Consider the following 57671-nt stretch of genomic DNA (forward strand, 5'->3'; position numbering starts at 1 on the left):
ATTAAATTAAGAAAACTTTAGAAACATTCATTTTATTAAGATTTATGTATTTTCTCACAGTGAGATAATAAAGATTTAGTTACTTTTGTAAATAACCAAAACAAAGAAATCTATGCTTAAGAAAACTTTCCTTTTAGGTTTTTTCTCACTTAGTTATGCTGTTTCTATGGCACAATCTAACAATTTACCCATCTATCTGGACGATTCCAAACCTGTGGAACAAAGAGTGAAAGACGCACTTTCCCGCATGACTGTGGAAGAAAAAGTGGCAATGTTGCACGCGCAATCCAAATTCAGTTCTCCAGGCGTACCAAGATTGGGAATCCCAGAATTCTGGACAACAGATGGTCCTCACGGCGTACGCTCCGAAGTGATTTGGGACGAGTGGGATCAGGCCGGATGGACCAATGACTCCATTATCGCCTATCCTGCCCTCACTGCTTTGTCCGCAACTTGGAACAAAAAAATGTCTTACAAATATGGAAAAGCTTTGGGAGAAGAAGCGCGTTACAGAAAAAAAGACATTCTCTTAGGTCCAGGTGTCAATATCTACAGAACGCCTTTGAATGGGAGAAACTTCGAGTATATGGGAGAAGATCCTTTCTTGGCTTCGAAAATGGTAGTTCCTTATATTCACGGGGTGCAGTCCAACGGTGTTGCAACAAGTGTGAAGCATTTTGCTCTGAATAATCAAGAAACTTTCCGACATACAAGCAATGTGATTGTGGACAACCGAACTCTGTACGAAATCTATCTTCCGCCTTTCAAGGCCGCTGTAACTGAGGGTGATTCTTGGACGATAATGGGCGCTTATGATCTCTACAAAGGTCAATATGCCAGCCAAAATCAATATCTTTTGAATGATATTCTGAAAGGTGAATGGAAATACAAAGGCGTTGTAGTCTCCGATTGGGGCGCTGTGAATAATACAGAACAAGCCATCCATAACGGTCTGGATATGGAATTCGGGAGTTGGACCAACGGACTTTCTGCCGGAACTAAAAATGCTTATGACAATTACTATCTCGCTCAGCCTTATTTAAATTTGATTAAATCTGGAAAAGTCGGCACCAAAGAACTGGATGACAAAGTAACCAGAATCCTGAATCTAGCCTACAAAACCACGATGAACAAGAATAAGCCTTTCGGAAATATTGCTTCGGAAGAGCATATTGCTACGGCAAAACAAGTGGGTGAAGAAGGTATTGTCTTGTTGAAAAATCAGAACAATGTACTACCAATTGACATTAATAAAGCTAAAAAAATTGCAGTCATTGGTGAGAATGCCATCAAAATAATGACTGTTGGCGGTGGATCATCTTCCTTGAAAGCCAAATATGAAGTTCTCCCGTTAGACGGTATCAAATCAAGATTTGGGAAACAATCTGAAATCAAATTTGCAAGAGGCTATGTTGGAGATCCAGGCGGAGAATACAACGGTGTAAAATCCGGACAAGACCTGAAAGAAACCCGTTCTGCTGATGAGTTATTGAAAGAAGCTGTAGAATTAGCCAAAAATTCGGATTACGTGATCTTCGTAGGTGGACTTAATAAAAGTGAATACCAAGATAATGAAGGAATCGACCGCAAGAGTTACGGTTTGCCATACAATCAGGACAATGTGATCACTGCTTTGGCAAAAGCCAATAAAAACTTTGCGGTGGTTCTGGTTTCCGGAAATGCTGTTGCAATGCCTTGGATCAAAGACGTTCCTACAGTTCTTCAAAATTGGTATTTGGGCTCGGAAGCAGGGAATTCTTTGGCTTCTATTCTGGCTGGAGATGCCAATCCGTCTGGGAAATTGCCTTTCACATTTCCTGTAAAATTGGAAGATAATTCTGCACACAAACTAGGTGAATACCCTGGGAACAAAGAGGAATTGGCTTTAGGAAAAGGCAAGGATCAGAAAAACCCGATCAATATTACTTATAACGAAGGAATTTTTGTCGGTTACCGTTGGCACGACACGCAGAATATCAAACCATTATTCAGCTTTGGTCACGGATTGAGTTATACGACATTTGAATTTGGAAAAGCTAAAGCAGATAAAACAACAATCGGACAGGATGATAAAATAACTTTCACTTTTACGGTTAAGAATACTGGTAAAAAAGCTGGTGCAGAGGTTGCGCAACTTTATATTAATGATATCAAATCTTCCGTCCCAAGACCAGCCAAAGAGTTGAAAGGTTTTGAGAAAATATTCCTAAATCCAGGCGAAGAAAAATCAGTGAGCATTACGATTGACAAAGAAGCATTGAGCTTTTTTGATGCTGACAAACACGCTTGGGTTGCAGAACCGGGAGATTTTGAAGCGTTGATTGGTAATTCTTCGGATAATATTAAAACTAAAGTTAAGTTTACTCTGAAATAACAATCTGTTTTACATAACTTCAATATCAATCAATAAGAAAAGCCTGAGAATATCTCAAGCTTTTCTTATACAATATATGAGGTTTGGAAAACTAACTATTTATTAATTGCTCTTTTCGAACGTTTGCTAAATGTGAATTTATATGGAATCCGCAGCCCGACCTGAATGGAGCTCATTTTTTGTGTGGCTTTAGCTGTGGCAAAAAATAGCGGGAACCTTTCGACAAGCTCAGGATAAACTGCGGGCGGAAATAGCTGCCCAAATAATTAACCAAACAAAAACCCGAAAGATTGCTCTTCCGGGTTTTATGAATGGTAATATTACTGTATCGGATTACTCAACAATAATTTTACTTGATTGATTTTTAGTCGTTACAATGTAAACACCTTTAGCCAATTTCTTAAGGCTTACTTTACCTTTGTTCTCTACCTGATTGATGGTTTGAACCAATTGCCCGTTTAGGCTGTAGATTTTTACAGTCTCATTCTTTTCTATTCCGCTGATGTAGAACTCGTTGTTCTTCACTGGGTTTGGATAGATTGAGATTTTTGCTTTTTGAGCGTCGATATCGTCTGTTGCCAATCCTGCAAAACAAGTCCAAGACAAGTCATCAAAAGATACACGGTGATCTGTGGTGGTATTTACCAATTCTATCACGATGTCACCTGCAACATTGATGTTGTTGATGGTTGTCGTTTTAGCCGTTTTAGAATAAGGGATTGTTCCTTTTTCTATTCCATTAATTTTCAGAACATAGCTACCTTCAGAATCATTGTAAGGTAAAAATGTTTTCACAGTTAGAGAACCAATACCGCCTGCGATTGTAGAAGATTTCAGAGAACCTTGTCTGATACAGATGGCTCTATTGTTGTCTCCACTAATGTAAACTGCCTTATCCGTTCTTGCTTTTGTAGCATTCCAAGTGATCCCTTTACTGGTCCATTCTCTGTCTTGATAAGAAGAATTTGTAGCTGGGATATTTTCGAAATCTTCTGTTCCACAAGATCCTTCAGCCGGATTTCCTGGACCATTGGATGTTGTACCTTCTACCACATTACTGTTTGCAGATCTGTTACCAGCCGCATCTCTAGCAATCACGTGGAAAGAATATGTGGTTACAGGGCTTAAACCAGAAACCGTTCCGCTAGTTGAAGAAACAGAAGTTTTATAAGCATCATTAAGATAAATATCATAACTCGTTACAGCTACATTGTCTGTAGATGCATTCCAAGATAATGAAACTGTTGAAGAAGAACTTCCAGTTACAGCAAGATTTGTAGGCGCAGTTGGTGCTACGGTATCAGATGTCGAACCTCCATTGAAAGTATCAGGCCAAGTGTTCTGTGCTGCAGGTCCTCCCCAAATCACAGTTGCCAAATAAGGGTTGTCGATGAATGGATTTCTGTTTTTCTGCGTGTTGGCAACAATATTATTTCTTTGTCTTTCGAAATCAGATACAGGATCTTCTACATTCCATTTCAGTAAAATATCTGGGAAGTCAGAAGAGTAAGTAGCAGGATTCATAGTAATATTAAGTGGAAGACATCTGCTGTTGTATCTCACGTACATATACATAAGGATTCTTGCAACATCGCCTTTCCACTCATTCCCTGGATACCATCCACCTCTGCTTGTTTTCATTGCCGTAGCACCAGTTCCGTCATCAAAAAGAAGACTTCCTCTTGTACTATTTAGCGTAATATCTGCCGGACGAAGGTGGTGTCCATCTGCTCCAGGACCAGATGTTCCAAGATTTGGTGTTCCTTTGGATTTTGCATAAACGTGCTCTCTGTTCCAAGATCCATTTTTTGCACGACTTCTCTGATGTGTTCCAGAAGAAGTTGTAGATCCGTAGATCAATAATAAATTTGATGGATTTTCTGGATCCACATCACTCACTGCCAATAGTGTTTTCAACTCACTGTAAGAGATAGTCTTTGAGTGTGTCGAAGTAATAAGAGTAGCAAGATCAGACTTCAAATTGTTCTTTGTTTTGCTAAAGTCCACACCAGAATAATAAGATGGTGCTGACTGTGCATACATCGCCAATGAAACGATACTTGCTAATAATGAAAATTTTAATTTCATACAGTTAATTATTTAAATTAGGTTGATTCTTGATATGATTTGATGATCTGTAATGATGTCTAATGGATGGTTGTAAACTGAGATAGTCAGCGGTTTTTCCAATTCTAACATCACGGTATCGTTCTGAAGATATAATTTGCCTGAGATCTTTTCTTCGAAGGCTTCAGATTTAAGATTTATGATAATTCCATCTTCAATAGAACTAAGATTATCTATTTGATTTTTATTAAAAGTGATAATACGCGTCCAAAGTCCTGGATGATCTTCGCCTTGTCCGACGAAGAGCTGATTGGTTTCTTCATTGATGCCAATGACGTAAAGCGGTGCTTTCTTTCCGCCAACGTTGATTCCTTTTCTCTGACCAAGTTTGAAATGATGGGTCCCCTGATGCTCACCTACCAAAAAACCATCAAAAAGACCATAATTTCTCTTCTGTAGATTCACATTCAATTCATCCAGTTTTGAGCTGAATGTGGAATGATCGTCTTCAAAGATTGGAGAGGATGATGGTATTTCTATAATTTGGCCAGGTTTTACCACGTATCGCAGATTATTTATTATGCCCGCTACGGAAATAATTCATTATTCTTATGTAATAAATAACGGGGGCGCTAATGTAATTATTTTAATTCACATGAATCTCACTTTCTTTCAAAGTTTTACAAAAACGTAACAAAAGCTTAATTTACGATGACGAGGTCGTGTATTTGTGAAGTTAAATTTGCATTTCGCTGCTTTTCAAATATGAATAATTCCCTGAAAAATGAAATTCTAATCTCATTTTAATCTCTTTAATTACATTTTAATTTCGTTCCAAAGACTTTCTAATTTGGCAGATATAGTTTTGTATCATCAAAAAATAACAACTCACAAAAATTATAAAGTTATGATCAAAACCATTTTAATTGCTACGGACTTTTCGCTTGAATCTTTGGAAATTCTAAAGAAAGTTTTGAAAAATAAAAGTGAACAAAACGACGGAACTCGTTTCAACATTCTTTTCGTTTCTGGTTATGATATGGGCGATTCTATCAGAGATCTATTGTTTACTTCCAAGTCTTCTATTCTTGGAAAAATCAGATCTGAGGAGTTTTGTGATGCTTACAGTATCATCAATAACAAATATCCAAACCTCATCAACAAAATCACTTGTGACATCTTTACAGGAAGTTTCCAAAGAACCTTCAACACTTATATGGAAGTGATGAAAATAGATGAAGCCTACTTTGCTACTTCTAAAAGTAAAAGACTGGCGAAAAATCAATTCGAAATTACAAACTACCTGAAGAAAAACAAATTTGTACAGCCTCAGGAAGTGGTGACACAAGCACCAGACTTTGCCCCTGAAAAGGGAAGATTGGCAGAAGTTTTCTTGTAAAATTTCATCTGCCAAAATACATTAAAATCAACATCAAAAAAATATTAATATGTTAAGAAATTATAGTAACAGCAGGACGTTGGGAGACAACATTAGACTGGGGACGCTGACTGCTTTTACGGCAGGAACTATAAACATAGCATCCCTTTTGATTTTCCTCTCTTTTACCTCCAATGTGACAGGACACTACGCAATTCTGGCAGCAGAAATAAGCCAAGGAAACTGGAAACAGGTTTTGGTAGTTGCAGGATGGATTTTCTTATTCTTTTTCGGAGGATTTGTAGCGAATCTTAGTGTGATAAATTTCAATAAAAAAAGTAAATATTTTGCACACGCACTTCCAATTATCTTAGAAATCTTGTGTCTTTTGACCGTGGGAATCTATGGTCAGTTCTACTACACCAAAACATTGGAAGAGACGGAAGCCTTGGTCGCATTGATGTTGTTCTCGACAGGTCTCCAAAATGGATTAACGGCGAGCATCTCCAATTTCTCTGTGAAGACGACTCACCTTACGGGAACTACAACTGATTTAGGTATTCTGGTTTCGATGTTTACGCAGAAAAAATTTAGAAAAAACCCAGAGTTGATTGCCCGAGCAAAATTATTATCGAGCATTATGGCCGCCTATGTCTTAGGAGCTGTATTCTCTGGATTGACTTACTACCACTTGGAATTCCGCGTGTTTTACGTGATAAGCTTCTGTCTTTTGGTCGTGATTGGCTATGATTTTTACACCATCAACATCCGACATTTCCGTACAGAATATAGATACTACAAGATCTATCACAAGCCGACTTTCATTGCATTTTTGTACTACAAATTGCATAACAAAGAGGAAAAACGAACCATCAGCCGACCTTCAAAAGCTAAATTAGCATTTAGCGAAGATTAGGATTAAAAACACTTCATATATAAATTAGTTTTTTGTAATAGTTCTTCAAAGAAATACACCGAGAATCTCTCGGTGTATTTTGATTTTTATATGATATGTTGTTGAATGGATTAATCCTGCTCTACCCAAGTATGGTTTTCGCCGGCTAATTCACCAAGATATTTCTCTGCATCCATTGCCGCCATACAGCCGCTTCCTGCCGCTGTGATCGCTTGTCTGTAATGGTGATCTTGAACATCGCCCGCAGCAAAAACACCTGGAAGATTGGTTCTTGCAGATTTACCTTCGGTAATGATATATTCGTTTTCGTCCAGGTCGATTTGCCCTTTGAAGATTCCCGTGTTGGGTTTGTGACCAATTGCAATGAAAATCCCGTGAACATCGATTGTAGAAACTTCGTCAGTCAAATTATTCACAACTTTCGCCCTTTCTACCAAAAAGTTCTCACCTTCGATTCCGATAAGTTCGTGGTTGTATTTCACTTCGATGTTTGGTGTGCTTAGAACTCTGTCCACCATTACTTTTGAAGCTCGGAAGTGATCTTTTCTAACCAATAAAGTGACTTTGTTACAGATTTTTGAAAGGTAAGTTGCTTCTTCCGCCGCCGTATCTCCAGCGCCAACTACCACAACATCTTTTCCTCTGTAGAAAAATCCGTCGCAAGTTGCGCACGCAGAAACACCTCCGCCAGAATATTTTTTCTCATCTTCAAGACCAAGATATTTTGCGGCTGCTCCAGTTGAAATGATGACGCTTTTCGCCAAAATCTCACGAGAACCTGTGCTCAATTTGTGGATTCCACCTCTTTCTTTGGAGAATTCCACTTTGGAAATCATCTCGTAATGAACCTTGGTTTCGAAACGTTCCGCTTGCTTTTGCAAATGCAACATCATTTCCGGACCCGTAATTCCGTCTGGATAACCTGGGAAATTTTCCACTTCAGTTGTAGTTGTTAATTGTCCGCCCGGTTCCAAACCTGTGAATAATTCTGGTTTCAGACTTGCTCTTGCTGCGTAGATTGCGGCGGTAAAACCAGCTGGTCCAGATCCTACAATCACACAATCTAAGATATTGTTTTCCATTTTTATGATTAAATTATTTTATTCTTTAAGGGTAAATGATGAATCGACTTTTTTCTCGATTTTAAGTTTTCAAATATAAATCTTTACGCGAAAAAAGCGAACACAAATTTCGGGAATTAATTATTCATAACCTATCTAAACTGTCGATTTGAAAGATATGAATGATGAATCATATTTGATTATTGCTGATTAAAAACAAAAGCCAGAATAATCAGCACAATATCAACTCCAACAAGAATCCAAACCAATTTTAAATCCGGCTCTGCAAATCCTTCTATGAATTGTCTGATTTTAAGAGACAAAATACTACTCAAATTAGTGTCAGGATTCTTAAAATCCACATCATCCATTTTGATTTTTTTGAGAACGAATTTGATAATTCTCTTCTGCAATTTGGGTGTTTGCGAATCATTGTTAATAGTATCCAACAATTTGACTTTCACTACGCTCCATTCTGTGATATTCTTTAAAAATCCAGGTTGCTTTTGAAGTATTTTATCGATGTAAAAATCAATTTTTGGTTCGATGAAATCTGCAATCTTATATTTCCAAACGTTGTAAACAGCGGAAGCGATGGCATTTTTATTAGCCAAAATAATGAAAAGAACAGGTGCTAGAATTCCTACAGTCAAAAGCAAAGCCGTCCAAAACTCGACCATAAAAAGGAAAATAAATCCCATAATTGCTCCCAAGATTCCCGCGTGCGCCGAAGCTGGAAATCCACCACCCGAATTGTCACCCAATAAAATAATTGCAATCACAATATTGACAATCATAATGACCGAGCCTATCAACGAAACTTTGATCCAAGCCAAGGAAGCTTTTCCACTGATTTTTGCGAAAAGTTTGATGTTCCCAATTAATTCTTCTTTCATTTGTGTATTTTGTTTTTAATTAATGATTTTAAACCTTCACTTTCAGCTCATCTACTTTGATTATTTTGTAAACCAGCTCTTTATAGATTTCGTCATCTTCCATTTGTCGCACGCCAACGCCTTTGGATTTCAAATCCATTTCGCGAAGTATGGAAATGACTCTTGTCGCGTGCTTCAAAGGATAAAATCGCGCCGCTTCCGAATAATCTTTGATGGCATAAGGATTCACACCCATAGTTGATGCGATGGTTTGAGGAGATTGTCCGGTCAAAGTGTGGTAAATGACAATATTCGAAAAGAAATTGTACAATGCTCCGAAAGCCATCTGCACAGGATTCGATTTTTTGTTTTTGCCCATATAATAAGCAATGCTAAAAGCCTTCGCCTGGTCTTTAGTCGCCAATGCTTTTTGAAGTTCGAAGATGTTAAAATCCTTGCTGATCCCGATATGCTCCTCGATGATTTTCCCGTCCAGAACCGCACCGTCTTTCAAAACTATTTTTAGTTTGTTCAATTCATTGGCAATTCTGGAAAGGTCGTTCCCGAGATATTCTGCCAAAAGGTGGCTGATGTTCGGTGCAGATTTGATTCCCATCACGCTCATTTCCCCTTGAATCCAAGTTGGAAGTTGATAATCTTTCATCTTTTCACTCGTGAAAAGCATTCCGGATTTGGCTAAAGTTTTGGTTACTTTTTTCCTCGCATCCAATTTCTTAAGCTTGTGTGCGAAAACTAAAATCGTGGACGGAACTGGATTTTCCAGATAAGATTCCAAAGCTTTAGATTCGTCGTCATTCAGTTTCATATCCTGCGCTTCTTTCACAATGATGAGTTGTTTGTCGCCCATCATCGGATATTGCCTGGCTAATGAAAGAACTTCCAGATAATTCGTATCTCTTCCGTACGCCACCGTTTGGTTGAAAGCCTTCTCATCTTCTTCCAAAACATCCTGCTCAAAATGCTTAACAGCAAGGTCGATATAAAAAGACTCATCGCCGTGAAGAAAATAAACCGGTAATAGTTCTTTATTTTTAATATTTTTGAGGATAATATCTATTTCTTTCATCTTACTCTTTCAACTTAATGTATGCTGGTTCCGAAACTTAACTTTGAAAATGACTTTGATTTGCAAATCAAACAAGACAAAGATACATTTTTTATCTATGATTTGGTGCGGAAAAACTGGTTCTTGCTCACACCAGAAGAGTGGGTAAGACAGCATTGGTTGCATTATTTTCACTTCATAAAAAAGAAAAATTTATCATCATTAATTCTTGAAAAAAAACTAGAATTGAATGGAACGACCAAGCGAATCGACCTTCTGGTTACAGAGAAAACAAAGCCAAAAATTTTGATCGAATGCAAAGCACCAAATATTGCTTTGAAACAAGTTCATTTTGAGCAGATTGCGCGTTACAACAGCTTGATTGGTGCAGAGCAGATCATCATCAGCAACGGACTTCATCATATTTTCGCAGAACACACGGAAAATGGTTATCAGTTTCGCAAAGATTTTGAATAAGTTAATCATAATGATTTATACTTTTGGAATAAGTATTGTTTATACCGAAATCTGAAACGGACACAGAATGAATGAAAAAACGACTAAGCCATCTAAACTGAAAAAAATATTGACCATCACCGGAATATCTATTCTGGTCTTGTTATTGATTTTTCCATTTGCGCTTGATGCTTATTTGAAACGTAAACTTCCCGACCTCATCAACGATAAAACGCCTTACCATCTGACGCTTGACAAATTCAATCTGAGTTTGTTTTCTGGTAATCTAAATGCGGAAAATCTTGTCATTAATAATAAAAACAAAAAAGATTCCACGGTCACACAGATCAATGGAACGGTGAAAGAATTGAAGATAGAAGATTTCAGCATTTGGAAAGCAATTTTTAATAAGACTTACAAAGCCAAAGATGTGGTTTTGATCGACCCAAATATCAGTGTGGTTTTCGCTCCGAAAAAGGACAAAAAAAATAAAGAGAAGAAAAAAATCGACATTGCTCTTGAAAACATTATTGTTTCGAATGGTAATGTGAAAATCAAAAGTCATAAAGGAAAAACTTTATTTAATGGGCAAAATATCAACATCAAGCTAACGAATATCAAGCAAAGTGACGACGCTTCCAAAATTCCTTTGGCCTTCGAAGAATTCAAGATTGATGCGCAAAATGTGGTCGTGACTGCGAATGAATTTTATGAAATTAATGCTAAAAAAATATCGGCAAAGAATAAAACTTTGAATATTCTTGGCTTTCACTTAGATCCCATTCAAAATCCGAAGAATTACAATGCTAAAAATATTTTCGATTTTTCTGCGGAGGAATTGATGGCGAAAAATTTTGTCATCAGTCAAGATTCCTTGATCGTTGACCAAATTGATTTTGTAAAACCTGATCTGAAAGTAACATCCACAGGCAAAAAAACGGTGGAGAAGAAAGTTGCGAAAGAGAAGGAAATGAACTTGAAAATCGGATTGAAAAATATCAATTTCAATCGAGGGAAAATTTTGGTTTTGCAGTCTAATCTTCAAAAAACAGCTTCGATTGACAATTTTAATTTCAAACTGAGCAACATAGTTTTTGACAAGAATACGGTGAAAGAAAAAATCCCGTTCCAATTTACCAATCACAATATCGAAGCGGAAAATATTTATCTGAAAACGGATGAACTTCAAGCTTTGAGAATTGGGAAAATAAAGTCAGAAAATCAAGATATTAGTATTGAAAATTTTGAGATGATTCCGCTTGGGAAAAGCATTCACAAAGATATTATCGAAATTAAAACTAATAAAATATTAATAATAAAAAACCAATCGAAATACATTGGTCAACAACTTAATTTGAATTTTGCAGGAATCGATGTGATGAATCCAAAGATTAAAATCTACTCCGCAAAACATAAATCTCAAACTAAAAAGAAAACAGCATCAACACCTGATTTCAAAGCTTTAATTGGAAAATTGAATATCAGCAATGGAACTTTCAAGCAAATTTCGGAAGGGAAAGAAAAGTTATCTGTGGGGAAATTTGATATTAATCTTAATGAAATAAAATCTGACAAAAATATTGCGAAAGAAGACTTTCCTTTCACGATAAAAAACAGATTAATTACCGCAAAAACCATCAATCTGGATGCTGGAAAACATTACAAATTGAAATTAGCATCATTGAAAAATTCAGGCAAACAAACCGATTTGCAAAATCTGGAATTTCTACCAAAATATTCTAGAGATGGCTTCAGCAAAGTGATTGCGAAGCAGGAAGATTTATACACAATCCGCACGAAACATATTTCAATCACGGACAAAGATTCGAAAATTGGAAAAAACACGGCTATCAATCTGGATAAAATCATCATCGATAATCTCCACTGCAACATCTACCACGATCTTGCGCCACCGGAAGACTACAGCGTTCGTTATCTGTTTGGGAAAAAGTTGCGTGATGTGAAGTTTCCGCTGTTCGTCAATCAAATTCAGTTGAGAAATTCTGGTTTGGTTTATGAGGAAAATGCGGTGAATGCAAACAAACCTGGAAAGTTGACTTTTGATGATTTTAACGCGACCATTAATAATGTCAATAACGCGAAAATCAAAGGTTTACCGACTTTGGTTTCCGTTGATGCTAATTTCAAATTCTATGGAACGGCTCCGACAACAGCAACTTGGAAATTTGATGTGAAAGATTTGAATGATAAATATAAGATTGCGGGAAATATCCAAAAACTTTCGGCGGATAATGTCAATCTTTTCGTTCGACCATATTTAAATGTGACTTTGGATGGAAAAATCGATTATGTGAAATTTGATTATTATGGTTCTAATGCAGGAATTGCGGGTAAATTCTACTTCAAATACAAAGATATGTACGTGAATTTCCTAAACAAAAAAAATGGAAAAGAACGCAAAATCTTATCCACAGTTGCCAATTGGTTTGTCAGAAACGAATCGACTGGAGAGCCGGAACACGTGAAAATCGAGAAAAAAAGAGATCCTGAAAAAAGCTTTTTCAATATGGTCTGGCAGGGAATTATGGAAGGTTTGAAGAAGTATGTGATTTAGAAATCAAAACTCATAATTCAGTATTTTTCTTTAAATATTAAAATCCTTCTTAGGATTGAAAAGATAAATCATCAAGAAAAAGAACACAGAAACCGCCAAAAAATATTGGTAATAATGAACAGCAGATTGCGAGCTAATCGTAGTTGTACTACTGCCAGTAGATTTTTGCAACTCAGAATTCAGATTACTGATAGCTTCCTCGAGATTGTTCCCGTTGATGTAACTTCCGCCTGTTGAAGATGCAATATTGTTGAGCGCTTTGGTTTGAAGTTTTGAAACCACAGTTTCGCCGTACAAATCTGATTTGTAACCCATCAATTGTCCGTAGTAATATTCCGGAATTGGTGCGCCATCTTCGGTTCCGACACCAATGGTAGTAATTTTGATTCCTTGTTTTTTCGCCAAATTGATAGCTTCTTCCTCGTGACCTTCGTTATCTTCGCCATCGCTTATCAAGACTACATTTTTCGAACCATTGCTGATGTTTTGGAATTTTTGAGAAGCAATCTCCATCGCTTTCAAAAAATCTGTACCTTGATTTTGGATTACACTGGTTTCTATGCCAGCAAGGTAAGTTTCCGCTGCAGAATAATCTGTGGACAAAGGCATTACCGAATAGGCATCGCCAGCAAAAACCACAATCCCTACTCTATCATTCGTCATTTTCTGAAGCGAATTGATGATGATATTTTTGGCTTCGTCCAATCGGCTTGGTTGGATGTCTTGGGCATTCATCGAGTTGGAAACGTCTAGGACAAAAATCGTGTTGCTGACATTTTGAGTAACGCTAATTTCTTCTTTTCCGCCCAACAAATCAATGATTGCAAAGATTAAAAATAAAAATCCCAAGAGATAGAAAAGTGGAAAAACCTTGGCGAATCCAGAGGTCTTTTCAAACAAAACATCTTGGAATCTGTCTTCCGCAAAAACATTCCTTCTTTTCCCTTTCCATCGAACATAATGAATCATAAAGTAACCGATGACAGGCAACAAAAGGAGTAAAAAAAGATACCAGTAATTTCCTAAATACCAATTCATCTGCATACTTATCTACTTAGTTCAAAATTTTAAAAATTACCCATCTCAACAATGCATCCAACACCAGAAATCCTAAAGCTATCCATAGAAAAATCCTGAAATATTCTTCGTAATTGTACAACTTGGATGTTTTGACATCTGACTTTTCGAGCTGATTGATTTCATCATAAACGGTTTGCAAGCTTGTATTAGAAGTCGCCCGGAAATATTTTCCGCCCGTTAGTTGGGCAATATCCATCAAAGTATTTTCATCAATCTGAGTTTTGGTTTCTGTGAAAACCAATTCGCCAAAAATGTTAGTCGCTGTTGGCATTGCCGCAAAACCGTTACTCCCAATTCCGACTGTGTAAACTTTGATGTTGTTATTTTTTGCTAATTCTGCGGCTATTTGTGGAGGCATTGCGTTGATAATCGTATTTACACCATCGGTCATCAAAATGATGATTTTGCTTTTGGCCTTGCTTTTTTTAAGGTGATTCACAGCAACCGACAAACCTTCTCCGATGGCGGTTCCAGGTTGCAATTCGAGAGGATTCAATTGATTCAGTTCATCCACAATGACTTGGTGATCTGTTGTCAAAGGAACTTTGGTGTAAGCTTCTCCTGAATAAGCCACCAAACCAATCCTGTCATTCTCTCTTTTATTTACGAAATCGATGGCAATTTTTTTCAATGCTTCCAATCGATCGGGATCCAAATCTTTTGCCAACATACTGAGAGAAACATCCACGGAAAGCATAATATCAATTCCTTTGGACTCATCTCTGTCTTGAGAAACCGTGTAAGTTCTCGGTCTTGCCAAAGCTACTATCAACGCTGTGAGAATGAAATATTTTGAGACTTTCAAAAACGTCATTACCAACGAAATATTTCCGCTTGGTCGCATATTTTGAACCGAAGGCACAGCAATTCCTCTACTTTTTTTCTTGCCCAAATCCAAAATAAATAATGGAATGAACAAAATAAAAAGCAGTAAAAACCACGGACTGTAAAACTCGAAATTCACGGATTGATTATAATTGATTAATGATGACTGATAAATGGTTTTATTTAAGCTTTCGTAATTTAGATCTGTCTTCGTCCGAGAGTTCTTCGACAGAAACATTTCTCAGATTTTCGGCTTCAACATCTTTCGTAGAACGTTTTACAAAATCTCGAATCTCGATAAGGTCTTTCGACATTATTTCTTTTGTAGGAATGGTTTTTGCAAACTTCACAAGATCGCCTCGGAGGAAAATTTCTTCTACTATTTTTTCATTTTCTTGAGAAATAACATTCGTATTTTTCATATATTCTACTAAATCATCGGTCAGTAAAACATCCGCCGGAATCTGATATTGTTTGGTGATAAAAGCTCTTGAAATCTCGATTAATTCTACATAAAAATCGCGGAAATTTTCATTCTCGATGTAATTCTTCTTTCTCAGTTTTTCCAAATCCTTCAAAGTCTGATTGGTTGTAACCGCAGGACTGTCTTTGCGCTTTCTTCCCCATCTTATGATTCCGATGATTAAGAAAATAATAGCGATGATTAAAAAAGCCAAAAGAACGTAGAATTTGTACATATCCCAATAATCCTGCACATCTAAATCCACTTCTTTGTTCTTCATAATGTCATTAATCTGGTCGCCTTTTTTGGCTGTATTAATGACTTCCACTTCATAAGGAATCGTTTTCAGAATTTGGTCTCCAACTTTGATTTCGATTTCCGGAATTGTAAATTTTCCTTCCTGAAAAACCGCGAATTTGACAGATCTTAAGTAAATATCTTTTTGAATCGCAATACTGTCATTCACCATTTCGAAATGGAAAGGCAACAATTCATTTCTCGGTGCAATCTGAACATTTTTGCCTTCCAAATCCAAAATCTGAATTTTGAAAATCGCCACTTCTCCCAACGCCAAAGTCGTCTTATCAAGACTGGATGATAAGGTTTGCCCGAAACTAAACGAAGAAATGAATATGAAAAACGAAAAAAATATTTTGAAAATTCTGTAAGGCATTATTTGACTGTCTTTAATCTTGACTCTTTGTTCTTGATTCTTTTTACTTTTTAAAATATTGATACAAAAACTTGCTGTAATCATCTGAGGTTTTGATATCTAAAAAATGAGCCGACGAATTCTCGAATTCTTCTTTGGTCTGTCTCATTTTTCGTTTTTGTTGTTCTGCAAAATCGTATCGCCATCTTGCGCTGGAAGTGTTTGCCCAAACTTGTTGTCCAGTTTCAGCATCCCGAAAAAGTGCATAGCCAATGTCCGGAATCTCCATATCTTTTTCATCAAAAACACGAAGTCCCAAAACCTGATGTTTTCTTGCCGTCACGTTCAGTATTTTTTGGTCAAATTCATCTTCAAAATCTGAAAACAAAAACACCAAAGATTTTCTTTTGAAAACGCTCATCATATAATTGAAAGCCACATCCAAATTAGATTTTGCAGGAACATAATCGGCAGACAAAATGTTGCTAATGATTGACAACACGTGTTTTCTACCCTTTTGAGGCGGAACTACTTTCAGAACTTTGTCTGCGTAGAGAATCAATCCAATTTTGTCATTGTTTCCTGCGGCCGAAAATCCAAGCGATGCGCAGATTTCAGCAACATATTCTCTTTTCAATTGTGTTCGAGTTCCATAATCCATTGAAGCAGAAACATCTACGACAAGCATCATCGTGAGTTCACGTTCTTCTTCCATTACTTTTACAAATGGCTCGCGGAAACGTGCGGTTTTGTTCCAGTCCATTCGTCGGGTGTCGTCGCCGAATTGATACTGGCGAACCTCAGAAAACGTCATTCCCTGACCTTTGAATGCGCTGTGATATTGTCCCATAAGCGATGCTTCCGTCTTCTTTCGAGTTCGGATTTCTATTTGCTTTACTTTTTTGACAATGTCCTGTATATTCAAAGTTCTTTAGTTTTTAGTTTAAAGTTTTTTAATTCGACTTTAATCTTATTTATATTTAGAACCTTTCAGTTCACTACTTTTTAAGTAATTAATAAAAGCTCCAATTCTTTTGCTTAAAGTTTCAGTCTGTTCAATTAATAATTCAAATTTTGTTTTTGAAATAAAATTTCTATCAAAAACTCTGTACAATTGTGACCGTGTTTCTCCACAAGATGCTTTTGCAATAGAAAGAAATTGGATAAATTCTTTGTTACCATTTCTTTCAAAACCTTCAGCAATATTGTCCATTATTGAACCTGAAGAACCATCAATTTGATTACAAAGTCTATAATTATTTTTAAGATTACTTTCTTCAATAATTTGATAAATTTCTTTGCAAAGTATTCTTGACAATTGCCAAATTTCTAAATCTTCAAACTTTTTAACCGTTGCCATAACCTTGAATTATAAACTTTAAATCTTAAACTACATAGTTTTTGGCGGTCATCGGTTGATAGTTTTCAGACCTCTTAGTTTTTTCAAAAACAATAGGACGACTGACCACTATCAACAGATTAACCATTATTTATGGCGCTTGTATCTTCGCCAAAATTTTATTCACAATATCATCCTGAGTCACTTCCTCGGCTTCAGCTTCGAAACTTAATCCAATTCTGTGTCTCAAAACATCTTTCGCAATTTCTTTCACATCTTCCGGAATCACAAACGCTCTTCCTTTGATGAACGCATAAGCTCTGGAAGCAATTGCCAAGTTGATACTTGCTCTTGGTGACGCTCCAAAACTGATATAATTTTTGATTTCAGACAAACCGTATTTTTCTGGAAAACGGGTTGCGAAAACCATATCCAAAATATATTTCTCGATTTTCTCGTCCAGATAAATTTGATTGATGAGTTTCTTTGCGTCAACAATTTGATTCAAATCCACCACTTTTCTGATTTGTGGAATATCCTGCGTAGAAATCATTCTCATTACCTTTCTTTCATCCTCAAATTCAGGATAATCGATTTTACACTTTAGCATAAAACGGTCGGTTTGCGCTTCTGGTAAAAGATAAGTTCCCTCTTGGTCAATTGGATTTTGAGTGGCTAAAACTAAAAAAGGTTTTGGCAAAGGCATTGTCTCATCACCAATTGTTACTTGCTTTTCCTGCATTACTTCGAGAAGTGCAGACTGAACTTTTGCAGGTGCACGATTGATCTCATCTGCCAACACGAAATTTGCAAAAACAGGTCCTCTTTTTATGGAGAAATCATTGTCCTTTACATTGTAAATCATCGTTCCCACAACATCTGCAGGCAACAAATCTGGCGTAAATTGGATTCTAGAAAACGCACCATCCACAGCTTCTGACAAGGTTTTGATTGCTAAAGTTTTAGCCAATCCTGGAACACCTTCCAATAGAACGTGACCATTTCCCAAAAGTCCGATGAGCAAACGGTCTATCATATATTCCTGACCAATAATGGCGCGGTTGATTTCTTGTTTTAATATAGAAAAAAAGTAATTCTGTTCTTTTACTTTTTCGGTAAGTTGTCTGATATCTTCTGCTTGATTCAATTCTGACATAGTAAATCTTAAATAAGTTGGTAAATTTCATATAAAAACCTGCAACCGCAAACACAATAATTGCTAATCTTGCGTTAAATATTTGTTAAAAGGTTGGAAGATGGAAGTTTGAGGATGGAAGTTACCATCGAATTTTTTTGCTTTTTGTTAATAAATTTGGAACATTTGTCGTTTATAAAGAATTAGTTTAAATTTGATATAAATTTGAATAATATGAATTTAGAAGCACGAAAATTATCTTTGGTTCAAGAATTTCTGAGAATAGACAATGAAAATATCATTGGTGCTTTGGAAAAATTCCTTCATAAAAGCAAATCCGATTTATTTGAACAAAATCTGAAACCAAAATCTTTACAGCAATTCAACCAAGAAATTGACCAAGCATTGGAAGATGAAAAGAAAAATAATTTAGTTTCTGCAAAAGATTTGAAAGAGAAAATCCAAAAATGGAGTTAAAAATCTTTTGGTCACAACTTGCGGAAGACCAATTGATGGATATTTTTCAATATTACAAATTAAAAGCTGGTGTCAAAATTGCAAAGAAAATCGTCAATGAAATTGTTGATCAAACAATTGACATTGACAAAAATCCTAAAATCGGACAAACTGAAGAGCTATTGAAAGATAGAATTCAAGAGTTTCGGTATTTAGTTTCGAGCAATTATAAAATAATTTACTACATCAATTTGGAAACTCAGAGAATCGTGATTGCCAATGTTTTTGACACACGACAAAATCCAGAAAAACTGAGTGAAACAAAATAAAAATTTCAATAAAATAAATGAATTATCATTTTGCCAATCATAGACAGGTCCGAAAAAACTTGTTGCACATTTTACAAAATACTTCCGAAAAAGACTTGCTTGCAATTCCCGACGGATTTAACAATAATATCTATTGGAATATTGCGCATTGCGTGGCTCAGCAACAATTGCTTTGCTATTATCTGAGTGGAAATCAGTTCAGAATCGATAAATATTGGGTTGAAACTTACAAAAAAGGGACATTCGCAAACGTGGACGTGAAGCAATCTGAGATGGAAGATTTGGCTTATCTTCTCATTGAAACTTCAAAAATTCTTATGAAAGATTTTGACAATGATTTTTTCCCAGATTATACGCCATATTCCACAAGTTTCGGTGTTGATTTGAAGAATATTCAGGACGCGATTATCTTTAATAATATGCACGAAAGTATTCATTACGGTTATATTTTGGCTCAGAAAAGAGCTTTGATTGGAGAAGGACTGAGTTTATAATTGATGAATGATAATTGATAAATGATTTCAATGAATCTGCGATATATTTTTCCGATTTTCCTTTTAATAATTTTATCATTTTCGAAATCCGATAATGAGAGGTTCAAACATTACAAACCTATCAGCAAAACTCAAGAAATAGAAGTTCTGTATCTGACTTGGGACGATTCGTCGTTACCAAACTTCGTGAAAGTTTCGGATTATAATAAATATGTGGACAAAGCTGAATTATTCGAACATTGTTTCTATGTCGATTCTAAAGACCCAGAGAAAAGGAAATTCAAAATTCCGATGACGACAGATAAATTGATTAAGAAAATCCCTTTAAAAATAAAAGGAAAATTCTACAAAACCAAACAATTTGATGATACTTTTCCTACTCCACTTTTTGAAGATTACAGAAAAACCGGCGATTTGAAATTCAAAACGGAGAATGATGAGTTTTTGGTTTTTGTGTTGGATTAATTAATTGAACCACAAAAGTCACAAAAGTTTTTGCGTTAAATATGTTTTCAAAAGTTCAAAAAAGACTTTCTGTAAGGTTTTCTTTTTTGTTCTTATTCTCAATTTCTCTCAATAAAAGATTTCCTTTTGTGACTTTTGTGGTTCAATAAAGAACTTTACAATTTTCTTAAGACAAAACTAATCTCAAAAACCTTACTTTTGTAAATTCAAAATCTCATTAATGAATCAAGAGAAAAAAGATGATTTCATCTTCGGATTAAGACCCGTATTAGAAGCCCTGGAAGCTGGAAAAACCATTGACAAAATTTTTGTTCAAAATGCTCTGCAAGGCGAAATATACATAGAACTAAAACAACTTCTTGCAAAACACAATCTGCGTCCAAACTACGTTCCTGTAGAAAAACTCAACCGTTTTACGAGAAAAAACCACCAAGGTGTAGTGGCCTTCATTTCAGATGTTCCTTTTTATAAAATCGAGGATGTTTTGCCTCAACTTTTCGAAGAAGGAAAAACGCCATTTATCTTAATTCTTGACAGATTGACCGATGTTAGAAACTTCGGAGCAATTTGTAGAACTGCAGAATGTGTGGGTGTTGACGCTATTCTGATTCCAGAAAAAGGTGGCGCACCAATCAACTCAGATGCGATTAAAACTTCTGCTGGAGCGATTTATAATATTAAAATCTGTAAAGAGAAAAATCTTGCTCATTCGGTCGATTTTCTTCAGCAAAGTGGAATCAAAGTGTTTTCCGCTACAGAAAAGGCTCATAAATTGATATACGATGCAGACTTCACAGAACCGTGCGCAATCGTAATGGGAAATGAGGAAACGGGAATATCCAAAGAAGTACTTCATCATTCCGATGAAAAAATAAAACTTCCAATCGAAGGTAAAACCCAATCCCTAAACGTCTCTGTAGCGTGTGGCGCGATTCTTTATGAAGCCGTGAGACAGAAAATAACTAACAAATAAAAATGAATAATTAAAAGATTTAATTTGGGCAACTTATCCGCCTGGAGTTTATCCTGAGCTTGTCGAAAGGCTTCCAATTGTCACTCTGAGGCTCTCGAAGAGTCCGCTCAAGTCGGGTTGCGAGCATTCTTTATTTTAAGAACATTTCAAAAATCTTTTACCTTTTATCAAACATCATTTATGAAAAAAATAACAGCGCTTGCCCTAATTGCAATAACTCTAGTCGCTTGTAAAAAGGAAACCAAAACCGTTACAAGAGTGGACCCCAAAACCGGAAAAACCGAAACTGTAACCGTAGAAATCTCGGACGAAGAAGCTTCGAAACCGAAAGCAATTGCGGACAGCAGTGGCATTTTCAAACAAAAATTCATCCTCGAAAAAGGAACAACTTATCCTTTGGTTTCTTACCAAAGAGAAATCCAGTCTTTGACTACGCCAGACGGAAAAACAATGTCCGGAACCAATGAAACAACGGACGAAATGTCTGTGACAGTCAATGATTTCAAAGACAATATCTACGATTTGACCTTGAATATGACAGGCAAAAGAATGTCCAGCACATCCAATGGAAAAACTTTGACCATCGACACCAAACAACCTGCACCAAAAGAGGAAAACCTGAAAATGGAATATCTTGTGAGCAAAGGTTTGGCAGGCAACAAACTGAATGTGAAAATGGACGCTTCTGGAAACATTAAATCAGTCACTGGTTTTGATGTTGTTTATGCGAATTTGAAGAAAGCAATTGCCGGAACTGTGAAAGACAAAAAACAGCAAGATGGTTTTATAGAAAGCTTCAAAGCTGGTTTCAATGAGGAAATGATGAAAGAACAATTGGGCAAAAACTTAAAACTTTTCCCAATAAAAGGTGCTAAAATTGGAGAAAAATGGACGACTTCAGAAGATATTGACCCAAGCGGAAAATTGAAGCAAAACCTGACTTTCACTTTGACCAAAATTGAGAATGGAAAAGCAGAAATCTCTGTAACCGGTACAATTCCGTCAAAATCTGACAAGCAATCGCAAAACGGAATGACACACTCGATGAGTATGGGCGGTTCGCAAAGTGGAAAAATCATCATCGATGAAAACACAGGCTGGCTTCTGAATCAGAATCTTTCCATCAAAACCAATCAAAAAGAAACGGTTTCCGATGGCAAACAAACGCAGAGTATGACTAAAAATTCCACCACTTCTATCATCATCAATCCATCGTATAAATAAGAACCGGAAATGAAATATATTTTAGAACTCATCATAGCAACCATCATCATATTCTTCGTTTGGAATATTTTGAAACGATTGTTTTTCAATGCGTTTTATAAAAACTTCCCAACACTGAATCCAAAAAATCGACCGCAAAACGAGCAAACCACTTCGAAAAAAATGCCCGAGCAAAAAGTAAAATGGGACGCAGAAACGGTGGATTATGAGGAAGTGAAGGAGGAGAAAAAATATTAGTTTAAATCTTAATTTAACCCCTTCAGAGTTTAAAACTCTGAAGGGGTTTTGTTTCTAAATATGGAAAAAGAGATTTTAGAATTTGGACATTTTTATCACATTTACAATCGAGGAAATAATAGAGATGCTATTTTTTTCGAAGAAGATAATTATAGATATTTCTTAAAATTATTATTAAAATATATTTCTCCAATCGCAGATGTTTACGCTTATTGTCTTTTGAAAAATCATTTTCATTTATTAATTAGAATAAAATCTGAGCAGGAAATTAACACTTCTGATTTCAAATTTTCGACAATCGAAGAATCAAAATCCATTAATCCTTCGAAGCAATTTTCTCATTTTTTCAATGCTTATACTCAAGCAATCAATAAACGCTATAACAGAACTGGAAGCTTGCTAGAGAAACCATTCGAAAGAAAAAAAATCACAGACGAAAGTTATCTGAAACAAGTCATTCTTTATATTCATAATAATCCAGTCAAACACGGCATCACAAAAAATGCAAGTCAATATTTTTGGTCTTCATATAATTCAATTTTATCTACAAAGTCATCAAAATTAAATAGAAAAGAAGTTTTGGATTACTTTGAAAATGAGACTAATTTCATATTTTCGCATAATAATTACGATTCACTGAATTTACCTTATTGAAAGCAACCCCTTCAGAGTTTTGAACTCTGAAGGGGTTTATAAAAATTCAAACAAAATAACTTATGTTCAAAAACAAGAAAAATATCTTATTCGTTATTGCCAGTTTGGTGATTTTCATTTTGCTGGCAGTTTTATACGCCAATCCTGTCATCTCCGGAAAACGTTTGATGCAACACGACATTGTGTTCTACAAAGGTGGCGCAGAAGAACTCTTGCAATACAGAGCAAACAACGAAAACGAAACTTATTGGAGCGATGCAATGTTTGGCGGAATGCCGACTTATCAAACCGGAGCGCAGTTCCGTGGCGATGTCATCAAAAAAATTGATGATTTGTTTTTGTTCCTTCCAAAACCTGCGAATTATCTATTCTTATTGTTCGCCGGATTTTTCTTTTTGGGAATGGTGGCTGTTCGTAATTGGAAATACGCTTTACTTGGCGCAACTTTCTTCGGATTATCCACTTATTTTTACATTATCATTTCGGCTGGACACAACGGAAAAGTTCATACGATTGCTTATTTTGCGCCACTTGTCGCCGGAATTATATTGGTTTATTTTAGGAAAAAATACATTCTTGGATTTATCACCACTGCCCTATTTGCAGGTTTGCAGATTTGCGCGAATCATCCGCAGATGACTTATTATCTTTTCTTAGGATTAGGATTTTTATTTTTATCTGAATTAATAAGAGCCATCAAAGGAAAAATCGAATGGAAACACTTCCTGATTTCTACTGGAATCGTGGGATTTGCAGTCGTAATCGGTGTTGGAATGAATTCCCAAAGATTGATGGCAAACGCAGAATATGTGAAAGAAACCGTGCGTGGAAAGCAAATTCTTAACACCAAATCTCACACCGCTGGAAAATCCGGAATGGACAGAGAAAGCATCACGATGTGGAGCTACGGAAAACTGGAAACACTTAACTTATTCATTCCGAGATTAATGGGCGGTGGAAGTCAGGAAGAAGGTTCTGACAAAATGATGGAACGTGTGCAGGAATTGGCTCAAGAAAACATCAAATCCCAGCAGGAATATGAAATGATGATGAAAGGTTTTGGAAGTCTGACTTATTGGGGCGACCAGCCGAGCACATCTGGACCAGCGTATCAAGGTGCTGTTGTTTGTTTCTTGGCAGTTTTAGGATTTTTCTTTGCCCGAAAAAAGTACAGATATTGGATTTTAGGCGCATCGATTTTGACGATTTTCTTGGCTTGGGGAAGCAATTTCCCAATTCTTACAGATTTCTTCATCGATTATGTTCCGTTGTACAACAAGTTCCGTGCGCCATCTTCTATTTTGGTGGTTGTCGAGTTTTTGTTCCCGCTGATTGCCATTCTCGGATTGTACAGATTTTTCACCGATGATAGTTTAACTGAAGAATACAAAAAGAAAATCTTGCTTTATGTTTCTGGATCAGTTCTGGGAATCACATTGATTTTAATGCTTTTCGGAAAAGGAATTTTAGGTTTCTATACAGCAAATGAGAAAACTTATCTTCCGCCATTTTTATTGGATTATTTGGTAGATGAAAGAGCCTCGATGTTCCAAGTTGATGCACTCAAAGCGATTATTTATGTTTTGATTACGGCTGGCGTTTTATTCTTAGGCTTAAAGAAAAAATTGAATATCAATATCGTTTTATTAATTATTGGATTCGTGAGTTTGTTTGACCTTTGGACGGTTAACAGACGTTATCTGAACGATGATAATTATGTGGACAAAACCTTCGCTGATTATCCTTTCCAAACCGAAAATTCGGAATATTTGATGAGCAAAGCTGGAAATGATTCTTTCGTTCAAAGCCTTTTGCAACAGACCGAAGTTAATAAAGCTTTGCAGACGATTGCTGAAAAAGACAAAGACCATTACAGGATTTTCAATAACATTCTATCGACTTTCAGCGAGACGAATACTTCTTACTTCAAATCTTCGATTGGCGGTTACCACGCTGTTAAATTGAGACGTTACGATGATTTAATCAACAAATATTTCTCGACAACCGACCAAGTAAAAACGGTAAGAATTCTGAATATGCTGAACACCAAATATTTCTTGGTAGGCGACCAGCAAAAACCGGAGATCACGCCAAATCCTGAAGCGAATGGAAATGCTTGGTTTGTTTCTGACATCAAATTCGTTGACAATCCAAACGAGGAACTGAACGAAACCGGAAATCTTGACACCAAGAAAATTGCTGTGATTTCTAAAGATGACAAAGCTTATTTCAACGGGAAAAATCTGGTAAAAGATTCAACGGCGTTTTTGGCTTTGAAATCTTATCAGCCAAACGAATTATCTTTCGATTCATCTTCCAAAACGCCTCAATTGGCGGTGTTTTCCGAAGTTTATTATCCACACGGCTGGAATGTTTATCTGGACGGAAACAAAGTGGATTACATCAAAGCAAATTATCTTTTGAGAGCGCTTTACGTTCCAGCAGGAAAGCATAAGATTGAAATGAAATTTGAGCCAGCCGTTATTGAAACTGGAAAATTATTCTCTTTGATAAGTTTCGGATTGTTTGTTTTATTGAGTTTGATTGGAGTTTATTTTCTGTTTAAGGATTCTCGGAAATCTGAGGTTGCGGAAGCTTAATAATTGATTAAACACTTAAAATAATAAAAATAACAAACAACTGTTAATCAATTACTTATCTTTTATAAATAAGCAAAACCCACATCATATACGTTTGAGCATATCTTTGTATGATAACTTAAAAAAATAAATATGCTTAGCGAAAAAGAATCAACACAATTAGAGTTCAATGCTTACGAACTTATTAATAAGTTTGTTAATGGTGATTATTGGTTATTCACCATTAACAAATTAAAAAATGGATATAATTTAGAAAACACAGAATATCATTTTAAAGTCATTAAAGAAGACATCTGTTATTATCTGGTTGTTGTAATTGGAGAAAAAGAATATTTTTTTGATGGTAAAAATGAAAAATCTCCTTTTAGATGTTCAAGAAATTATAATGGAGAATGGCAAATTTATTTTGAAACTATTTTAGAAAATACAGTTTAATAAAGAAAAACTAAAAAAGCAACTCAAACCGAGTTGCTTTTCTTTTTTCCTTAGATTTGAAATTGACTATAATTATAAAACCAAATGAAAGAAATCTTAAAAACAGAAAGACTTTTATTAAGAGAATTAACTCCCGACGACGCAGAAAATTTCTATAAACTAAACCTGAATCCAAATGTGATAAAATACACAGGAAATTCTGCTTTTAAAGATATTGATGAAGCCAAAGGATTTCTTGAAAATTATCAGGATTACAAACTCAACGGCTTTGGAAGATGGGCTGTGATTGAGAAATCAAATAACGAATTCCTTGGTTGGTGTGGTTTGAAATATGACAAGAATCTGGATGAAACCGATATTGGATTCAGATTTTTTGAAGAACATTGGAACAAAGGCTTCGCCCCAGAAAGTGCACAAGCTTGTATCGATTATGCTTTTGAAAATTTGAATTTAAAAACAATCATCGGAAGAGCAATGTCAGAAAATATTGCTTCAATCAAAGTTCTTGAAAAAATCGGATTGAGTTTTGAGAAAGAATTTGATTTTGATGAAAAGAACAAAGGTGTGATTTATAAAATTCAGAAATAAAAAAAAGCAACCCAAATTGAGTTGTTTCTGTTTTTTTCTTAGATTTGAATTTATAAAAAACTCATTAACCATATATCAAATGAAAAAGATTTACTTATTACCAATTTTCTTTTCTTTTTTAAGCTTTTCTCAAAATAAAACGGAAGCCGAAGTTAAAATTAATGAAGGCGTTGCTCTACACGATTCAGGAAAATACGACGAAGCTTTGGCAAAGTACGATGAAGCTCTAAATCTGGATAAGGATAATTCTCTAGCTCTTACAGAAAAAGCAATGACATTGGAATCTGTAAAAAGATACGATGAGGCGATAGAAGTCAGTAAGCAAGTTTTAAAATTATATCCAAATGAAGACAATAGAACACTTTATGTGACTTATGCCAATTCTTTGGATCACTCCAACAAAGCGGACCAAGCGCTGAAAATCTATGATGAAGGTCTAAAAAAGTATCCAGATTACTATCATCTCTATTTCAACAAAGGAATTACCTTGGTCAATGCAAAAGAAAATGAAAAGGCCATTGCTTCTTTTCAACAAGCAACAAAACTAAATCCCAATCATTCGAGTTCCTTCAATGCTTTGGCAATTCTTGGACAATCAAACCGAATAGCATCTATTTTAGCATTCAGCAGATATCTTGTGATAGATAACAAATCTGGGAGAGCGAAAGGCAACTTTGACACTCTTATAAAACTTATTAACAAAGGTGTCTCGCAAACTGGAGATAAATCCGTTTCAGTTTCTATAGATTCAACAACACTCGAAAAAGTAAACAAGAAAAAGAAGGGTGAAAATGACTTTTCTTCAACAGATATGGTTTTATCAATGGCTTCTGCTTTGGAGTATGATGATAAAAACAAAGACAAGACAGAGGTTCAAAAATTTATCAGTAAGTTTGAAACACTTTGCCGATCTATGGCAGAAACTCAAAAAAATCAGAAAGGCTACTACTGGGAGTTTTTAGCACCATATTTCATTGAAATGGAAAAGAAGAATTTAATTGAACCATTTGCATATACTATATTTCGTCCGTCTCAAAATCCAGATGTTATCCAATACAACAAAGTACATCCTGATAAAATTGAAGAATTCCAAAACTGGTCAAAAAATTATTGGAAGTAGAAATATTACACGACAAACCTTATAAAATAAAAAAAGCAACCCAAATTGAGTTGCTTTAATTTTTTGCGTGAGCTTAGGATTATTTTCTGATTCCCAATTCAGCGATGATAGCTCTATATCTAGAGATTTCTTTTTTCTTCAAGTAATCCAAAAGAGATTTTCTCTTACCTACCAACATTACTAGAGATCTCTCTGTAGCGAAATCGTGACGATTAGCTTTCAAATGCTGAGAAAGGTGGTTGATTCTAAAAGTGAATAGAGCAATCTGACCTTCAGCGCTTCCTGTGTCTTGTGCAGATTTTCCGTGCTTTGCGAAGATTTCTGCTTTTTTTTCTGTTGTTAAATACATTCCAATATTATTTAATGATTATTATGTAATTCGGGTGCAAAGATAGGATTTTATTCCGGATTAAAAACTGTAAATCACAAAATTGTAAAAAACTATTGATTTTAATTGCAAACCACTCCATTTTCCCATCAAAAATCTCATAAAAAGCACAGATTACTTATGATAAATTAAATTTTAAAAATATCAGTTTAAAAATTTATAACTGATTATCAAACACTTAAATATTAATTATAAAAATATTTACTACTTTGCATTGCACAATACCTTTTTAATTACATATCTTTGCAATGTAATAATACTGAGAACTGCAAGATTCTAAATTTATCTGTAAAGTCTCAAATTTAAAAATCAACCAACAACAACTAATATGAATACCGAGAACACAAAAGCGCAAATGCGCAAAGGCATTCTGGAGTTCTGTATTTTGAGCCTGATTCAGCAACGTGAAATGTACGTTTCCGACCTGATAGAATCTCTCAAAAAAGGAAGACTAGACGTAGTGGAGGGAACTCTTTACCCCCTTCTTACAAGATTGAAAAACGGCGAATTTCTCGCTTACAGATGGGAAGAATCTACAAGCGGACCACCAAGAAAGTATTATCAGATTACCGAAAAAGGAAGCCTCTTTCTCGCGGAACTGCAAACCACCTGGCAAGAATTGACAGATTCTGTAAACCAAATTATCTCAAACTCTCAAAACTAACTATTATGAACAAGACATTATCCGTAGCACTCGCTGGTTTTTCCTTTACGATAGACGAGCTGGCTTACATAAAATTAAGCGATTACCTGAATGCTCTTAGAAATTCACTAGACGCTTCCGAAGCAGATGAAGTGATGAACGATATCGAAATCAGAATGGTGGAGATTTTCAAAGAAACACTTGGAAAGAGAGAGGTTGTGAATGATTCTGATGTGGAGAAAGTAATTGCTCAAATCGGAACACCAGAACAAATCGATGAGCAAGAAGAAGCTTATTTCTCAGAAGGGAAACAAAGCAAATCCAAATCTTCTACTTCATACAGCAGTTACAGCAGCAACTCTCAGAAACAAATGTTTCGTGACCCAGAGAGACAAAAGATTGCCGGAGTTTGCGCAGGTCTTGCGGCATATTTCGGAATGGAAATCAGCTGGATGAGATTACTTTGGATTGGTGTATTCATCATAGGATTCCCAATGGCTCCATTATTTTTATTTGTTGGATTGCTTTACATCATCCTTTGGGCAGTTTTACCAAAAGCTGAATCTGCTTCTGACTTTTTGAAAATGAAAGGTAAACCTTTGAACTTTGATAACTTAAAGGAAGAATCTAGCAAAGTTGTACAATTCGCAAATGAAACTTCTACCAGAGCAGGCGAAATCTACACAGAAAACAAACAGCAAATTGGCTCTGCAGGAGACACAATCCTGAAAATCCTTAAATATTGCTTAGCCGTTTTCTTGGCAATGCTTGCAGCGGGATGTTTCATTGGACTTTTTGCGATGACTTTCGCTTACGGATCTGGAAAATTTGGAATCGATAACAATCTTGGATTCTATCTGGAGGAGAACAATATGGGATATTTGATCTTAGCGATTGCCGCGTTGCCGACTGTTATTTTCGGAGTTGCATTCTTATTATTATCAATCAAATTATTCTCTCCGAAAACTAAATTCAACTATGTAGGTCCTGTTTTGGGAACATTGGGAATTATTTGGATTGTTTTGATAGGAATTCTTGCCGCCAATGCATCAAAATTCAATTTTGCTTACAGTGGAGACAATGAAGATTATGAGAACGTATCAATCACAGCTCCGAATGCCATCGACACAATTTACATAGACAGCAAGAAAGTGGAAATCCCTGAGAACTTCAAAACTTATTTTAATAATATCTATTCTGATAAGTCTAAGATTTACAAAAAAGATTATCCACACGTAGAAATCACGAGAAAGGACAACATCAAAACGCCTTATCTGATTGTGAAAAAAGAAGCGGAAGGTTACAACCAACCTCTTAAAATGAAAGTGCCTGTGGAAATTGTTGGAAACAGAATCATCCTTCCAAATTACTTCGAATATCCGTACGAGTATCGTTTTAGAAATTACAGATTGGATTATGAACTTGTAGTTCCTAGAAACACGAAAGTAATTAATGAAAAAGAATATCAAGTCAACATCAGTGATAACAATGATAACGATGACCATGATAATGATTCTAACAACAATAACAACAGCGGAATCACAGTTGAGAAAAACAAAATCAACATCAACGGAACTACTATCGAGTACAATTCCGAAGAAAGTGACAGCGTAAAAATCAATGGGAAATATTACTCCAAAGATTCTGCAGACGTGGTTTTAGAAAGAATGAAACTGGATGAAAAAGTTAAGAAATCTATCGAAGATCTTAACATCAACATCAAAGACGGCAAAAAAGAGATCAGTATCAAAACTAAATAATTTGAGAGTGGATTAGTCGAAAAGCGGATCAAAAACTGTAAAGAGTTTCCGCTTTTCTTCTAGTTCTCCCAAAAAATTATAAATGATATTATTATGAAAAATTACTCTCTTCTACTTTTCTTAGCATTCAATCTATCAATATTTGCGCAAGATAAAAACAGCAAATCAGTTTTGGTTGAGGGCAAAAAGATGTCTTACAAAACCTTCAATCTTGAAAACAGAAAAGATGGAGAGCCCATTTTGGTATTTGAAGCTGGATTAGGAGGCGGCACTTTTGATCCCATTCTCCCCCATCTGCCAAACACTATTTCCGGAATAGAATATGAAAGAAATGGTCTTGGACAATCCGAAGCAGATCCTAAGATAAGCACAGATTCTCAAGTGGTAGAAAGATTGCACAGTATGTTGCAATTGCTCAACATAAAACCTCCGTACTTGCTTGTGGGACATTCCATTGGCGGACCATACATTCGATTGTTTGCGGCAAAATATCCAGACGAAGTGAGCGGACTTGTTTTCTCGGATCCAACCGACTTTATGCTGACAAAAAAGGAAAATGAAGAAGCAAAAATAAAATCCGGAAGCCAAACGGGATATCAAGAGATTTCGAATATTATCATAAAAACTTTATCACAGAACAAGAATGTGAGCCAAGGAACCAGAGATGATGCGGCAAGAGCATTAAGATCGCATTCTAAAGGATATTTTAATGAATATACCAATTTGCCTGCTCTTAACAAAAAAATTGCGACAACCGTTATTATTTCCTACAACAAGCACATCGAAACGCCAGATGAAGAGATGAACAAAAACCTAAATCTTGGAATCAACTTCAAAGCTTGGTGGAAGGAATATGACAATCTTAGAGTGCAACACTTTTCCGACCTAATCAAGGATAATGACAACAGTATGATTATTTTGCTACCCAAATATTCACACGGAATTCATTATCAAAATCCAAAATTGGTAGCAAATTTTATTATTGAAAATTATAACCGTTTTAACAAATAGGCTCATTGTAATATTCGGAAGTCTATTAAACTTACACCAGAAACATACTTATGAGAATCTTTACTTTTATACTTTTGATATGCCTCACCACGCTGTCAAAAGCACAGACACACAGGTTTGTCTATGAATACAAGTTCAAACCCGACTCTACTGCCACAGAATACAGAACGGTGGATATGGCGCTGGACATCAATCCAAATGATGTCAAATTCTACCACTACGGGAACATCATCAATGATTCTCTGAACAAAAAAGGTGGCAGAAACTATAATTGGAATGGAACTCCCGCAGTCAAAAGAAACAAAAACTCTTACCAAAACACCAATTACGAGATGATGATGGACTACTTTTCCTACACCACTACCGACAAAATGGATTGGAAATTGGAAAATGAAACCAAAACTTCTGGGCAATATACACTTCAAAAAGCGACCACAAATTTTGGTGGAAGGCACTGGACAGCTTGGTTTTGCAAAGACATCAATATCTCGGAAGGTCCTTACAAATTCCGCGGATTACCAGGTTTGATTTTCGAATTGAATGACAGCCGCGAGAACTTCTTTTTCAAACTCGCCAAAAGTCAGAAACTGGAAAAGACTTATGACACGTCAGATTTTCTGGAAGTTTTCGGAGGAAAAAAACCACTGAATCTAAAAATTGCAGACCTTCACAAGATGATGCTTCAGTTTTTTAATGATCCTATGAAAGATCTTCGCGACAAATTTGATGAAGTTCCACCGGGAACTTTCCAAGTGGGCGGAACCAAAATTACCAGCAAAGATCAATTCAAAGATATGGCGAAAGTGATGCAGAATTTTCTTGCGAAAAATTACAACCCTTTGGATTTAACGAATGCTGTAACCTATCCATCGATAAATTAAAAAATTAATAAAAAATTTATCCTCAAATTAAGAATTGAATAAATTATTTTTATTAAATTTGTTTCAGAAATCAATTTTCTAACCCAAACCATAACAATATGATACAACTTGTATTTGAAATCGTAATCAAACTGGTAGATTTTATCAGTAGCTTATTTTAGACGGCAAAGAATATCCAGATATTTCTTAGAAAATAAACATATTTTGTAAATTTGTAAAGTATAGCTTTTGTAGTTATACTTTTTTTTATGACATCGCTTATCATTTCCAATTGGAAAATCCAAAAAGTTATCGGTGATGGCATATGACAAAATAAACAATATCAAGAGCCAACTATGAAAAAAATATTAGCAAAAATCATCCTGAAAATAATTGGATGGAAAGTCGTTTTACAAGGTGATGCAGACAATCTGGACAGATGCATCCTCGTAGTTGCGCCACACACGCACAATACAGAATATCTTCTTGGGAACCTCGCCTACTGGTCACTTGGGAAAAAGCTAAAAGTTATTATCAAGGATGCTCACACAAAAGCTTTCTACGGAGGACTTGTAAAAGCAATGGGCGGCGTTGGGATAGACCGTTCTCAGAAAAATGATTTGATTAATTTCGTAGCCAACGAATTCAAGAAAGATGATTTCAGTCTTGTGATCACGCCAGAAGGTACGAGAAGTTGGGTTCCGAAATGGAGAAAGGGATTTTATAACATGGCAATGGCGGCAAAAGTTCCTATCGTTCTTGCCGGCGGAGATTACAAAAGAAAAACGATCAATTTGGGTTACAAGATTCCTTATGAAAAACTGGAGTCGCATACTTATGAGGAAATTATGCAGGAGATTCAGGATTTCTACATCAAATATGACATCACTCCAAAAATCCCTGAGAATTGGAATCCGCAGATTTATTAATTGAAGATTTAAAGTTTCTAATCATCAGTTAAAAACTTGAAACAATAAGCATTAAACTCAAAACGCCGAAATGGAAGAATCAAAAAAAATTGAAATATTAGACCGTTTAAATAAAGCGAGCAAAAATACTTTAGGTGAAACTTTGGACATTATTTATACAGATGTTTCCGATGATTTCCTAACCGCTACAATGCCCGTCACACCAAGAGTTCATCAGCCTTATGGCATCATGCACGGTGGAGCAAGTTGTGTTTTGGCAGAAACTTTGGGCTCTTGTCTATCATTAATAAATCTTGACATTTCGAAATCTGTACCTGTTGGAACTAATATCAACAGCAACCATTTGCGCGCCATCCGAGAAGGGATTGTGACTGGAACGGCAACCTTCATCCGAAAAGGAAATACGATGCACGTTTCTCAAATCGAAATCCGAGATGAGAAAGGCAATCTCATCAATCATACGACGATGACCAACAACATTGTTCCAGTAGGGAAAGTTTAATTTTTTTGTTCCATGCTGATTTTCAAACTTCCAGACCACGATGTTTTTCATACGGTGGATAATGCTTCTGGCATCAACAATGTTTCTTTCGTAAGTTTTGATACGAAGACAATTTTAGATTTCAAAGGGAATCTTAAGGAAATCTCGAGAGGTGAAATCGAAACATTATCTATAGTGCCAAAAAACAAAAGTTCACTCATAGAAATTGGGAAAGAAACGCCAGAATCTTATGGGCGAAAAATATCGCAGGCAAAGGATTTCATTGAGAAAAATGATCTCAAAAAACTCGTGCTCTCCCGAAGAAAACTTCTGATGTATCTGGATATAGATTCTCAGAAAAAATTATCGTTAACAAAAAGTTTTCTGAAATTTACTGATAGTTATGCCAATGCGTTTTGCTACTTATTCGAGAAAAATGGCGAAATCTGGATGGGCGGATTTTCAGAAATTCTGGGAAAATTTGACAAAAGAAATAACTCATTTGAAACCATGAGTCTAGCTGGAACGCTGCCTTTGGATGAAAACTGGACAGACAAGGAAGTTGAAGAACAGAAAGCTGTTACAGAGTATATCCAGTCGATTCTCAGAAAATTTTCTTCCAATCTGAAAGTTTCATCTACAAAAGATTTAATTTCTGGAAACATCAAACACCTAAAAACTGATTTCTCTGCTGAAATTAGCCCGGAAAGTCTGGACAAAATCATCAGCGAACTGCATCCAACGCCCGCTGTTTGCGGTTTTCCAAAAGATTTGTGTGCACAAGGAATCAAAAGTATAGAACATTTTAACCGTGAACTATACGCAGGTTACATCAAAGTTGAAACGGAGGATTTCATCTATTATTTTGTGAATTTGCGATGCGCCAGTTTTTTCAAGAATTATGCATTTCTCTTCGTTGGTGGCGGCATTACTTTGAAAAGTGATGCGCAGAAAGAATGGCAGGAAACAGAGCTTAAGTCTCTAGCCGTACAAAACAATTTGGTTTTCGAATAAATTAACCTTTAGATCAATTTATAGCGATTTAATTATTACATAATTATATATTAATAATAAAAATTGTGAAAATTGTATTTATTTTCTAAATTTACCACAAACTAATTAACGTGAATCAACTTGTAAAACTCATTTTGATAGGAATTCTGATTCTATCTTTTTTGAAAATGCCCTACTTTTTCTATCGCCTTTCCAGTTATGCGATGTTTGCAGGTTTTGGATGGCTGGCTTATGATGCATTCCAAAGAAGAGATCATTTGGATGTGAAGATATTTGCTGTGATGGCGATTCTGTACAATCCCTTCTTCCATATTCCTTTTCCGCATTTTTTGTGGTTGATCATCAATACGCTTGTTATCATAGGACTGATAATCAATTTGCTTTTTTCAGAAGAGAATCCTTACGATAATTTCACAAAAAAAGATGACTGCTAAGTCATCTTTCTATTTTTATAATCCCACTTCTATCTTGAAGGAAGAATTGATTTTCATTTTCATTTGATCCAAAACTGCTTCTGAGCCTTGAACTTCTAGAATAAAACTCGCTTGGTTGGATTTCAAATATTCTAGTAATTCCACTTCAGAATTGGGTGTGAAATTGAGAATATCGGCATTCGTATTGTTATTAACTACCGCCACCACTTGTTCAGGCAAATTGGGTGCTTTAAGAATCAATTTGGCGTTTTTTACTTTATCCAGCTTCGCTCCACCGGTTGATGACACATAATCTATACTGAATTTTTCCAGCTTTGCTGATTTCAGATTATTGATTGATAATGATGGAAATTTTTCTTTAATCTTTGCATCCAAATCCAAATTCAAAGGAATTTCTGGCGTTCTCAAAAACTCTGTAGAAAGTACGTACGGAATCTCAACCTCCGTAGTTACGGGAATAGAAAACGGAACAGGCACAGAAATATCATCGATGATATCTTCCACTTTGCTACAACTATTTGTAAAACTTCCAGCTGCGAAAAGGGCAGAAACCACAACTAGATTTGTTACTAATTTTCTCATAATTTTTATTTTCTTAGAGTTAAGATAAAAATATGCCAATCGTTATTAATGATTTATATTTTCAACATCTGCAACTGAATGTTTATGTCTGAAAAACAATCCAAACAAAATTGCAATGACTAAAGAATATAACGCAAAATAAAGCCAAATCTGTTGCCAGTCTTTTACAAAAACCAAATTAGACAATGTTCCGTCTGGTTTAACCGCAGAGTTGAAAGAATTTTTCAAAATACCTAAGAAGGTTTCGTTGTCTGGCGTCGTTTGCAGATAATTGGATAATTCTGAAACCGTACTGAATTTGATGGTAAAAAATTTATCAATCGCCCAACCCGCAACGTAACTTCCTAAAACAGCTCCAAAGCCATTGGTCATCATCATAAAAAGACCTTGAGCAGAAGAACGAATCTTTTTATCCGTCGTAGTTTCTACGAATAACGATCCTGAAATATTGAAAAAATCAAATGCCATTCCGTAAACAACGCAAGACAAAATAATCATCCAAAGTCCATTCACGGGATCTCCATAAGCAAACAATCCAAAACGCAAAACCCATGCAAACATGCTAATAAGCATTACTTTTTTGATTCCAAATTTTCTTAGAAAAAATGGAATAGCAAGAATAAAGAGCGTTTCAGAAATTTGAGAAATCGACATAATAATCGTCGATTTTTCAACTACGAAGGAATTAGTATGGTTCGGAAAATGGGCAAATTCGCTCAAGAAAACATCGCCGTAAGCATTGGTCAACTGCAAAGCTGCACCCAATAGCATCGAGAACAAAAAGAACAAAGCCATCTTGAAATTTCCGAATAGTTTGAAGGCATTCAGTCCCAATTGCTCGGAAAGAGGCGCGCTTTTATCAATCAATTTCTGAGGCGGACATTTAGGCAAAGTCAATGCGTACAAACCTAATAAGATCGCAACTGCACCAGCAATATAAAATTGCCCTTCTGTGGCTTTGTTTCCGGTAAGATTCGTAATCCACATAGCTGCGATAAATCCTATGGTTCCCCAAACTCTGATGGGCGGAAAATCCTTCACGACATCCAAATGGCTGTTTTTCAATATCGTATAAGAAATTGAATTGGTAAGTGCAATCGTTGGCATATAAAAACACATTGCCAATAACATAATATAAAAGAAGGAGTCCGGCGTCTCGGAATGTGGCAAAATGAAGAGCACAACTCCGTAAAAAATCTGTAAAACAGAATAAATTCTTTCCGCATTTACCCATCTGTCGGCAATGATTCCGGTGATTGTTGGCATAAAGATAGAGGCAATCCCCATCGTTCCAAAAACGGCTCCAAATTGTGCGCCGTCCCAATGTTTGGTTCCAAACCAGAAATTTGCCATTGTTATAAGCCAAGCTCCCCAAACGAAAAATTGCAGAAAGCTAAGTATTGTCAGTCGTAATTTTAGACTCATTATCGTAAATGATATTTGTATTGGTTATTCTATTTTTTTATTTCTTCTTTTGATTTCCTCTTGTAATCTAAGCGCAGTATCAAAATCTTCTTCTTTCACGGCATCAGCGAGCAAAGTATTTAGTTCCTCGGAAGTGAGTCCGGAGAGATCGTTGACATCCGAAACATTTTCGAAATCAGTTTCATCTTCTTCGCTTTTCGGAGCCTCATCCAATTCCAAAAGAATCCCGGCTTCATTTAAAACATCAGAAGTTGTGAAAATAGGTGCATCAAATCTTACCGCCATTGCAACAGCATCGGAAGTTCTTGCATCCAGAATCAATTCTTCGTCTGACAAAGGATTTTTGAAATTAATATTCGAAAAGAAAACGCCATCTTTGATCTGATAAATAATCACAGATTCTATCTGAAAGTTGGCATTTTTCACAAACTGTGTGAAAAGATCGTGCGTGAGTGGACGAGGTGGATTGATGTCTTTTTCTAATCCTAAAGAAATGGATTGCGCTTCAAAATTCCCAATAACAACAGGCAATTTGACCGATGTTTCTTCATGTTCCAATAGCAGCGCATAGGCCCCAGACTGGGTTTGGCTGTATGAGATTCCTCGTATGATTAATTTTTTATAATCCATTTAGCAAATATAAAATTTTTTGTTAATTTTCATTAAGAAATTGTAGATTTTTACGTGCTTTTAATTCTATTAATGTAGAAAGTTGAATGCAAAATTTAATTAATACAAAATACTGGAACATAACCAAATACAAGACAGTACATTGGATTACTAATCCTTGTAGCCCGACATAAGTTGACACTTAGAGAATCTCTTCGTGACAAAGCGGGAACGCAGAATGGAAATAACTGCCCTAAAAATGAGAATATTTAGACAAAAAAACCTGAGCCAATGACTCAGGTTTTGATTTTTATCTTAAATTGATTAAGCCTTCAAAGCTTTGATTTTCTCTGTCAATGCCGGAATAATCTGGAAAGCATCACCTACAACTCCATAGTCCGCAGATTTGAAGAAAGGTGCTTCTGGATCATTATTGATAACCACAATGGTCTTAGAACTATTAACTCCCGCCAAGTGCTGAATTGCGCCGGAAATCCCAACCGCAACGTAAAGATTTGGAGAAATAGCCTTCCCCGTTTGCCCAACGTGCTCGTTGTGACCTCTCCATCCGATGTCAGAAACTGGTTTGGAACAAGCCGTGGCAGCGCCCAAGACGTTAGCCAAATCCTCAATCATTCCCCAATTTTCAGGACCTTTCAAACCTCTGCCTGCAGAAACTACAACTTCTGCTTCCTTAAGGTCTAATTTTCCTGAAGATTGCTCGTGGTTGATCACTTTTGTGTCTTCGTTTGCAATGCTCAGTTCTTTAATTTCTTCAGAACCTGAAGCTGGATTTTCTTTCACACCAAAAGCGTTCTGAGAAACAGTGATAATCACACCTGCAGCATCAGCTTTTGCGTGCATAAAACCTTTGCCAGAGAACGCTCTTCTCTTCACTTGGAAAGGCGAAGTGCTTGCTGGCGCTTCTATTACATTCGTAATCAAAGAATAATTTTTGATTACGGATAACATCGGCGCAACAGAAGATGCATCTGTAGTGTGAGGAAAAATGATGATATTTCCGTCAAATAGTTGATTTACCGCCTCTGCGTAAGCTTTGGAACTGAAGTTCTTAAGACCTGCATCTTTTACATTGATGACTTTGTCTGCCCCATATTTGTAAAGTAAATCTGAAGAATCTGTAGGATTGATCGAAATTGCTGTCACTGAATCTCCCGTTTTTGTTGCAATTGCCTTTGCATAAGAAACGGCTTCAAAAGCTGCTTTTTTATAAATTCCGTTTATATTTTCTGCGTATACGAATACTGCCATTTTGTTTGATTTAAAAGATTAATAATTAAATTACTTTTGCTTCTTCGTGAAGTAATCTTACCAACTCGTCCAAGTTGTCTGCTGAAACCAATTTTACAGCCGCTCTTGGCGCAACACTGTCAAAAGAAACAGCTTCAACTTTTACTTCAGAATTTGAAGGTTCTACTACATTTAGAGCTTTTGTTCTGGCAGACATAATTCCTCTCATATTTGGGATAATCAAATCTTTTTCGTCAACCAAACCTTTTTGTCCCGCAACAACGGCTGGTAATTTTACAGAAATCGTTTCTTTCCCACCTTCTATTTCTCTCACGGCAGTCGCTTCGGAACCATTCACTTCTAAACCAACACTCGCATTCACGAAAGGAATGTTAAGCAATTGCGCTACCATTCCCGGAACCGCTCCTCCGTTGTAATCTATGGATTCTTTACCCATTAGGATTAATTCGTAACCCCCATCTTGCGCTACTTTTGCAATTTCCTTAGCTACTGAGAAGCTATCTTTAGCTTCCGCATTTACTCTTACTGCATCATTTGCTCCGATTGCCAAAGCTTTTCTAATAACAGCTTCTGTACCTGCATCGCCAACATTAATGACTGTTACAGTGGCACCTTGAGATTCTTGCAATTTTACAGCTTTTGTTAAAGCAAATTCATCTAATGGATTAATGACCCATTGGATTCCGTTTTTGTCAAAGGCAGATTTATCTGCTGTGAAATTTATTTTACTTGTAGTGTCTGGCACACTACTGATACAAACTAATATTTTCATCGTATTATTGATATATTTTGTTATATGAACTTCGCTAATTTATAGAAAAAATACTATGCATGCATAATTTATTGTTATTTATTAAATAATATTTTTAAAACCTTTACTGATAATATATTTCGAGTGAAACATATAAGAAATGATAGCAAAATTCATTAACAGCAAAAACAAAAAAAGCACCTAAAAAGGTGCTTTATATTAATTAAAAATAAATTTTAATTATTTTTTGATGAATTTCTGAGTAGAAGATCCTTCTGCAGTTTGGATTTTTACAACGTAAGATCCTACTGCCAAATTTCTAACATCAATTTGGTTATTCAAAACTTGAACGCTTACAGCCTTACCTGCCATATCATAAACTTGAACAGATTCTACTTTAGATTTTGTGTCAAATTTCAAGAAATCTGAAGTTGGATTTGGATAAACAGAAACAGAAGCTTTTGTCGCAACAATATCTCCCACTGCAAGTAACTCTACTCCATCTCTAGCTTCAATTTTCACAGAGCCTAAATAAGTTGTAGCCGCTACAGTTCCTCCTGTCAAACCAGCATTTGTAAATCCTATTTCTGAAATCTCTGCATTAGCTAAAGCGGCAGGAATAAAGTCATCTACAATAGTCGTTCCAGTTGCAGGATTAATAACTTTCATAAAAACTTCTCCAGTATTATAATCCCAAGCAACACCAATTTTCAACCAAGTGTTAGCTGGAAGTTTTTCCGTATAAGAGTATGAATAATTTCCGTTAGTATATTCATTTCCAATTGGACAAAGTCCAGCAATAACATTACATGGATTAGAATAACCAGAAATATACAAGGTTAAATCTTTATGATCCATACCAAAACCCGCCAAAGCAACTACTTGCGCTGGATTAGTTGGATTAGGAGTTAAGATTCTATACTGAGATCTGTTAGTTGAAGCCGCGTTTGCAGCTCCTGTATAAAAATCAAATTCTGCTTGTATAACATCATTAAATTCAGTTCTATTTACCCAAGCAGACTCAAATGATTCCTTTAAGAAAAACTTAGTACCTGTTGCTGCATCGGGACCTAAAATAGTAGCAACTTTTCTTCCCATCATATCAACAATTTGGAAGTTGCTAATATTACGATTTGGAATTGCAGCAGAAGCTGATACTTGCCATCCGCCTTGACCTTCGGCAGGATAAAAATCTGGAGCGATATTTCCTACAGTAAAGTTTGCACTATTGAAGTTATCATCTGTGAAAACTTGTGCGCTTGTTAAAATGCTAGTTAAAGCAATACTAGACAAAAGTAAAATTTTTCTCATAATAAATAAATTTTTAAATATTTATTCAAAAGTAACAAAACAATTCAAATAAACCAAATTTTCTTTTCGATATTTTTACTTTTTTACTTGACTTGCTCGGAATTCGATTTTACTTGGTAGTACGCGCGGATTCATATTTAACATATCCTGTACAAGATTTCCCATATCTTCTGGCTGGATTTTCCAGTTATCTTTTTCCGACGGAATATTACCATTGAAATGCGTTGCAACAGAACCTGGCATTATCGTCGAAACTTTGATGTTATATTTTCTAAGGTCAATCATCGCAGCTTGTGTGAAACCTACAACTCCAAACTTCGAGGCATTGTAGCCGGCTCCATTTTCAAAAAAATTGGTTCCGGCAAGACTTGCGATGGTGATGTAGTAACCTTGTGATTTTTTCAATTGATCCACTGACGCTTTTAAAGTGTAGAAACACCCAGTGAGATTTGTTTCCTGCATTGCGTTCCAATCTTCAATACTCAATTGATCTACTGGTTTGAAGATCCCTAAACCTGCATTGGCAATGACAACATCCAGTCTTTCGTATTTTTCTAAAATTTTGGAAACTGCACTTTCCTCATCTTCATAATTCCGAACATCTGATGTAAACCCGAAAATACTTTCTGAAACTTTCTTAAGCTCCAAAACAGCTTTGTCAACATCGTCTTGATTTCTCCCGCTGATGGCAACTTTGTGACCATTTTTCAATAATACTTCTGCGATTCCGAAACCAATGCCTTTGCTTCCGCCGGTGATATAAATAACTTTTGACATAATTTTAATTTTTAATATTAATAAAAAAGACAGCCTAAACTGTCTTTTATTTTTTATCCTTTTGCATAGAACTCAAAGAAATATGGGATACTTTCTATTCCTTTGTAATAGTTGTAAAGTCCGTAATGTTCGTTTGGTGAATGTATCGCATCCGAGTCCAAACCGAATCCCATTAATACAGATTTCGCGCCAAGAACTTTCTCGAACAATGACGTGATTGGAATACTTCCACCACTTCTATAAGGCAAAACCTCTTTTCCAAACGCTTTTTCCATTGCTTTTTTTGCGGCTAGGAATTCTTTGGTATCGCTTTCCAAAACATACGGCATTCCACCATGGTGTGGCGTCACTTTTACCTTCACGCTTTTCGGAGCGATTTTTTCAAAATGTTTGGTGAATTTTTCCGTGATTTCTTCCGGCGTTTGATTTGGCACCAATCTCATTGATATTTTAGCAAAAGCTTTTGATGCAATCACCGTTTTTGCACCTTCGCCAGTGTAACCGCCCCAAATTCCGTTGACATCGAGAGTTGGTCTGATAGAAGCTCTTTCCAAAGTTGTGTAACCTTCCTCTCCTTGAATATCATTAAGATTAATTGATTTCTTGTAAGCTTCTGGGTCGTCTTTCAGTTTGTTCATTTCTTTTCTGTCTTCATCGGAAACCACTAGAACATTGTCATAGAAACCATCGATTGTGATGTGTCCTTTGTCATCAATTAATTCTCCAATCATTTTTGATAAAACATTGATTGGATTTGGAACTGCACCACCGTAAAGCCCAGAATGCAAGTCACGGTTTGGACCTTCTACTTCAACCTCAACATAGCTTAAACCTCGTAAACCTGTTGTAACAGTCGGTTGCTCATTAGAATAAATATGTGTGTCGGAAATCAAGATTACATCACAGCTTAATTTCTCTTTGTTATTTTCAAGGAAATCTGCCAAACTTGCTGAACCAACTTCTTCTTCCCCTTCAATCAAAAACTTGACATTACAAGGTAAAGAATCCGTTTTCATCATTGCTTCGAAAGCTTTGACGTGCATAAAGAATTGACCTTTGTCATCTGCAGAACCTCTTGCGAAAATCGCGCCTTCTGGATGAAGCTCAGTGGTTTTCACAATTGGCTCGAATGGATCACTTGTCCATAATTCCAAAGGATCGGCTGGCTGAACATCGTAATGTCCGTAAACCAAAACCGTTGGTAAATTTGTGTCAATGATTTTCTCTCCGAAAACGATTGGATAGCCTTTGGTTTCAAGAATTTCTACATTGTCTGCTCCGGCAACTTTTAGATGTCTTGCCACCTCATCGGCACATTTCAAGACTTCTGATTTGTAGGCTGGATCTGCGCTGATGGAAGCGATTCTAAGGATGTCGAAAAGTTCGTCCAAGAAACGTTGTTTGTTTTCCTGGATGTATGTTTGCGTGTTGCTCATTATAAATGATAAATGATGGTTGATAAATGATTTAGAACTTCGTCAAAGATTTGAAACTTTGACTAAGTTGGTTCGTAAAAATAAAAAATGTCCTGCAAACGCAAGACATTTTTTATTATAATATTTTTATAAAATTCTTAGTGATGTACTGCCGGAGCTTCAGTTGCTGGCTTCACCTCAGGCGATACTGTTTTTGCAGAATCTGCAACCACGTGAGAAACAGCTTTTGTAGAATCTGCCTTTGGCTTGAAAGTCCCCTTTGGCGCATTTGCATCGTCATATCTTACCACATCGTCTGTTTTTACCAAACGTGCTTTGTTCCCTCCTGCAGGAAGGTCACAAGAAATAACTAAAAGAGCAGAAGCCAATAATATCACTGATTTTTTCATATGTATATATTTATTTACAATAGGTCATATGCAATCGCCATCTTGAACTATTACCTTTTTTAGTCAGGTTTTGACATATGGCGATGTCATTTTTTATAATTTAATGTGTCAAAAGTAGTGAAATTGAGATTTTCTGCAAAATGTTTTTTTGTAAAATGTAGATTGTACAATGTATTATGTAATAAGTCTAATTAATTTGTCTCGATTTTGTTATAAAATCTTAAATCGGAGAAGAAATGTTTCTATTTTGCGAAGCGCAGCCCGGCTTGAGCGGAAATCCTTTTTTGCTTTGACTTCTGGTTCTATTGATTAAAAAAATGTCGAGCAAAAAAGATTGGGAGCGGAAGACGGATTAAGCTGCCCAAATAAAAAACCTGACTCAGATGAATCAGGTTTTTGGGTTTTATTTTTTTCTTTCTAGAACTTCGTCTACCATTCCGTATTCTTTGGCTTCGGTAGAGGTCATCCAGTAATCTCTGTCTGAGGCTTTTTCCACCCATTCGTAGGTTTGCCCGGAGTGGTCGGAAATGATGTCATAAAGTTCTTTTTTCAACTTCAACATCTCTCTTAGGTTGATTTCCATATCGGAAGCTACACCTTGTGCGCCACCGCTCGGTTGGTGAATCATCACTCTGGAGTGTTTCAATGCTGAACGTTTTCCTTTTTCACCTGCTACCAAAAGAACAGCTCCCATTGATGCTGCGATTCCGGTACAGATAGTTGCCACATCTGGCTTGATGATTTGCATAGTGTCATAGATTCCCAATCCTGCGTAAACGCTTCCACCAGGGGAATTGATGTAAATCTGAATGTCTTTTGTGGAGTCTGAACTTTCCAAAAATAACAACTGCGCTGTCACGATATTCGCAACTTGATCGTCGATGCCTGTTCCTAGGAAAATGATCCTGTCCATCATCAATCGGGAGAAAACGTCCATTTGTGCAACGTTCATTCTACGCTCCTCCATAATGTACGGCGTAAGGTTGGTTGGGTTGAACATTCCCATATATTGATCGGTTACCAAACCGTTGTTCCCCAAATGTTTTACTGAGAAATCTCTGAATTCTTTTTTAATGTCCATATTATCTGTGGTTGTTTTTTAAATCTTTTATTGAGTTTGCAATTTCTATTCCTTTGCTAAAGTAGGACTTTCTGTCATTAGAATTTGGGTTTTCGTTTTGAATGGAAAACCGCATCTATATAAATAATCTTTTCTTGCTCAGCAATCCAATAAATTATTAAGAAGGGAAAACGTATCAAAGGAATCCTTCGTAAATCAGCCTTATCTTCATGTTTTTCAAAAAGTAAAGGATTATTTTCTATTAGATTTAAGTAATATTCGATTTCCTCGATGAATTCGTGACCTAATCCATTTTTTTTCTCTTCATACCAAGAAAAGGAATCTTCTAATTCTTGCGAAGCTGGCTTTAAGAAGACTATTTTATAATTCAATTTAAAAGTCTTTTTTTAAGATCTACCCAATTTTCGGTTTCAATTTTTCCTGCTTCGAAATCCTCTTTTCTCTTCATCGCTATTTTCCATTGATTTTCAGAAACTTCAGTCTCACCAATTAAAAGTTTTGCAACTTCATTTTTTTCTTTTGGATCGAGTTTTTTTATGATTGCCAAAAGCTCATCGAATGGAAGATTAATAGATATTTGCATTTTTAATTTTTATCAAATTTAATAAAATTATTAAAATTTCTTAGGACTTTCTGTCACAAAATACGAAATAATTCGCTGTCTAATTTATTCTTTAATTGTGTAAGAAGGATAATCTGTTGATAGATTGGCGTACTGTCTTCCTCATCATTTAGGGAATTTTTAAAATCATTAATGAGTTTAACAACATATTCCCGCTTATGTCGCAGAACAATATCTGAAACCAATTTCGGAACGACTTCTTCCTCGGAACTGAAATAGATGTTGAACTTGTTCCAATTGCTGGTTTGATAATTTTCTATGAGCGCATTCGCTAATTTTCCGGAAACTTCCTCATCCATAAAATTGAAGAAAAAACCACCTGATCTTATTTCGTTTTGGAGAATGCCTTCTTTGATCTCGGAAACGATTTTTTTATGAATGTCCAGCTGAATTTCGCATTCGTCTTCTTCCAAGTGATTCAGAATTTCTTCTATAACTGTGATTTTATAATCGTTACCTTCCGCGTCTTTTCTTTCTAAAACAAAATCGCCATATTTCAACATTAGATCAACTAATTTCTCTTCCTGAAGCAATAATGGATTGACAGTAAATTCAGTTTGCTGAACGATTTCTAATTTCGGAGCCGATTTTTTATCTTCAAATCTAGGTTTTGCTTCCTGCTGTTGTGTGACATTGGTCTGAATCTGAAGCTCATTAAACAAACTTTGCTCGCTGAGACCAAATTTATTCGAAACTTCTTTCAGATAAACTTCACGCTTCAACGCATTTTGAACAAACGAAACAGATTTTACAATATCACGGATGGATTCTGCTTTCCTAATAGGATCATTCCCAGCATCTTTGAGCAAAATCTCCGCTTTGAAATCGATGAAATCTTTCGCTTCTTTGTCGATGAAATTCTCAACGTATTCTTGTGGATGTTTTCTCGCAAAAGAATCTGGATCATCACCATCTGGAAACAATAAAACACGAATATTCATTCCTTCCGAAAGCAACATATCGATGCTTCGGAAACTGGCTTTGATTCCTGCATTGTCGCCATCGAAAAGGATGGTTACGTTTTCTGTGAGGCGTTTTATTAATTTAATTTGTTCCGTTGTCAAAGAGGTTCCTGAACTTGCGACCACGTTTTCAATTCCTGATTGATGAAGCGAAACCACATCCATATAACCTTCTACCAAAAGACAGAGATTCTTTCTGGAAATGGCTTGCTTACCTTGATTTAAACCATAAAGAACATTTGACTTGTGGTAAATTTCGGTTTCTGGAGAATTGAGATATTTTGCCGTTTTGACATTATTCTTGAGAATCCTTGCTCCAAATCCTAAAACTCGACCTGAGAAACTGTGAATTGGAAAAACGACACGATCACGAAATCTATCAATTCCCGAAGGTGTATTTTCTGGGAAAATCGAAAGTCCGGATTTCTCTAATATTTCTTTGGAATAGGATTTTTCAAGAGCAAATTCTGTAAAAGCATTTTTCTTTTCCGGAGAATAACCGAGTTGAAATTTTTTGATAATATCATCCCGAAGTTCTCTTTCTTTGAAGTAAGAATAAGCAATCATTTGACCTTCCTCCGATTCCCAAAGCTGATGTTGGAAAAAATCGTTGGCAATCTCGTGAATCTTGTACAAAATATCACGCTCGGTCTGCGCCTGGATCTGCTCTTCGGAGTATTCTTTTACATCTTCCTTGATTTCAATCCCGTACTTTTTCGCAGCGTGGCGAAGTGCTTCCGGATAAGTGAAATTTTCGATTTCCATCAAGAAAGAAATCGCAGTTCCACCTTTGCCAGTGGAGAAATCTTTCCAAATCTGCTTGCTTGGAGAAACAACAAAACTCGGCGATTTTTCCTCGTGAAAAGGACTCAAACCTTTGAAGTTGGAGCCTGCTCTTTTCAGCTGGACATATTCGCCAATGATTTCTTCTACTCGAATGGTTGAAAAAATCTGGTCTATGGTTTCTTTTGTAATCACGATGTAAATTTAGAATATTTTAAATCTGTAAACAAAAAAATCCCCGAATTGGGGATTTTTTATCAATTATATAATCTTCGAAATTATTTCCAAAAGTTCCAGTACGCACCATCAAAAAAAGCAACAGTGTTACTGTCTGTATCATAACACATCATCCCTGGATATGGACTTTTCACAGTCAGATGTGGTTGATTTATTTTAGGCAAAGTAAGTGCAAGGCTAGACGACTCCAAGACCAAAACACCTGTGGCTGGTGATGTGGGAGCACCAATGATAACGCCATTTCCTACATCAAGACTTGGATTATTAATGATTGCTGCAGTACTGCCATTTCCCTCCGTAAGGGGAAGCCAAGCATTTTTTTGGAAAGTGTAAATGCGGGCATCATTTCTATTAAAAATAAATGTTCCGTTGGTTGGACTCACTGGAAATCCTGAGGTTGCAGGTAGAATAATACCTTGTGTCATATTGGTTCCAAAGTCCAAGATAGAAGAACCTTGAACAGCTGGCTTACCGATAGAAACCTGCGCCTGGAAAAAGCCCGCGGATAGTAATAATATAAGTTGTCTTATTATTTTAAAATTTTTCATTTCGAATCGTTTTTAATCGTTACAAGATTGAACCAGACAATGCCAAGTGGTTCCATTATAAATTTTCACACAGTCGTCTGCTCCCGGATCATAAATCAACATTCCTAAGACAGGATTCGTAATATTAGAAGGAGAAGTTCTGGTGATTACAAAACCTTTGCTCGCAGATTCTAAAGCAATAAAACCGTTTGGAATAGAATCTGGCCAATTAGCAGATTTGGACTCGTGTGTTGTAATTCCAACTTTCGTAAAGCTGTCTGCAACTTGTACCGACGGTGACTTTCTACATTTACAATTTTGAATCAAAACGTTCACTTTTGCAGAAGCCGGACTATAGCAATTACCTATCGAATCATAATAAAAAGCATAATAACTTCCCGAGGTTTTAATAAATGTATTAGAAACGGGAGAACCGGTATGATTTGGATTATCGAACCATACTAAAGTAGATCCAGCAGGTGCAATACCGTAATGTATATTATTAAGCTCCAATCCGTTTGGTGAGGGGATATCAATGTTTGCCACCGGGCAAATATTCGTTACTGTAATTTCCGTCGGAGTTGCCGGCGGCGTTACTTTCATATAAGCAGCATTGTTGTTGTAATTGGTTTCAAAATTTACCGTTCTGATTTTCGCAATATTTGTGTAATTGGTACTGGCTTCTACTTTCGCTGTGATAGTGATTGTTCTATTGGTTCCTGTAACCAAATTGCCAATATTCCAATTGGGGTACGAAAAAGTAGTTCCCGTTGGAGGAGCAGCTGACACAAAGGAGAAACCGGATGGCAAAAGATCATTCACAACAACCGAAGTTGCAGTTGAACCAGCCACATTATTACTTGCTACAAGTGTAAAAACAACATTGTTACCAATAGTTGGCGTAGCATTATTTACAGTTTTTGTAAGGGAAAGATCTGCACAAAGAAGACTGGATGTTCCAGTAATTGTCTGAAAATATAAATATCCCCAAGTATTGATGGTACGTGCATTCCCAAAATAAGTCTGATAAGTAGTTCCTGTTCCTGATGTCCAAATATGAGACGGAGACGGCGTTCCTATCGTCGAATTATTAGTTCCAGCTGGTGTACTGTTACCATTTGTACTTCCTGTATTAAATGCGGATAAGCCAGAGTCATCCCAAAACAAATTAGAAACCTGCATCCCAGCAGGAGCAATTGTAGAAACCCTTAAACCTCCAGCATTACGTTCTGCATCGAATATCGGAACGTTGAATCTATCTGCAAAGGCAGTAAGTTCGAATGTTAGAATATTAGCCGTTGGAAAAAGCACTCCTACTCCATCTCTTCCATCCCATTCCATACTGTAATCTCCAGCGGATAAGTTATAGAAATACAATATTCTATCTGTGTTTCCTGTACCTTTTATAATGATTCTATAATCACCAAATTCCTCTGTTTTGAAATTGATGTTGTATGGCGCTGTATTACAAGCATTGACTGGTGTAATAATTGATGCTGCAAAAGATGGAGGTGGACCTTCTACTGCTCCGTAAGTAAACAATGCAGGATCGGGCGCATTAAGAAAAACATTAAAACCTCCCGGAAGTGATGGTGTGACTCCCGTTGTACTATTCACAGATCGTCTATCTGTAGCAAAATTATTGGTATCTGTAATACCATAGTTATTGACACCAACCGTGTAAGCTAATGGCTGAATATCAGGGAGATCCAGCTTTAAAACATTATTGGTATTTGTATAGACATAGAATCCCGGCGCTCCAATTGAACTAATATCAGTAAAGTATTGTGCCGGATTTGAGGTATTTGGTGTAGTTGTTACCAAGCCCCATTTGGTTGCAAAGACCCTTCCCGATCTGAAACTTCCCGTAGCTGTAGCCACTGTAAAGTCAAACAATGGAGAAACCGCACTTGTATTATTCACAGCAGAACTTGAACTCGACCCTCTCCAATATTGAATCACAAAGGTATCATTCTTGGTGGGTGTAAACTGAAGTGGCGAGTATCCGCTGGGATTGGTTCCCGCAATATTTGGACCAGCAACCGCCTGAGCATAGGTATTAATTTGTCCTGCAGATCCTGATGCTCTTGGCAACAATGTTGGACCAGCTACTACCACTCCATCAGAATCTAATATTCGGTAATACATATATTCACTTTGCGTGGAATAATTCAAAACCTGGTCTGCTGCACTTGCATTTCCGTAATTGGTCCAGCTAAATCCAAAATAAAATCTTTCTGTATTGAAATTAGAAATTACAAAATTGATGTTATTATCATCTGGCGCATTAAAATAAGAACCATAATTACTAGATGGATTATAATACAAACCTGATAATCTATTGGTTTGTGGAGAGACCTGCTTAGTTCCTTCCTGCGCTTTCAGTAAACTTGAAAATATTAGCAGTAAACCCAATATCCATTTATTCATAAAAAATATATTTTTCTTCATTTTATTATTGTTTTACTTGTGGTGCTGTAGCTCCTCCTTTACAAACTGTTACTGTTGCAGTCGCAGTATTATTAGCCGGGACGTTATCCGGCATTGTATCTGAACTAATGGTCGCTGTATTATTATAAACTCCAGTGGGATTTACAACTGCTGTTATTGTCAATGTGGCATTAGAATTGGCTGGTAAATTACCAATCTCCCAAACACCATTTGACTGGTTATATCCTGCTTGGTTTGCTGAAATAAAAGTATAACCCGTTGGTAAGACATCTGTTAAAACAACATTGGAAGCCGCCAAAGTAAGGTTGTTATTTCTTGCAACAATGGTAAATGTAACCACATCACTTGCAAATGGATTAGCATTTGAAACCGATTTTGTAACACTAAGGTCAATACTGGTAATCACATAATTCACAATAACTCTTCCGTTGGCTCCATTTCCTCCACTCTTGGTAGAATTTCCATTACTGGATCCTCTACCACCGCCACCACTTCCTGGCACGTTACCAGATCCCGCAGTTGCAGCAGCGCCGGTTCCACGTGTTCCACCAATTCCACCAACTGCACCTGGATTAAATCCCGTAGAAGTACTACCAGCAGTTCCTCCAGCACCACCAGCACCATTGTTACTAGCGCCGTTACCTCCGTTACCTCCAGCTGAACCAGCTCCGGCTGAACCGCCGCCGCCGCCGCCAGCTCCTGATGTATTAGCAACGCCTCCACTTCCTCCACCAAATCTAGTTGATCCAGCGGTTGGCAAACCAGAGGCAGCTGTTCCTCCAGTTCCTGCGGTATTACCATTTCCACCTTGCCCTCCAGAAGCTTGAACCATCACAGTGCTACCTGACAAAAAAGCACTTGAACCTCCTGTTCCACCAGGATTATTAGTTCCAGAACCACCTTGTCCTACATTTACTGTATAAGATGTTCCAGCCACAACGGGAGCAACAACATATCTGGTGTAGGCACCGCCGCCACCGCCTGCGCGACCATTACTAGTATTCCCACCAGCACCGCCACCGCCTGCGCCCCAAACTTCAACTGTAATAGAATTTACTCCAAACGGAACAGTAAAGGTTTGCGAATTACCATTGGCATAATTAAAGACTTGTGATCCAGCTGTAGCTTGAGAATAAAACTTCCCATACCCCACAAAAAAGACTGCTACTATAAAAAGTAGATTTATTTTTTTCATAAAAAATATTATTAAAATAAAAAAGACCTCTATGGATAAAAAAATCCATAGACAATTAAATTGAAAATCTGAAAATTAAACCAATGATGGTGGCGGTCTCACAGACCAATCAGAACTGCAATCATGTTGTACTAAAGGATCGCTATTGTAGAAATAAGAATTGAAATGCAGATAGTCTAAAGCTTCGCTCTCCTCTTTGAAAACAGGAATGAGAAAATATTTAGACGAATAAAAATCATTGCTTGGAAAAACAAAAGAATTAGCTACAAATCCTGTAGCGGCAACAAATTCATTTCCTTCATAACTTTTATTAATATAAAGGACGAATTGTTTTTTCGGAAGCTCAGCCGCAACTTCTTGGGCTTCGTTAGCCAGTAACTCTTCTTCGGTAACGAGTGTTTTTTCCGGATTTTGTTTTTCGGATTTTGTAGGAATGTTAGCAGCGATTTTGAGTTGCCCATCTACCAGCGTTTCGACAAGTTCCAGTTGACTCTGTAAGTTTTCACTTTTGCTGATCTGACTATTAAAAGACTCATCTTGAGAATAGATGGTGGCGCCATTTGTTAAAACAATAATCGTTTCTGAATGATTATCGTGTTCAGATGGTAATTGTTGAGCAAAAAAGAAATTTTGGAAAAGAACAAAAAATACGAGAAATACCGGTCTTGATTTTAATAAAAAATCGACATAATAATTTATTTTAGCACACAAACGCATCAAACCCAGTTTCACAGTGCAATATTAGTAAAAATAAAGCCTTATTTAAAACCAAAATGCAAAATTAACACAATCGTAAACTGAATATTATATGACTTCAATCATATTTTTTCATTTTTAACCAAAAATTTGTAAAAAAACTTCTCCGACAGTCAAAAACTCTTCTCCAGATAAATATTAACTTTGCAAAAACAATTATGAAATTTCAAATCACCAATCTGGAAGAATGGAATGTTGTCATTAAACAAATTCTTCCGAAACTCATACATCCTATCTTATTATTAAAAGGTAACCTCGGCGCAGGAAAAACTACTTTTTCCCAATTTTTGTTGAAGGAACTTGGAAGCCAGGACGAAATATCATCTCCAACCTACTCTATCGTGAATGAATACAATACACCAAAAGGAAAAGTATTTCATTTTGATCTCTACAGACTGAAATCTGTGGAAGAAGCTTATGATTTTGGGATTGAGGAATATCTGGAAAACTGTTTCCTCTCCATTATCGAGTGGCCGGAGATCTATATGGATGAGTTGGACGCCTATGATTTCCATCAGATGACGATCACAAACACAGAATCCGGAAGAGAAATCGAATTTAATTAATCCGTCCGAGTAAATTATTTTATCTTTGTTCTTTATTTTCGAATAACGATTCATTTCTATGAGCAGTACATCAACCATATTTACACCTTTTACAGAGGAAGAATTGATCCCAAAAGAGGAAAAACTCGAAGTTGTAAAAAAAGGGAAAACCTTCAGCATTGGTATTCCGAAAGAAACTTGTCTTAATGAAAAGAGAACTTGCATTATCCCAGACGCAGTTCAGATTTTGGTGAATAATGGGCATAAGGTGATTCTGGAAAGTGGCGCCGGACTTGGCTCACATTTTCCGGACATTTTGTACTCAGAAGCTGGCGCAGAGATTACCAACGATCCAAAAGTGGCATTCTCGCAAGATCTTGTTCTGAAAATAAACCCACCAACCGAAGAGGAAATCGAGTTTCTAAGGCCGATGACTTATCTGATTTCAGCTTTGCAAATCAACCTTCGAGACAAAGATTATTTCCTAAAATTAGCTTGCAAAAAAGTCAATGCGATTGCGTTTGAATTCATAATGGATGAGTACAAGCAATTGTCATTGGTCAGATTGATTGGAGAAATCGCTGGAAGTGTTTCCATTCTTTATGCATCCGAATTATTGGCAATGTCCAACGGATTGATGCTTGGTGGAATTACTGGCGTTCGCCCGACGGAAGTTGTCATCATCGGTGCAGGAATCGTGGGCGAATTTGCAACAAAAGCAGCGATTGGTTTGGGAGCAAGTGTCAAGGTTTTTGACAATTCACTTTCAAAACTGAGAAGACTTCATACATTGGTAGATAGTCGTGTTCCAACTTCTGTCATCGATCCAAAAGAATTGACGAAATCACTTAGAAGAGCCGACGTTGTAATCGGCGCTTTGCCAAGACTTAATCTGCCACCAATCATTACAGAAGATATGGTGATGAAGATGAAAAAAGGAAGCGTCATCATCGATATTACAATTGATAACGGAAAAGTTATAGAAACTTCCGAACTTACAACCACGGAAAAACCATTCATCATAAAACACGATGTAATCCACTGTGGACTTCCAAACCTAACTTCCAGAATGCCAAGAACAACGACTAAAGCGGTAAGCAATTTCTTCTTAAGTTATCTTCTCGGTTACGATGAAGAAGGTGGTTTTGAAAATATGCTGATTCACAAAAACGAAATCAAACAATCGCTTTACATGTACAAAGGAAGACATACGAAGCAAATGATCTGCAACAAGTTCGACCTTCCTTATCACGATATCAATCTATTGATTTTCTAAAACTTATTAATGCTAAAAAAACTTAAATTCTATATCATTGGACTGGTTCCGGGATTATTAATTGTATTTGTAATCCTTAATCAAAAAGGTGCCAGCTGCTCCTACTTTCCCAATGACAGAGTCACGGCGGAAACTCTTACAAAAGATTTCACTTATACTCCGACTTTCAAAACAGAAATGGAACTTCATAAAATCACAGAAAAATTCCTGAAAGACAGCATCATCTCGGAAGGAAAAGTAGATTTTGACAAAAGTAATGCACAGGCAAAGCCATGTCCGGAATATCTGATTCTCTACCCGAAAAAAAATCCACATTTTGAAATTAACTATTCCAAATGCAGGGAAAATGCAGAGTTTACAACTTTAAAAAAACTGAGATAATATTTTTTTAGATTAATTTAAATCTAATTTCTAAAATCCAATTTTGAGACATGAACGGCAGAAATTTGTTAATCCCAGATTACTTTCTTTTCGGAGGAATTTTTGCTCTTTTTCTTCTGATTGTTCTGTGTTTTTTTCTCTACGGTAAGTACAAATCCGCCAAGACCAAAAACAAAATACTGGAAGATAATTACAAATCTCTGGAGAACAAATTGGACAATGTGAGGCTGGATCATATCGAAACAAAACTCAATCCGCATCTTTTCAAAAACATTCTCAATTCGGTTCAGTCGCACGCGTATCAGACTTACATTTCTCTCGACAAATTAGCAAACATTCTGGATTACATCCTCTACGAGAGCAACAACAAATATGTAAGTCCCAAGGAAGAGCTGGATTTTACGATGAGTTTGATTGACATTAATAAAATCAAAATCAATCCACTTTTTGACCTTCGGATCAAAAGTAAAATCGATAAGGAAGATTCGATTTTTATGGAGAAAATTTTCGCACCTTTGATTACAGTTGATTTGATTGAAAACGCTTTCAAACACACTGATTTTCTGGCTCAGGATTCTTTCATTTCTATTCATTTGAATTTGGAAACTCGAATTTTTGAGATGAAAGTCAGCAACAAAATTTCCGCAAAAACACCGATGGAAAAAGAAAACAGCGGTTTCGGAAGCAGTTCTTTTGACCAAAGACTGAAGATGATTTACAAAGAACATTACAAACTGAGCAAAAGTATCAACAGTGATATTTACACCGCGCAGTTAAAAATTAATCTCGGCGATTTCTATGACAAAATGCGTTATACTAGATGACGAATTGCTTGCAATCAGCTACTTAAAACTACTTTGCGACGAGCTCAATGTAGAAGTGGTGAAAGCCTTCAACAATCCGAAGATTTTCTTACAGGAGATTGACAATATCGAATGTGATTTTTGCATCCTGGACATAGAAATGCCAGGAATGAACGGCCTTCAGGTAGCGGAATTGATCAAGAAAAAAATAATTTTCACCACGGCTTACAAAGAATATGCTGCGGAAGCCTTTGATCTAAATGTTGTGGACTATGTGCGAAAACCCATCAAAAAAGAACGTCTGCAACAAGCTTTTGAAAAAGTTGAAAAACTGCTGAGCGAGGAAGAGAAAAACACTTTTTTCGAATGGAATACCAATCTGGGTAAAAGCATCATTTTCGCAGATCAAATTGTTTACATCAAAACCTCTGAGATTGACAGCCGAGACAAAGATCTGGTTCTGAAAAACGATTCCGAGATTATTTTAAAGAATTTAAGTTTCAAACACTTATCAGAATTGTTACCAGAAAAAAACTTTGTTCAAATCAGCAAAAAAGAAATGGTAAACACAAAACACATCAAAGTCTTTTCGTCTTCAGAAATCATTCTGGATATCAAAGACTCTGCAGGAAACCCTTTAAAACTCAGTGTAAGTGAGGTTTTCCGGGATCAGGTTTCGGAAAAATTGCTGAGTAAAAATTAAATTTCAAAAAGTATCAAATCCAATTCTTCAATTTTGGAAAAGCCTTTGTCTGCAGTCACCAAAGGCAATCCGTAAACCAAGGATGTTGCAGCAATTATGGCATCAGGCAATTTTATACTGTAGCGTTTTCTCAAATCAATTGTTTTTTCTTTGATTTTGGAGTTCCATTCTATCAAGAAACAATCCTTAATCAATTCTTTTAATTTTGATTCTTGAGATTTGCTTATATTTTTAAAACCTAACAATTCTACTTCTGATATAAAAGAAATACCAAAGTTGTATTCCAAAAAGGGTGCAATCAATTCATTCCCTTCGTGGACGTAAATCAAAAAATTTGTATCAGCAATGAAATCAATCTTCATTTTCTCTGATTTCTATTTGATATTTTAATCCGTCAATATCTCTTTTCAATTTTCCAAAATGTTTTGTCAAGTTCCCTTTAGAAATGCTTTTTTTAAGTTTTTCTTTCAGAATTTTTGAAACATTTTTAGAATTTGACTTATTAATAGTTACTGTCATTTCCAATATTTTATATTCAAATTTACGAAAATATACAATTCAAAACCTTAACCTATTATTCAATTTTCAGTACAGAATTCCGCAGTTTCATTACATTTATTGAGTTGCGAGATTATTTTTATTCAAAAACTTCTCAAATTTACACTCAGAAAATCAGTAAAAATAAATTATTGATTGTGATATCGAAATCATATTCGATCCCACATAAGCTTAAATGAAATGAAATTTGATATGAAAAAGTACAGAAATATTATTTTTTACGTTCTTACAATTGCCTTTTTCTCTTGCGTGATGTATTGGTTTTTTGTAGAAGGAAAAACGCTAGAAATAGGCGAAAAAATAGCACCCAATGTTTCTACTGGAACCACAATGTGGGAAAACTTCACAGACTCTTTCTTAGGCAATCTCCACCATCCTTTGGCTCTGCTTTTGGCACAGATTGTTACCATTATTATCGTCGCAAAATTCTTCGGATGGATCTGCGTGAAACTGAAACAACCTTCCGTAATTGGTGAGATGATTGCAGGTATCGTCCTCGGTCCATCGCTTGTAGGATTGTATTTTCCAGAATTTTCCGCTTTTATGTTCCCAAAAGAATCGCTTCCAAACTTACAATTCCTAAGTCAGATTGGTTTGATTCTTTTCATGTACATCGTGGGAATGGAATTGGACCTCAGCGTCCTTAGAAAAAAAGCACACGATGCAGTGGTTATCAGCCACGCCAGTATTATTTTTCCCTTTGCATTGGGAGTTGGACTCTCTTATTTCATTTACAATGAATTTGCGCCAGACGGAATCCAGTTCAGTTCCTTTGCCTTGTTTATTGCCATTGCGATGAGTATCACAGCATTTCCCGTTTTGGCGAGAATTGTACAAGAACGGAATCTTCACAAAACCAAGATTGGAACTGTTGTCATCACT

At 36.1% G+C, this 57671-nt stretch carries 62 protein-coding genes (1 of these 62 running past the window's edge); 31 read left to right on the forward strand and 31 right to left on the reverse strand.

The genetic code is table 11. The annotated features are described in order from the left end of the window. Positions 1-112 precede the first annotated feature (112 nt). Positions 113-2374, forward strand: a complete 2262-nt coding sequence (locus B0I22_RS06055; RefSeq protein WP_133943737.1) for a glycoside hydrolase family 3 C-terminal domain-containing protein — start codon at positions 113-115, stop codon at positions 2372-2374. A gap of 333 nt (positions 2375-2707) precedes the next feature. On the opposite strand, the gene B0I22_RS06060 is transcribed toward B0I22_RS06055, so the two are convergent. Together B0I22_RS06060 and B0I22_RS06065 are read right to left on the reverse strand one after the other, a co-directional pair. Then, on the reverse strand, positions 2708-4462 hold the full coding sequence (locus B0I22_RS06060) for an endonuclease (protein WP_133943738.1): 1755 nt from the start codon (positions 4460-4462) through the stop codon (positions 2708-2710). Positions 4463-4474: 12 nt separating this feature from the next. After that, the gene (locus B0I22_RS06065) at positions 4475-5002 is read right to left on the reverse strand and encodes a tRNA methyl transferase PRC-barrel domain-containing protein (protein ID WP_166668183.1); all 528 of its coding nucleotides are present in this window, start codon (positions 5000-5002) and stop codon (positions 4475-4477) included. Between the two features lie 346 nt (positions 5003-5348). Here B0I22_RS06065 and B0I22_RS06070 point away from each other — a divergent pair, with 346 nt between their 5' ends. Together B0I22_RS06070 and B0I22_RS06075 are read left to right on the forward strand one after the other, a co-directional pair. After that, the gene (locus tag B0I22_RS06070; protein WP_133943740.1) at positions 5349-5840 is read left to right on the forward strand and encodes a hypothetical protein; all 492 of its coding nucleotides are present in this window, start codon (positions 5349-5351) and stop codon (positions 5838-5840) included. Positions 5841-5889: 49 nt separating this feature from the next. Continuing rightward, positions 5890-6735, forward strand: a complete 846-nt coding sequence (locus B0I22_RS06075; protein WP_133943741.1) for a YoaK family protein — start codon at positions 5890-5892, stop codon at positions 6733-6735. 110 nt (positions 6736-6845) lie between these two features. Here the strand turns inward: B0I22_RS06075 and trxB are convergent, their stop codons facing one another. The 3 genes from trxB to holA all read right to left on the reverse strand — a co-directional run bounded on the left by trxB (position 6846) and on the right by holA (position 9758). Beyond that, positions 6846-7817 carry a thioredoxin-disulfide reductase gene (trxB, locus tag B0I22_RS06080; protein ID WP_133943742.1) on the reverse strand — a complete coding sequence of 324 codons (972 nt, stop codon included), beginning with the start codon at positions 7815-7817 and terminating at the stop codon, positions 6846-6848. 179 nt (positions 7818-7996) lie between these two features. Continuing rightward, positions 7997-8692: a hypothetical protein gene (locus tag B0I22_RS06085; protein ID WP_133943743.1), complete on the reverse strand. Its 696-nt coding sequence runs from the start codon at positions 8690-8692 to the stop codon at positions 7997-7999. Between the two features lie 28 nt (positions 8693-8720). After that, a complete protein-coding gene (holA, locus tag B0I22_RS06090) occupies positions 8721-9758 on the reverse strand; it encodes a DNA polymerase III subunit delta (protein ID WP_133943744.1) in 1038 nt (345 codons plus the stop codon). A gap of 21 nt (positions 9759-9779) precedes the next feature. On the opposite strand from holA, the gene B0I22_RS06095 reads away from it, so the two are divergent. Together B0I22_RS06095 and B0I22_RS06100 are read left to right on the forward strand one after the other, a co-directional pair. Then, a complete protein-coding gene (locus B0I22_RS06095; RefSeq protein WP_133943745.1) occupies positions 9780-10214 on the forward strand; it encodes a type I restriction enzyme HsdR N-terminal domain-containing protein in 435 nt (144 codons plus the stop codon). Between the two features lie 67 nt (positions 10215-10281). Further along, positions 10282-12768 carry an AsmA family protein gene (locus B0I22_RS06100; RefSeq protein ID WP_133943746.1) on the forward strand — a complete coding sequence of 829 codons (2487 nt, stop codon included), beginning with the start codon at positions 10282-10284 and terminating at the stop codon, positions 12766-12768. Positions 12769-12798: 30 nt separating this feature from the next. On the opposite strand, the gene B0I22_RS06105 is transcribed toward B0I22_RS06100, so the two are convergent. From B0I22_RS06105 to B0I22_RS06130, 6 genes are all read right to left on the reverse strand, one after another. After that, entirely contained in the window at positions 12799-13806 is a 1008-nt protein-coding gene (locus B0I22_RS06105) for a VWA domain-containing protein (protein WP_133943747.1), read from the reverse strand. A 16-nt stretch (positions 13807-13822) separates the two neighbouring features. Further along, positions 13823-14911, reverse strand: coding sequence for a VWA domain-containing protein (locus B0I22_RS06110; protein WP_133943748.1), 1089 nt, complete (start codon positions 14909-14911; stop codon positions 13823-13825). Continuing rightward, complete coding sequence (locus tag B0I22_RS06115; RefSeq protein WP_133943968.1) at positions 14853-15797, reverse strand: BatD family protein; 945 nt, start codon at positions 15795-15797, stop codon at positions 14853-14855. Before B0I22_RS06115 ends, B0I22_RS06110 begins: the two co-directional genes overlap by 59 nt. 55 nt (positions 15798-15852) lie before the next feature. Next, complete coding sequence (locus B0I22_RS06120) at positions 15853-16713, reverse strand: DUF58 domain-containing protein (RefSeq protein ID WP_133943749.1); 861 nt, start codon at positions 16711-16713, stop codon at positions 15853-15855. 45 nt (positions 16714-16758) lie between these two features. Continuing rightward, a complete protein-coding gene (locus B0I22_RS06125; protein WP_133943750.1) occupies positions 16759-17148 on the reverse strand; it encodes a four helix bundle protein in 390 nt (129 codons plus the stop codon). A gap of 130 nt (positions 17149-17278) precedes the next feature. Then, entirely contained in the window at positions 17279-18283 is a 1005-nt protein-coding gene (locus B0I22_RS06130) for an AAA family ATPase (RefSeq protein WP_133943751.1), read from the reverse strand. 213 nt (positions 18284-18496) lie between these two features. Here B0I22_RS06130 and B0I22_RS06135 point away from each other — a divergent pair, with 213 nt between their 5' ends. The 12 genes from B0I22_RS06135 to B0I22_RS06190 all read left to right on the forward strand — a co-directional run bounded on the left by B0I22_RS06135 (position 18497) and on the right by B0I22_RS06190 (position 27837). Further along, positions 18497-18739 carry a hypothetical protein gene (locus tag B0I22_RS06135; RefSeq protein ID WP_133943752.1) on the forward strand — a complete coding sequence of 81 codons (243 nt, stop codon included), beginning with the start codon at positions 18497-18499 and terminating at the stop codon, positions 18737-18739. Next, positions 18730-19047: a type II toxin-antitoxin system RelE/ParE family toxin gene (locus tag B0I22_RS06140; RefSeq protein WP_133943753.1), complete on the forward strand. Its 318-nt coding sequence runs from the start codon at positions 18730-18732 to the stop codon at positions 19045-19047. Before B0I22_RS06135 ends, B0I22_RS06140 begins: the two co-directional genes overlap by 10 nt. A gap of 17 nt (positions 19048-19064) precedes the next feature. Next, positions 19065-19541 carry a DinB family protein gene (locus B0I22_RS06145; RefSeq protein ID WP_133943754.1) on the forward strand — a complete coding sequence of 159 codons (477 nt, stop codon included), beginning with the start codon at positions 19065-19067 and terminating at the stop codon, positions 19539-19541. A 30-nt stretch (positions 19542-19571) separates the two neighbouring features. Next, on the forward strand, positions 19572-20006 hold the full coding sequence (locus tag B0I22_RS06150; protein WP_133943755.1) for a hypothetical protein: 435 nt from the start codon (positions 19572-19574) through the stop codon (positions 20004-20006). Between the two features lie 220 nt (positions 20007-20226). After that, a complete protein-coding gene (rlmB, locus tag B0I22_RS06155; RefSeq protein WP_133943756.1) occupies positions 20227-20979 on the forward strand; it encodes a 23S rRNA (guanosine(2251)-2'-O)-methyltransferase RlmB in 753 nt (250 codons plus the stop codon). Between the two features lie 180 nt (positions 20980-21159). Next, positions 21160-22203, forward strand: a complete 1044-nt coding sequence (locus B0I22_RS06160; protein WP_133943757.1) for a DUF6263 family protein — start codon at positions 21160-21162, stop codon at positions 22201-22203. 9 nt (positions 22204-22212) lie between these two features. Continuing rightward, entirely contained in the window at positions 22213-22440 is a 228-nt protein-coding gene (locus tag B0I22_RS06165; protein ID WP_133943758.1) for a hypothetical protein, read from the forward strand. A 60-nt stretch (positions 22441-22500) separates the two neighbouring features. After that, complete coding sequence (locus B0I22_RS06170) at positions 22501-23094, forward strand: transposase (protein ID WP_133943759.1); 594 nt, start codon at positions 22501-22503, stop codon at positions 23092-23094. A gap of 62 nt (positions 23095-23156) precedes the next feature. Next, positions 23157-25694, forward strand: coding sequence for a YfhO family protein (locus B0I22_RS06175; RefSeq protein WP_133943760.1), 2538 nt, complete (start codon positions 23157-23159; stop codon positions 25692-25694). 132 nt (positions 25695-25826) lie between these two features. After that, entirely contained in the window at positions 25827-26129 is a 303-nt protein-coding gene (locus B0I22_RS06180; RefSeq protein WP_133943761.1) for a hypothetical protein, read from the forward strand. A gap of 84 nt (positions 26130-26213) precedes the next feature. After that, entirely contained in the window at positions 26214-26717 is a 504-nt protein-coding gene (locus tag B0I22_RS06185) for a GNAT family N-acetyltransferase (protein ID WP_133943762.1), read from the forward strand. Between the two features lie 79 nt (positions 26718-26796). Continuing rightward, positions 26797-27837 (forward strand): tetratricopeptide repeat protein, encoded by a 1041-nt coding sequence (locus tag B0I22_RS06190; protein WP_133943763.1) that lies wholly within the window; start codon positions 26797-26799, stop codon positions 27835-27837. Positions 27838-27916: 79 nt separating this feature from the next. Here B0I22_RS06190 and rpsO read toward each other — a convergent pair whose 3' ends face one another. Continuing rightward, positions 27917-28186: a 30S ribosomal protein S15 gene (gene rpsO / locus B0I22_RS06195; protein ID WP_133943764.1), complete on the reverse strand. Its 270-nt coding sequence runs from the start codon at positions 28184-28186 to the stop codon at positions 27917-27919. Between the two features lie 367 nt (positions 28187-28553). Between rpsO and B0I22_RS06200 the strand changes: the two genes are divergently transcribed. The 8 genes from B0I22_RS06200 (at position 28554) to B0I22_RS06235 (ending at position 35357) form a co-directional block, all read left to right on the forward strand. Then, positions 28554-28889, forward strand: a complete 336-nt coding sequence (locus B0I22_RS06200; protein ID WP_034964729.1) for a PadR family transcriptional regulator — start codon at positions 28554-28556, stop codon at positions 28887-28889. 5 nt (positions 28890-28894) lie between these two features. After that, positions 28895-30628: a PspC domain-containing protein gene (locus B0I22_RS06205; protein ID WP_133943765.1), complete on the forward strand. Its 1734-nt coding sequence runs from the start codon at positions 28895-28897 to the stop codon at positions 30626-30628. A gap of 93 nt (positions 30629-30721) precedes the next feature. Continuing rightward, positions 30722-31639: an alpha/beta hydrolase gene (locus B0I22_RS06210; protein ID WP_133943766.1), complete on the forward strand. Its 918-nt coding sequence runs from the start codon at positions 30722-30724 to the stop codon at positions 31637-31639. A 50-nt stretch (positions 31640-31689) separates the two neighbouring features. Beyond that, positions 31690-32520, forward strand: a complete 831-nt coding sequence (locus B0I22_RS06215; protein ID WP_133943767.1) for a GLPGLI family protein — start codon at positions 31690-31692, stop codon at positions 32518-32520. Positions 32521-32855: 335 nt separating this feature from the next. Next, a complete protein-coding gene (locus tag B0I22_RS06220) occupies positions 32856-33428 on the forward strand; it encodes a 1-acyl-sn-glycerol-3-phosphate acyltransferase (protein WP_133943768.1) in 573 nt (190 codons plus the stop codon). 70 nt (positions 33429-33498) lie between these two features. Further along, a complete protein-coding gene (locus B0I22_RS06225; RefSeq protein ID WP_133943769.1) occupies positions 33499-33930 on the forward strand; it encodes a PaaI family thioesterase in 432 nt (143 codons plus the stop codon). Positions 33931-33942: 12 nt separating this feature from the next. After that, entirely contained in the window at positions 33943-34923 is a 981-nt protein-coding gene (locus tag B0I22_RS06230; protein WP_133943770.1) for a chorismate-binding protein, read from the forward strand. Positions 34924-35033: 110 nt separating this feature from the next. Then, the gene (locus tag B0I22_RS06235; RefSeq protein ID WP_342772847.1) at positions 35034-35357 is read left to right on the forward strand and encodes a DUF6804 family protein; all 324 of its coding nucleotides are present in this window, start codon (positions 35034-35036) and stop codon (positions 35355-35357) included. Between the two features lie 15 nt (positions 35358-35372). On the opposite strand, the gene B0I22_RS06240 is transcribed toward B0I22_RS06235, so the two are convergent. The 17 genes from B0I22_RS06240 to B0I22_RS06325 form a co-directional block, all read right to left on the reverse strand. After that, complete coding sequence (locus B0I22_RS06240) at positions 35373-35939, reverse strand: hypothetical protein (protein ID WP_133943772.1); 567 nt, start codon at positions 35937-35939, stop codon at positions 35373-35375. A 45-nt stretch (positions 35940-35984) separates the two neighbouring features. Beyond that, positions 35985-37364 (reverse strand): nucleoside permease, encoded by a 1380-nt coding sequence (locus tag B0I22_RS06245; protein ID WP_133943773.1) that lies wholly within the window; start codon positions 37362-37364, stop codon positions 35985-35987. 24 nt (positions 37365-37388) lie between these two features. Then, entirely contained in the window at positions 37389-37994 is a 606-nt protein-coding gene (locus B0I22_RS06250) for a bifunctional nuclease family protein (RefSeq protein ID WP_133943774.1), read from the reverse strand. A 303-nt stretch (positions 37995-38297) separates the two neighbouring features. Beyond that, a complete protein-coding gene (locus tag B0I22_RS06255; RefSeq protein ID WP_133943775.1) occupies positions 38298-39245 on the reverse strand; it encodes an electron transfer flavoprotein subunit alpha/FixB family protein in 948 nt (315 codons plus the stop codon). Between the two features lie 25 nt (positions 39246-39270). Beyond that, positions 39271-40017, reverse strand: a complete 747-nt coding sequence (locus tag B0I22_RS06260) for an electron transfer flavoprotein subunit beta/FixA family protein (protein ID WP_133943776.1) — start codon at positions 40015-40017, stop codon at positions 39271-39273. A 219-nt stretch (positions 40018-40236) separates the two neighbouring features. Next, a complete protein-coding gene (locus tag B0I22_RS06265; RefSeq protein ID WP_133943777.1) occupies positions 40237-41307 on the reverse strand; it encodes a T9SS type A sorting domain-containing protein in 1071 nt (356 codons plus the stop codon). Positions 41308-41382: 75 nt separating this feature from the next. Then, complete coding sequence (locus B0I22_RS06270) at positions 41383-42084, reverse strand: SDR family oxidoreductase (RefSeq protein WP_133943778.1); 702 nt, start codon at positions 42082-42084, stop codon at positions 41383-41385. Positions 42085-42137: 53 nt separating this feature from the next. Next, on the reverse strand, positions 42138-43520 hold the full coding sequence (locus B0I22_RS06275) for a dipeptidase (RefSeq protein WP_133943779.1): 1383 nt from the start codon (positions 43518-43520) through the stop codon (positions 42138-42140). Positions 43521-43657: 137 nt separating this feature from the next. Further along, positions 43658-43909: a hypothetical protein gene (locus B0I22_RS06280; RefSeq protein WP_133943780.1), complete on the reverse strand. Its 252-nt coding sequence runs from the start codon at positions 43907-43909 to the stop codon at positions 43658-43660. A gap of 403 nt (positions 43910-44312) precedes the next feature. After that, entirely contained in the window at positions 44313-44990 is a 678-nt protein-coding gene (clpP, locus tag B0I22_RS06285; RefSeq protein WP_133943781.1) for an ATP-dependent Clp endopeptidase proteolytic subunit ClpP, read from the reverse strand. A 77-nt stretch (positions 44991-45067) separates the two neighbouring features. Further along, on the reverse strand, positions 45068-45361 hold the full coding sequence (locus B0I22_RS06290) for a type II toxin-antitoxin system RelE/ParE family toxin (protein ID WP_133943782.1): 294 nt from the start codon (positions 45359-45361) through the stop codon (positions 45068-45070). Continuing rightward, a complete protein-coding gene (locus B0I22_RS06295) occupies positions 45358-45573 on the reverse strand; it encodes a hypothetical protein (protein ID WP_133943783.1) in 216 nt (71 codons plus the stop codon). Before B0I22_RS06295 ends, B0I22_RS06290 begins: the two co-directional genes overlap by 4 nt. A gap of 53 nt (positions 45574-45626) precedes the next feature. Continuing rightward, positions 45627-47552 carry a DNA primase gene (dnaG, locus tag B0I22_RS06300; protein ID WP_133943784.1) on the reverse strand — a complete coding sequence of 642 codons (1926 nt, stop codon included), beginning with the start codon at positions 47550-47552 and terminating at the stop codon, positions 45627-45629. Between the two features lie 83 nt (positions 47553-47635). Further along, positions 47636-48142 carry a hypothetical protein gene (locus B0I22_RS06305; protein WP_133943785.1) on the reverse strand — a complete coding sequence of 169 codons (507 nt, stop codon included), beginning with the start codon at positions 48140-48142 and terminating at the stop codon, positions 47636-47638. A 12-nt stretch (positions 48143-48154) separates the two neighbouring features. Further along, a complete protein-coding gene (locus tag B0I22_RS06310; RefSeq protein ID WP_133943786.1) occupies positions 48155-50572 on the reverse strand; it encodes a DUF11 domain-containing protein in 2418 nt (805 codons plus the stop codon). Between the two features lie 4 nt (positions 50573-50576). Continuing rightward, entirely contained in the window at positions 50577-51767 is a 1191-nt protein-coding gene (locus tag B0I22_RS16105) for a DUF11 domain-containing protein (RefSeq protein ID WP_166668184.1), read from the reverse strand. Positions 51768-51842: 75 nt separating this feature from the next. Beyond that, complete coding sequence (locus tag B0I22_RS06325) at positions 51843-52499, reverse strand: hypothetical protein (RefSeq protein ID WP_133943787.1); 657 nt, start codon at positions 52497-52499, stop codon at positions 51843-51845. A 182-nt stretch (positions 52500-52681) separates the two neighbouring features. Between B0I22_RS06325 and tsaE the strand changes: the two genes are divergently transcribed. The 5 genes from tsaE to B0I22_RS06350 are packed head-to-tail and all read left to right on the forward strand — an operon-like array spanning position 52682 to position 56231. Beyond that, complete coding sequence (gene tsaE / locus B0I22_RS06330; RefSeq protein WP_133943788.1) at positions 52682-53089, forward strand: tRNA (adenosine(37)-N6)-threonylcarbamoyltransferase complex ATPase subunit type 1 TsaE; 408 nt, start codon at positions 52682-52684, stop codon at positions 53087-53089. 58 nt (positions 53090-53147) lie between these two features. Then, entirely contained in the window at positions 53148-54344 is a 1197-nt protein-coding gene (locus B0I22_RS06335; RefSeq protein WP_133943789.1) for an alanine dehydrogenase, read from the forward strand. A 9-nt stretch (positions 54345-54353) separates the two neighbouring features. Continuing rightward, positions 54354-54725: a hypothetical protein gene (locus tag B0I22_RS06340; RefSeq protein WP_133943790.1), complete on the forward strand. Its 372-nt coding sequence runs from the start codon at positions 54354-54356 to the stop codon at positions 54723-54725. 50 nt (positions 54726-54775) lie between these two features. Next, positions 54776-55549: a histidine kinase gene (locus tag B0I22_RS06345; RefSeq protein ID WP_133943791.1), complete on the forward strand. Its 774-nt coding sequence runs from the start codon at positions 54776-54778 to the stop codon at positions 55547-55549. Beyond that, positions 55524-56231 (forward strand): LytR/AlgR family response regulator transcription factor, encoded by a 708-nt coding sequence (locus B0I22_RS06350; RefSeq protein WP_133943792.1) that lies wholly within the window; start codon positions 55524-55526, stop codon positions 56229-56231. Before B0I22_RS06345 ends, B0I22_RS06350 begins: the two co-directional genes overlap by 26 nt. Here B0I22_RS06350 and B0I22_RS06355 read toward each other — a convergent pair. Then, entirely contained in the window at positions 56228-56593 is a 366-nt protein-coding gene (locus B0I22_RS06355; RefSeq protein ID WP_133943793.1) for a type II toxin-antitoxin system VapC family toxin, read from the reverse strand. The genes B0I22_RS06350 and B0I22_RS06355 overlap by 4 nt on opposite strands. Beyond that, entirely contained in the window at positions 56583-56750 is a 168-nt protein-coding gene (locus B0I22_RS16110; protein WP_166668185.1) for a hypothetical protein, read from the reverse strand. Before B0I22_RS16110 ends, B0I22_RS06355 begins: the two co-directional genes overlap by 11 nt. A gap of 231 nt (positions 56751-56981) precedes the next feature. On the opposite strand from B0I22_RS16110, the gene B0I22_RS06360 reads away from it, so the two are divergent. Then, on the forward strand, positions 56982-57671 hold the 5' end (the start) of the coding sequence (locus B0I22_RS06360; protein WP_133943794.1) for a cation:proton antiporter. The gene runs 1590 nt beyond the window's last position; 690 of the gene's 2280 nt are visible here — the first part of the coding sequence; it begins with the start codon at positions 56982-56984; its stop codon lies beyond the right edge, outside the window.

The sequence above is a fragment of the Epilithonimonas xixisoli genome, assembly GCF_004365655.1.
Taxonomy (GTDB): domain Bacteria; phylum Bacteroidota; class Bacteroidia; order Flavobacteriales; family Weeksellaceae; genus Epilithonimonas; species Epilithonimonas xixisoli.

Excerpts from the sequence above, each read along its gene's own strand:
- B0I22_RS06275 (WP_133943779.1), bottom strand. The coding sequence starts at position 43,520 with ATGAGCAACACGCAAACATACATCCAGGAAAACAAACAACGTTTCTTG.
- B0I22_RS06225 (WP_133943769.1), top strand. The coding sequence starts at position 33,499 with ATGGAAGAATCAAAAAAAATTGAAATATTAGACCGTTTAAATAAAGCG.
- B0I22_RS06100 (WP_133943746.1), top strand. The coding sequence starts at position 10,282 with ATGAATGAAAAAACGACTAAGCCATCTAAACTGAAAAAAATATTGACC.
- B0I22_RS06260 (WP_133943776.1), bottom strand. The coding sequence starts at position 40,017 with ATGAAAATATTAGTTTGTATCAGTAGTGTGCCAGACACTACAAGTAAA.
- B0I22_RS06060 (WP_133943738.1), bottom strand. The coding sequence starts at position 4,462 with ATGAAATTAAAATTTTCATTATTAGCAAGTATCGTTTCATTGGCGATG.
- B0I22_RS06085 (WP_133943743.1), bottom strand. The coding sequence starts at position 8,692 with ATGAAAGAAGAATTAATTGGGAACATCAAACTTTTCGCAAAAATCAGT.
- B0I22_RS06305 (WP_133943785.1), bottom strand. The coding sequence starts at position 48,142 with ATGAAAAATTTTAAAATAATAAGACAACTTATATTATTACTATCCGCG.
- B0I22_RS06150 (WP_133943755.1), top strand. The coding sequence starts at position 19,572 with ATGAATCTGCGATATATTTTTCCGATTTTCCTTTTAATAATTTTATCA.
- B0I22_RS06310 (WP_133943786.1), bottom strand. The coding sequence starts at position 50,572 with ATGAAGAAAAATATATTTTTTATGAATAAATGGATATTGGGTTTACTG.
- clpP (WP_133943781.1), bottom strand. The coding sequence starts at position 44,990 with ATGGACATTAAAAAAGAATTCAGAGATTTCTCAGTAAAACATTTGGGG.
- B0I22_RS06340 (WP_133943790.1), top strand. The coding sequence starts at position 54,354 with ATGCTAAAAAAACTTAAATTCTATATCATTGGACTGGTTCCGGGATTA.
- B0I22_RS06140 (WP_133943753.1), top strand. The coding sequence starts at position 18,730 with ATGGAGTTAAAAATCTTTTGGTCACAACTTGCGGAAGACCAATTGATG.
- B0I22_RS06255 (WP_133943775.1), bottom strand. The coding sequence starts at position 39,245 with ATGGCAGTATTCGTATACGCAGAAAATATAAACGGAATTTATAAAAAA.
- B0I22_RS06105 (WP_133943747.1), bottom strand. The coding sequence starts at position 13,806 with ATGAATTGGTATTTAGGAAATTACTGGTATCTTTTTTTACTCCTTTTG.
- B0I22_RS06055 (WP_133943737.1), top strand. The coding sequence starts at position 113 with ATGCTTAAGAAAACTTTCCTTTTAGGTTTTTTCTCACTTAGTTATGCT.
- B0I22_RS06245 (WP_133943773.1), bottom strand. The coding sequence starts at position 37,364 with ATGAGTCTAAAATTACGACTGACAATACTTAGCTTTCTGCAATTTTTC.
- B0I22_RS06240 (WP_133943772.1), bottom strand. The coding sequence starts at position 35,939 with ATGAGAAAATTAGTAACAAATCTAGTTGTGGTTTCTGCCCTTTTCGCA.
- B0I22_RS06075 (WP_133943741.1), top strand. The coding sequence starts at position 5,890 with ATGTTAAGAAATTATAGTAACAGCAGGACGTTGGGAGACAACATTAGA.
- B0I22_RS06070 (WP_133943740.1), top strand. The coding sequence starts at position 5,349 with ATGATCAAAACCATTTTAATTGCTACGGACTTTTCGCTTGAATCTTTG.
- B0I22_RS06110 (WP_133943748.1), bottom strand. The coding sequence starts at position 14,911 with ATGTTTCTGTCGAAGAACTCTCGGACGAAGACAGATCTAAATTACGAA.
- B0I22_RS06355 (WP_133943793.1), bottom strand. The coding sequence starts at position 56,593 with ATGAAGATTGATTTCATTGCTGATACAAATTTTTTGATTTACGTCCAC.
- B0I22_RS06145 (WP_133943754.1), top strand. The coding sequence starts at position 19,065 with ATGAATTATCATTTTGCCAATCATAGACAGGTCCGAAAAAACTTGTTG.
- B0I22_RS06160 (WP_133943757.1), top strand. The coding sequence starts at position 21,160 with ATGAAAAAAATAACAGCGCTTGCCCTAATTGCAATAACTCTAGTCGCT.
- B0I22_RS06165 (WP_133943758.1), top strand. The coding sequence starts at position 22,213 with ATGAAATATATTTTAGAACTCATCATAGCAACCATCATCATATTCTTC.
- B0I22_RS06250 (WP_133943774.1), bottom strand. The coding sequence starts at position 37,994 with ATGGATTATAAAAAATTAATCATACGAGGAATCTCATACAGCCAAACC.
- B0I22_RS06200 (WP_034964729.1), top strand. The coding sequence starts at position 28,554 with ATGAATACCGAGAACACAAAAGCGCAAATGCGCAAAGGCATTCTGGAG.
- rlmB (WP_133943756.1), top strand. The coding sequence starts at position 20,227 with ATGAATCAAGAGAAAAAAGATGATTTCATCTTCGGATTAAGACCCGTA.
- B0I22_RS06270 (WP_133943778.1), bottom strand. The coding sequence starts at position 42,084 with ATGTCAAAAGTTATTTATATCACCGGCGGAAGCAAAGGCATTGGTTTC.
- trxB (WP_133943742.1), bottom strand. The coding sequence starts at position 7,817 with ATGGAAAACAATATCTTAGATTGTGTGATTGTAGGATCTGGACCAGCT.
- B0I22_RS06135 (WP_133943752.1), top strand. The coding sequence starts at position 18,497 with ATGAATTTAGAAGCACGAAAATTATCTTTGGTTCAAGAATTTCTGAGA.
- B0I22_RS06220 (WP_133943768.1), top strand. The coding sequence starts at position 32,856 with ATGAAAAAAATATTAGCAAAAATCATCCTGAAAATAATTGGATGGAAA.
- B0I22_RS06215 (WP_133943767.1), top strand. The coding sequence starts at position 31,690 with ATGAGAATCTTTACTTTTATACTTTTGATATGCCTCACCACGCTGTCA.
- B0I22_RS06210 (WP_133943766.1), top strand. The coding sequence starts at position 30,722 with ATGAAAAATTACTCTCTTCTACTTTTCTTAGCATTCAATCTATCAATA.
- B0I22_RS16110 (WP_166668185.1), bottom strand. The coding sequence starts at position 56,750 with ATGACAGTAACTATTAATAAGTCAAATTCTAAAAATGTTTCAAAAATT.
- B0I22_RS16105 (WP_166668184.1), bottom strand. The coding sequence starts at position 51,767 with ATGAAAAAAATAAATCTACTTTTTATAGTAGCAGTCTTTTTTGTGGGG.
- B0I22_RS06095 (WP_133943745.1), top strand. The coding sequence starts at position 9,780 with ATGCTGGTTCCGAAACTTAACTTTGAAAATGACTTTGATTTGCAAATC.
- B0I22_RS06205 (WP_133943765.1), top strand. The coding sequence starts at position 28,895 with ATGAACAAGACATTATCCGTAGCACTCGCTGGTTTTTCCTTTACGATA.
- B0I22_RS06335 (WP_133943789.1), top strand. The coding sequence starts at position 53,148 with ATGAGCAGTACATCAACCATATTTACACCTTTTACAGAGGAAGAATTG.
- rpsO (WP_133943764.1), bottom strand. The coding sequence starts at position 28,186 with ATGTATTTAACAACAGAAAAAAAAGCAGAAATCTTCGCAAAGCACGGA.
- B0I22_RS06130 (WP_133943751.1), bottom strand. The coding sequence starts at position 18,283 with ATGTCAGAATTGAATCAAGCAGAAGATATCAGACAACTTACCGAAAAA.
- B0I22_RS06125 (WP_133943750.1), bottom strand. The coding sequence starts at position 17,148 with ATGGCAACGGTTAAAAAGTTTGAAGATTTAGAAATTTGGCAATTGTCA.
- B0I22_RS06185 (WP_133943762.1), top strand. The coding sequence starts at position 26,214 with ATGAAAGAAATCTTAAAAACAGAAAGACTTTTATTAAGAGAATTAACT.
- B0I22_RS06190 (WP_133943763.1), top strand. The coding sequence starts at position 26,797 with ATGAAAAAGATTTACTTATTACCAATTTTCTTTTCTTTTTTAAGCTTT.
- B0I22_RS06180 (WP_133943761.1), top strand. The coding sequence starts at position 25,827 with ATGCTTAGCGAAAAAGAATCAACACAATTAGAGTTCAATGCTTACGAA.
- B0I22_RS06345 (WP_133943791.1), top strand. The coding sequence starts at position 54,776 with ATGAACGGCAGAAATTTGTTAATCCCAGATTACTTTCTTTTCGGAGGA.
- B0I22_RS06170 (WP_133943759.1), top strand. The coding sequence starts at position 22,501 with ATGGAAAAAGAGATTTTAGAATTTGGACATTTTTATCACATTTACAAT.
- B0I22_RS06350 (WP_133943792.1), top strand. The coding sequence starts at position 55,524 with ATGACAAAATGCGTTATACTAGATGACGAATTGCTTGCAATCAGCTAC.
- B0I22_RS06175 (WP_133943760.1), top strand. The coding sequence starts at position 23,157 with ATGTTCAAAAACAAGAAAAATATCTTATTCGTTATTGCCAGTTTGGTG.
- holA (WP_133943744.1), bottom strand. The coding sequence starts at position 9,758 with ATGAAAGAAATAGATATTATCCTCAAAAATATTAAAAATAAAGAACTA.
- tsaE (WP_133943788.1), top strand. The coding sequence starts at position 52,682 with ATGAAATTTCAAATCACCAATCTGGAAGAATGGAATGTTGTCATTAAA.
- B0I22_RS06265 (WP_133943777.1), bottom strand. The coding sequence starts at position 41,307 with ATGAGAAAAATTTTACTTTTGTCTAGTATTGCTTTAACTAGCATTTTA.
- B0I22_RS06230 (WP_133943770.1), top strand. The coding sequence starts at position 33,943 with ATGCTGATTTTCAAACTTCCAGACCACGATGTTTTTCATACGGTGGAT.
- B0I22_RS06280 (WP_133943780.1), bottom strand. The coding sequence starts at position 43,909 with ATGAAAAAATCAGTGATATTATTGGCTTCTGCTCTTTTAGTTATTTCT.
- B0I22_RS06295 (WP_133943783.1), bottom strand. The coding sequence starts at position 45,573 with ATGCAAATATCTATTAATCTTCCATTCGATGAGCTTTTGGCAATCATA.